This is a genomic window from Alishewanella agri BL06, assembly GCF_000272005.1.
Taxonomy (GTDB): Bacteria; Pseudomonadota; Gammaproteobacteria; order Enterobacterales; family Alteromonadaceae; genus Alishewanella; species Alishewanella agri.
This window is the reverse complement of the sequence record NZ_AKKU01000009.1, coordinates 1-57,671: the sequence shown is the minus strand read 5'-3', so window position 1 is coordinate 57,671 and position 57,671 is coordinate 1. Positions and strand designations below refer to the sequence as shown.

Sequence of the window (57,671 nt, the reverse complement as noted above, 5' to 3'; positions counted from 1 at the left end):
TTAAAGGGGTGTTGGGTATCAACATCGGCAAGAACAAAGATACCCCAAACGAGCAGGGTAAAGATGACTATGTGCACTGTATGCGTAAAGTCTACCCCTATGCCAGTTATATCACAGTCAATATTTCTTCGCCCAATACGCCGGGATTGCGGGATCTACAGTTTGGTGAGGCCTTGTTTGATTTGCTGCAAAGCGTTAAGAATGAGCAGCTGGATTTGCAGGCGCAGTATGATAACTATGTGCCGGTCTTTGTAAAAATTGCGCCAGATATGGACGCGGTAGCGGTAGAGCAGGTGGCCGAAACCCTGTTAAGCAGCAAAATGGATGGTGCTATCGCGACTAACACCACGCTGGATCGTAGCCTGGTGGCCGGCCAGCGTTATAGCGATGAAGCTGGTGGTTTAAGTGGTAAACCGGTACAACAACGCAGTACCCAGGTATTAAGTCAGTTACGTCAGGCCGTCGGCCCGGCGTTTCCGATTATTGGTGTTGGCGGTATCCATGATGCGGCCTCTGCAGCAGAAAAATTGGCCGCGGGTGCTGATCTGTTACAACTGTATACGGGTTTTATTTACCGCGGGCCGGCGTTAATCAAAGAAATCGTCGAGTCCTTATAACGATCTGTTGCCGATCATGGTTATTTAGACAGAATTATTCTTTAACTTTTTGATCGGCGTGCTATATTAGTGCTAATAAGTGCGTAGTCTGACCAGATAAAGGAGCACAATGTTAACGCCGTCAGAGCAATGGACCTGGCATTACTGCCCGCAAAAAGATCGTCTGTTGTTGGAAATAGATGACCAGTTGCAGTTTTGTTCCGACCTATCGGGCGCTAATCTGCATAGCCGGATCCAGCAGCAACCTTTTTCGCTAGAAGAGGCGGAAAGTTATTGGCGTTTTCATGATGCATTACTGCCGGTCATCAGCGACGATGCGCTGCGTCTGGAGTTGACTTTACATGCGCTGGCCAATCGCTACCGGCAACTGAGCGCCCATAAAAGCTGGTACTTTGCCACCCAACGCTCGCAAGACAGTGGTTTATATCAGTTGGTACAGTTGCAAGGTAAAGACACCATCACTGCTTTAGTGGTTGCTTCAGATCTGGAATGTGTCGAGTGCCTGTTGCTTGAGGCTGGCGAATCGCTCGCTGGTAAGTTGCTGGCACGCAGTACAGTAATCCGGGTATTACGAAACAGAGCAACACCTATCGAACAAGATGTCAATCTCGCCCGCACTGCCTGATTTTAAGGCCTGAATGCTAAGGATACAAAAATTACTGCAGCAGGCCTTTAGCCGCTCATCTGGCGCGCTAGCCTCGGGCAAACCCTTAGTCTCTAAAAAGCGTCGTCTGCTGCTGGTTTTGCTGGCACTGTTTCATCTTTCTGGCTTGCTGTCATCATTGGATGCGCTGATGTCATCCCGCACAGCGCAGGGCAGTATTGCCTGGATTGTGTCGCTAAATACCTTTCCGTACGTGGCGGTGCCGGCTTATTGGATCTTTGGCCGCAGCCGGTTTCAGGGTTATATTATTTCCCGCCAGGCTACTGAACATGAACTTGTCAGTAAACATCAGCTTAAAGCATCGGGAGTAGAGCAATATATTCTGCAAAGTACCCGCGAACGCGGCAGTTTGCAGGCTGTTGAGCAGTTAGCAAAAATGCCGTTTTTGCGTGGAAATGCCGCTGAGTTGCTGATTGATGGTGAAGCGACTTTTGACAGTATTTTTGCCGGTATTGCCGCGGCACAGCATTATCTGTTAGTCCAGTTTTATATCGTGCGCGACGATGAGCTGGGGCAACGCTTACAGCAGGCCCTGATTGACAAAGCGCAGCAGGGCGTTGCGGTCTATTTTCTGTACGATGAGATTGGTAGTTACCGCCTGTCCCAGGCCTACTTACGCCAGTTAACTGCTGCGGGCGTCGCTGTGCGGCCTTTTCATTCTACTAAGGGCCCGGGTAACCGCTTTCAGCTGAATTTTCGAAATCATCGCAAAATTGTCATTAGCGACGGCCAACATGGCTGGCTGGGTGGCCTGAACGTTGGCAATGAATATTTGGGGCAGGACCCGCGTTACGGTAATTGGCGTGATACCCATTTAAAATTGACGGGGCCGGCGGTATTAGCGTTGCAATTATCTTTTGTTGAAGACTGGTTCTGGAGCGCTGACACCGTGCCCGCCTTGCATTGGCAGGCTGAAGCGGCGGCGACTGACGATATTCCGGTGTTGATCTTACCCTCTGGTCCGGCCGATCGCTTCGAAACCGCCAGCCTACTGATCCAGCATGCCTTGCACAGTGCCAGAGAGCGGATCTGGATTGCCAGCCCCTACTTTGTGCCAGACGAAGGTACCCTGGCGGCCCTTAAACTCGCTGCCCTGCGTGGGGTGGATGTGCGTATTCTGATCCCGGAGCAAACCGATAACCTGTTAGTGACGCAGGCGGCTTATGCCTTTATCGGGCCTTTATTAGATGCCGGTGTTAAAATCTATCGTTATCAGCAAGGCTTTTTACATGCAAAAAGCTTTCTGGTTGACGAGCGTCTTGCCGCCATCGGCACCGTAAATCTGGATAACCGCTCGTTTCGCTTAAATTTTGAAATTACCGCCTTGTTGCTGGATGAAGCCTTTACCCGGCAACTGGAGCAACAGTTTTTAGTCGATTTCAGTCAGTCACGGCAAATGTCATTGTCTGAACTGGCATTGCGTCCCTGGTGGTTACGTGCTGTGTCGCGCGCCGCGCACCTCATGGCCCCGATTTTATAGGAGATTCCGTTTTGACTGCACAAGTCAGCCCCTGGCAGCAGTTTTATCAGGCTTTACAACAGGCCATCCAGCAGCAGCAACTGGTCAAGCTGGTATTGAGTAAATATCAGGGTAGCGATAGCAGTCTGCAACGACTGGAAATTACACCAGTGCAATTAAAAGGCAGCTGGCAACTCAAGTTTTTATATCAGCATCAAACCAACCATATTACACAAAACTATGGCGCTGAGCCGGCGCTAGCCTTAATTGATAGCTTATTGCAACAGGATTTCGCGCAGGCAAATTTACAGAGTAGTCAGCTGCAAGCCCAGCTAAGCCGTTCAAAAAAGGGGAAGTTTCTGCTGAATTTGAAGCGCCAGGCAATCGCACCTGTCGTCGCCAGTGCGCATAACCGTGATAAACAACGCTATGTTGAACAGAGCCGGCCATTTTTACAGGCGTTGGGGGTTACCGATGCACGTGGGCAAATTATTCCGGCGATGTCGAATAAGTGGAAGCAGATCAATAAATTTATTGAAATTCTATCCGGTGCGGTAAAAGACAGTGGCTTACTGCAGCGTGGCACTTTGCACGTTGCTGATTTTGGCTCGGGTAAAGCTTATCTGACCTTTGCGATGCACGACTATTTTTGTCATACCCTGGGGATGCAGGCCCAGGTGACCGGAGTTGAACTACGACAAAACCTGGTTGATTTATGCAATAACACTGCCCGGCAGCTGCAACTAAGCGGCCTGCAATTTGCTCAGGGTGATGTAAAGCATTTTCAGGCACAGGGTATTAATGTGATGGTGGCGTTACATGCCTGTGATACCGCGACAGATTATGCCATTCATATGGGGATCCGCACTGGCGCCGAAATTATTATGTGTTCGCCTTGCTGTCACAAAGAAGTTCGGCCACAAGTCAGATTACCGCTGGTGTTAGCGCCAATGCTGCAACATGGCATCCATCTGGGGCAGGAAGCCGAGATGCTAACCGATAGCTTACGCGCCTTACTGCTCGATGCGCATGGTTACGACACTAAGGTATTTGAGTTTATTTCGCTGGAGCACACCAGCAAAAACAAAATGATCCTGGCGACGAAGCGGCAACAACCAAAAGATAACACTGCAGTACTGGCACAAATTGCCGAATTAAAGCAATTTTACGGTGTAAAGCAGCAATGTCTGGAGCAGCTGTTAGCCGCAAGTGCCACTGCGATATAAATGAGAGGCGACATTGCTGCTAATGCAGCAATGTCGGTGCCGCCCTTTATTGGCGCAGCGCCTCCACCAGCTGTTTTACTGCCTTAAGCTGTGGGCCGTCGATAGTGGCATAATGTTCGCCACTGTAACCCCACCAATCCCAGCAACCATTCGGGTTAAAGGGCGCCATCGCGCTTTTCTCAACTTGTGGATACAAAATGACCAGCTGATTGGTATCGGCGTACTCGTTCAGACCAGTGTGACGGATATAGGCATCGCCGACCTGACTGACATCCTGCTTACAACCATGAAAACTGATATGGAGCCGGCATGCGGCGCCTCTGGCGCAGCTTTCAGGGATATACAGATAACCCTCAGCAGCCAGTTGACCTGCCGCTGCCGGTGCCAGTTGATGCTGTTGCAGTTTGACTAATTGCCCGCTGGCTTGGCTGGCTGGCGGTTTTATCGCGCCCAATAAATGGCTTAGCAACTGGCCACTGGCATCATAATTACAGCTGGCGATAAAAGGTGACTCAGATTTATCACAGGCAGTGAAGCCGGCCTGCTTAGTCGGAAAGTGATGCGCAAAAGGCTGATCATTAATAAAGCGCAGCGCTTCTTTGGGTATCCATTGCTGATACTGCTGATAAAGCGCGGTGCTGACTTGTGGCAATACTGTCGCATCGGCAGAGCCGCTAAAGAGCCAGACTTTACTGTCAGCAAGTGCCGTGGCCGGTGCCAGCTTGCCAGCGGCTTGTTGTGTCGCAAGGTACTGGTTAATCGCCGGCAGATCCGGTGTTGCGGTGGGCTGATTCATACAGTTGCCAAGCGCCTGCATTAAATCGTTTTTCGCACAATACACCGGCCCTGCCGCCAGGATAGCGGCGCCTTTCACCTCATTAGCGAACGCCAGATGAAATTGCGCCGCGATGTAACCACCGGAAGATAAACCCGATACGGTCAGATAGGGTGCCAGTTGCAGCTTGGGCAGGCTAGTCTCAGTCTCAGCAGCAAGCAAGGGTCCAGACATTGCCGCGACTATGACGCTACTCAGGGTTAGGCTGGTTTTAAACATAGTTTCTCCGCACGATAATACGTCGTTAATAGCGCCAGCATAACCGGCATTACCTTGCTGACAATAACGCTTTAGTACAGTCAGGGGTTTTGTTGCTGCAGATATTCCAGATAACGCTCGGTCGATCGGGTATTGGCAACTTGCTGCCAGAGGTTTTGGGCTACATCTGGCTGTGCCTTAAAAAAGGCGTTACTTAACATCAAATAGCCTACCGAGCGATGTACCGGCTGCGGATGAAACAATACCGGTCTTTGCTGCAATTCTGCCGGCTGTACCGGCTGATCATTAAACTGGCACAGTACCGTTGTTGCATCAACCCGACCCGAGCTAACTAAATCCAGGGCGTGATTGATTGAATCAGCATGAACTTGCACACTTTTTGCCGGCAGGGGGATGGGGCGATAACCAAGTGGGCGGGCGATAGTAAATTCGCCGCCGTTGGCCAGTTTATCCGGCAAGGCACTTTGCGGGTGATAGGCCAGGCACAGGCTAAAACTACTCATCGCAAACCGCGGATCAGCTTCACCAGAAGCCGTGCGGGGCATTTGCATATAATGTTCACGATCGGCGGAGTATTCGGCAACCAGCGCATCGATGCTATTATCTTCGAGCTGTTGCAGGCAGCGTAACCAGGGTTGGCGGATCAACTCCAGTTGCAGATTGCTCGCCGCGGCTGCTGCCCGTAAATGCTCAATCGCAGCCCCCGGCGGATCGGCTGGTACCAGGCCATGGCCGCTGTAAAAAGGCAACAGTGGCTTGTCTTCGTAACAAAATCGCAGGCGAGTTTCGGTGGCCTGCACTGGCAATGCTGTCAACACCGTCAACACGATGAACAGCAACAGCAGCCGTTTTAACATAGCAAGATAAACTTCATTGATACTCCGCAACACGGCGCATAACCTGCGCGAAACAGCTTAAGTATAGCCGGCTCACTGTGCTTTTGCCGCCTTTATTACCAGGGCCTTGCCGCGCCCCCGCGGATCGGACACCGCCGTGGTGCCAGCTTTATTGATAAGGATCAGCTGGATATCACCTAAATCCCAATTCGGTGTATGCAACTGATAGCCTTTTTGCGTGAGCTCGGCTTGCGTTTGGGCATTGAGTGTTTGATAGGGCTCCAACCGGATCTGATCCTGCGGTAATAACTGGTGATGAAAGCGCGCAGCGGCCACCGCTTGTTGCGGTGTCATTTGAAAATCATACAGATTATTTATTACCTGAAAGATACTGGTAAAAATCGTTGAGCCACCTGGGGTGCCGATTACCAGCGCGGGCTGCTGATCTTTTAAAATAATCGTCGGCGTCATTGAGGATAGCATGCGTTTACCTGGTGCAATGGCATTGGCGTCACTGCCGACTACACCAAAGGCATTGGGTACACCCGCCTTGGCTGAGAAATCATCCATTTCATTATTAAGTAAAAAACCAGCGCCCCGGACGACGACGCCACTGCCATAATCCAGATTCAGGGTATAAGTATTGGCAACGGCGTTACCCGCGGCATCGACAATCGAAAAATGCGTGGTTTGTTCAGATTCCAGGCCAGGTTTAATCGCTGCTGTGGCTGAGATACTGTCCGGGTTGATTTCTTTTGCCCGCTTGGCTAAGTAGTCAGCTGCCAATAATTGCTGGACAGGGACTTCGGTAAAGGCCGGATCGCCTAAATAATCCGCCCGGTCAGCGAATACCCGCTTGGCAATCTCAGCCATCAGGTGCACGTATTGCGCAGAATTATGGCTTACACCACGAAAATGTTGCTGATTTAATTCTTTCAGTGTGAGCAGTTGTTGTAACGCAATACCACCTGAGCTGGGCGGCGGCGCTGTCAGCAACTGCATATCACGCCAGTTTGTTAATAAGGGCGTGCGCCATACGGCTTGATAAGCAGCCAGATCTTCAGCACTGATCAGGCCGCCGCCACGCTGCATTTCTGCGACGATCAGGGCTGCGGTTTTGCCCTGATAAAAATCGGCAGGACCCTCTGCCGCGATGCGTTTTAGGGTGGCGGCCAGCTCAGGCTGCACAAAACGCTCACCAGCACGCATGTGACCGAAGTAGTCAATAAAGTTGGTTTTGCCGGCAAAGCGTTGCAGCATATCGCCTTCGTATAAATAGGCTTTCTCTGGCACGATAAAACCGTGCTCTGCCAGCTGGATTGCCGGCGCCAGCAGCTCAGCCCAGCTTTTGCTACCAAATAACTGATGTAACTGCCACATACCCATTACTGTACCGGGAACTCCGGAGGCCTGATGCCCGATAAGACTTAGACCCGCAACGACTTCACCCTCCGCGTTCAAGTACATATCGCGGTGTGCTTTGGCCGGTGCCGTTTCCCGGTAATCCAGAAAGTAGGCTTTGCCATTAAACCACAGGGTAGCAAAGCCACCACCACCCAAATTGCCGGCCTCGGGGTAGGTTACAGCCAGCGTAAAAGCGGTGGCGATTGCCGCATCGACGGCATTACCCCCTTGTTTCAGGACCTCTGCTGCCACCTCAGCGCCATAGCTATCGGGGCTGGCAACAGCGGCAGCCCTTGGAGCCTGGGTCTCTGCTGCGGCGAACAGGGTATTAGGTATGGCGATAAACAGCAACAGGACACTGAGGCCAGATGACTTTAGCAATGACATAACACGCGCTCCGCAACAAACTATGCTGCAGACCTTAGCATTTAGCGGCCGGAAAGAAAATATTGAAAAAAAAGGCGCCACAGGGAGAGGCGCCAAAGCGTCAGGTTTACGCTGGATAACAGTACGTATAACAACGACGTTAGTTTAACGAACTGTACTGCCGTACTATTGATCTACCGCAAGAAAAGGGCGAACAGCCGGAATAAGTTGCCCGCAGCGTCAATATATCTTACAACTGAAAGCACAGCTTACCCGGATTAGGATAACTCAAATGAAAACTATGCCCCGCCTGTTAGCGTTACTCTGTTTCACGCCTTTATTGTCACTTGCTGCCGCCCCTAGTGGCATCGTAATCCATGGCGGTGCTGGCACTATTAACAAAGCGCAGCTTACCGATACCCAGCGCCAGGCCTATGAAGCTACATTAAAGCATGCCGCGGAGCAGGGTTATGCCGTGTTGCAACAAGGTGGCAGCAGTCTGGATGCGGTGACCCGTGCCGTGATGATCCTGGAAGATTCGCCGCTGTTCAATGCCGGCAAGGGCGCGGTTTATACCTATGATGAAAGCCATGAGTTGGATGCCTCTATTATGCAGGGCCAAGACCGGCAAGCCGGCGCTATTGCCGGTGTCAGCACCATCAAAAACCCAATTTTGCTGGCACGGGCAGTGATGGAGCGATCAGAGCATGTAATGCTTGCTGGTGCCGGCGCTGAGGCCTTCGCCGATACCCTGCAGCTGGAGCGGGTACCGAACAGCTATTACAACACTGAATTTCGCTATGAGGCATTAAAACGCGCCAAACAGGCGCTGCAGCCGCAGCCACATCAGGCGGCTGTTCCCTTTGACCCAGCCTGGCGTATGGGCACCGTTGGCGCCGTAGCCATTGATAAAGCCGGTAACCTGGCCGCCGCGACCTCAACCGGTGGCATGACCGCCAAACGCTATGGCCGGATTGGCGATGCCCCGATGATTGGCGCCGGTAATTTTGCTGACAACCAAAGCTGTGCAGTCTCAGCAACCGGCCATGGTGAGTATTTTATCCGTTATCAGGTAGCCTCCGATATCTGCGCCAGGGTGAAATATCAGGGCAAAACGGCCAGTGCAGCCGCAACGGAAGTGATGGCTGAGCTGGCACAAGTCGGTGGCACTGGTGGCGTAATTGTAGTGGATCCGCAAGGGCGCTTAAGCTGGGCCTTTAATACCGAGGGTATGTACCGGGCGATGCTGGGCGATACGACACCACTTAAAGTTGAGATTTTTCAAGCCGAATAACGCGTGAATAACAGGCAAAGCAGGAGTTCATCGTCTAACCTTAAGCATGTGGATCGCCTTTTTCTGTTTCAGCAGTAAAGCGGCGCCCGATAATTCGTATGAGTAATTGAGGGGGATGCATGGACTTACTAAAAGTTGCCGATTATATGAATCGCCACCCGGTGACCTTTGATGCTGATATGCCAGTGGAGATGGCAGTGGACAGATTAATCAAAGGCCGGCAAACCGGAGGCCCGGTGATTGATGCGCAGCGCAAAATTATAGGTTTTATCTCCGAGCAGGATTGCCTGGCTCGGATGCTGATGTCGACTTATCATGACCAGCAGGCCGCGCGGGTCAGTGATGTGATGCGCACCGAGGTGCTGACGGTAAAAGAGTACGACGGCATTATCGATCTGGCGCAAACCATGTTAAAAGCCAAACCCAAGCTCTATCCGGTGGTTGATGATAACGGTCATCTGCTGGGAATTATTACCCGCTCTGATGTGTTAGGCGCCATAGATAAAGAACTACACTCGCACTATAGCAAAGCGGGTTAGCGTAAAGCAGGCTAGCGGTAAAGCGGAGCAGGACGCAAGAAAGCTGGCGCTAAGGCTGCAGTGGCGTTGCACTCCTAACCCCTAACTTGGTAGCATTGCGCCCTCTGAAAGCTGAGGGCGCTAACTTGTCTGTTGAAACACCATCCACTGTCTCCACCTTGTCGGCCCAAATCGGTCAGTGTCTGCTGCAAGATCAATTCCGGCTGCGTCGTAAACTGGCCCAGCTAAAACAGCTGCCATCAGAGCAAGCTGCGGAGCAACTGAGCAAACTTGAAGCGCAAATCGCCCAGTCCTCTGCGCTACGTGCTGCCAGGCTCTCTGCCATGCCGACGTTAAGCTATCCGGCTGAGCTGCCGGTGGTGGCGAAAAAAGACGAAATTAAAGCCGCTATTGCCGCCCATCAGGTGGTGATTATTGCCGGCGAAACCGGCTCTGGTAAAACCACGCAAATTCCGAAAATCTGTCTGGAGCTGGGGCGGGGTGTCGCCGGCACTATTGGTCATACCCAGCCCAGACGTTTGGCAGCGCGCAGTGTCTGTGCCCGCTTAGCTGAAGAGCTGCAATGCCAGGTTGGTCAGCAAATTGGCTATAAAATTCGCTTTGGTGATCATACTAATCAGCAAACGCTGGTCAAATTGATGACCGACGGCATCTTGCTAACCGAAATGCAGCAAGACCGCTTTTTAAATCAATACGACACCATCATTATCGATGAAGCGCACGAGCGCAGCCTGAATATCGACTTTCTGCTGGGCTACTTAAAGCAGTTATTACCACGCCGCCCGGATCTGAAGCTGATTATTACTTCAGCCACCATCGATCCTGAGCGTTTTTCGCGGCATTTTTTCGATGCCCCCATTATTGAAGTCTCAGGCCGCACCTATCCGGTAGAAGTCCGTTACCGGCCTTTTACCGAGCAGGATGATAAAGATGGCGACCAGCTGCAGGGTATTTTTGATGCGGTAGAAGAGCTGTATCGCGAGCCGCCGGGCGATATTCTGATTTTCTTAAACGGTGAGCGGGAAATTCGTGATACCGCTGATGCGCTGGAAAAACTGAAGCTGCCGCATACCGAAGTGCTACCCTTGTATGCACGCTTAAGTGCAGCAGAGCAAAATCGTATTTTTCAAACGCATGCCGGGCGGCGGATTATTTTATCGACCAACGTCGCCGAAACCTCGCTTACTGTGCCGGGTATTCGCTATGTGATCGATCCGGGCACGGCGCGTATTTCGCGATATAGCTATCGCTCCAAGGTGCAGCAACTGCCGATTGAAGCCATTAGTCAGGCCAGCGCCAATCAGCGTAAAGGTCGCTGCGGCCGGGTGGCGGCGGGCATTTGTATCCGGCTTTATAGCGAGGAGGACTTTTTAGGCCGGCCGGAGTTTACCGATCCGGAAATTCTGCGCACAAACCTGGCGTCAGTCATTATGCAGATGCTGGCACTGGGACTGGGTGATATCGAAGCCTTTCCGTTTTTGCAAAAACCAGACAGCCGCTTTGTTAACGACGGCATCAAGTTGCTGGAAGAGCTGGGCGCGATCCCACAGCAACGTAGCAAGCAACAGCTCAGTTTAACGCCATTAGGCAAAACGCTGGCGCGTTTACCGATCGACCCCAGGTTGGCGCGGATGGTGCTGGCAGCAAGCGAGCAGGGCGCCTTACAGCAAGTATTGGTGATTGTTGCTGCCTTATCCATTCAGGATCCGCGCGAGCGGCCGCTGGATAAGCAACAAAAAGCCGATGAGCTACATGGCCGCTTTGCTGATCCGGATTCGGATTTTAGCAGCTGGCTAAAGCTCTGGGATTACCTGCAACAACAGCAGGAAGCGCTGAGCAATAACCAGTTCCGCCGGCTGTGTAAGCAAGAGCTGCTGAATTATTTACGGGTGCGGGAGTGGCAGGATCTGGTGGCGCAGCTGACTCAGGTCGCGCAGGAGCAACAGCTTAGCTTTAACGCCAACCCACCGGGTTACCAGGCTATTCACAGCGCCATTTTAACCGGCTTACTGGGGCAAATCGGCAGTAAAGACAGCGATGCCGACTATCTGGGGCCAAGGCAAACCCGCTTTTATGTGTTTCCCGGCAGCCATCTGTTTAAGCGTAAACCGAAATGGATTATGGCGGCCGAATGGGTTGAAACCAGCCGCTTGTATGCGCGTACGGTAGCGAAAATTGAACCGGAGTGGATTGAGCCGTTGGCGGCGCATCTGGTTAATCGCAGCTACAGTGAACCGCATTGGGAAAAGAAAAAAGGTGCTGTGGTCGCTTACGAGCAGGTCGCGCTGTACGGCGTTATTATTGTCGGTAAAAGACCGGTACTGTATAGCCGGATTGACGAGGCGGTATCGCACCAGCTGTTTATCCGCGAAGCCCTGGTCAATGGTGAACTGGGCTTAAACGAAGCCTTTTTAAGTTACAACCAGCAGCAAATCAGCAAGGTGCAGGAGCTGGAAGAAAAATCCCGCCGCCGCGATATCCTGGTCGACGAAGATGCGCTGGCCGCGTTTTATGCCGAACGTATTCCGCAGTGGGCGAATAACCGCATCGACTTTAGCAAATGGTGGAAAAAAGCCCGCCAGACGCAGCCAGCGTTACTGAATTTTGACCCTGAGCTGCTATATCAGCGTGATGCCTCTGATATCAGTGCCGAGCGCTTTCCGGAAAGCTGGCGCCAGGGCAATTTAACGCTGCCGCTGGAGTATCATTTTGCCCCCGGTGAACCGGATGATGGGGTCAGTGTGTTGATCCCGCTGGCACTATTAAACCAGGTCGAAGAGCAGGGCTTTGATTGGCAAATTCCGGCGCTGCGTCCTGAGCTGTTAGTGGCGCTGATTAAGTCCTTGCCTAAGCAATACCGACGCAACTTTGTACCGGCGCCGAATTATGCTGATGCCTTAATGCAAAGCCTGACACCCTTTAGCGAGCCACTGCTCACTGCTATTAGCAGCAAGTTAAAGCGGATGTCAGGTATAACTATCCCCGACGATGCCTGGCAGTTAACAGAGCTGCCGGCGCATCTAAAAATAAATTTTAAAATTGTCGATGAGCGTAAGCTGGTGGCGCAGGGGCGCTCTCTGGCGCTACTGAAACAGCAATTACAGGGCGCAGTGCAGCAAAGCCTGAGTGAAGTGGCTGAGCAGGGTATTGAGCAGGAGCAACTGACCGAATGGAGTTTTGGCGAGCTGCCCAAAGAGTATATTAAGCTACAGGCCGGCTTTGAAATTAAAGCTTTTCCGGCGCTGGTCGACGCCGGTCAGAGCGTTGCCATTAAGCTGCTGGATAATCCACTGCGGGCAGAGCAGGAGCATATTAAGGGGTTGCGCCGCTTAGTGCTGCTGAATGTGCCCTCACCGGTGAAATATCTGCAGGAGTCGTTACCGAACAAAGCCAAGCTCGGCCTGTACTTTAACCCCTTTGGTAAGGTGCTGGAGCTGATCGATGATTGTATCGCCGCCGCAACAGATGCCTTGATCCGCCAGCAATTACCGGTGCAGGACAAAACCGCCTTTGAGCGGTTACGCGAAACGCTACGCGCTGAGCTGAATGAGCGGGTACGGCAGATCGCATTGCAGGTGGAACAAATTTTAACCGTCTATCACGATATTCAAAAACGCTTAAAAGGTAAGGTGGATCTGGCACACTTTCAGGCGCAGGCCGATATTAAACAGCAGTTAGAGCAGCTGATTTTTAAAGGCTTTGTCAGTCAACATGGTGCAGCAAGACTGGATGACTTAAAACGTTACTTGCAGGCAATGTTAAAGCGGCTGGAAAAGCTCCCGGTCGATCCGAACCGCGACCGTTTATTGATGCACGAGTATCAAAAAGCTGAACAGGCTTATCAGAATTTACTCGGTAAATATGCCGGTCAGGCGATTCCGGAGCCGGTCAGTCAGATCCGCTGGATGCTGGAAGAGCTCAAGGTGTCACAACATGCGCAGCAGTTGGGTACCCCTTATCCGATTTCGGTAAAGCGAATTTTGCATGCGGTGCAGGAGCTTAAATAATAAACTTGCGTCGTTGCCACAGCTTGCTAAGATGATGCAAAGCGTAGCGAAGGAGTTGTATATGCCACAGAGGAATGATCACCGCCATTTTTACCGTATGATGGTTAATGCTGAAGTTAAATTGATGATCAACGACCCGGAGGCGGCGCGGGTATTAGATGGCGTGTGTCGCGATCTGAGCGCCTCAGGTATGGCGGTAGAAGTCGATGAACCGCTGGAGATGGGGACCTTAATCCGCGTACGTTTAGAATCGCCGGATGCCAGCGTGGCACCCTTAGATGCCACCGCTAAGGTGATGCGCTGCAGTCAGGAAAATGAAGACTGCTATCAGCTTGGGCTGGCTTTTCTGGAGTTGAATTAGGCTTAAGCAGCAGAATGACTGCCACAGCGGCAGTCATCCTGCGATAACTTAATAGATTTTGCAGATCAACCCTTTCAGATAATAGCCTTCAGGGTAAAAACTGGCGACCGGATGATCGCTGTCTTGTTGTAGGCGTTCAATAAACAAGCAATCCCGTTTCGCATCCAGCGCCGCATCGGCGACCACCTTCTGGAATAAGCTTTCTTCCATTAAGCCTGAGCAGGAAAAGGTAAACAACAGACCACCTGGCTTTACCAGCTGCATCGCCACCCGGTTAATATCCTTATAGCCACGACAGGCGCTATTAAGCTGGGCTTTGTTGTCCGCGAACTTCGGCGGGTCCAGTACCACGATATCAAAGGTTTTGCCTTGCTCCTGATACTGACGCAGCAGTTTAAACACATCGGCTTTTTGATTGCTCAGTTTGCTAAGATCTAACCGATTAAGTTCGGCATTACGCGCCGCGGTTTCTAGTGCCAAATCGGATAAATCCACATTAGTCACATGCTTAGCACCGCCCATCAGCGCGGCAACGGCAAAGGTGCCGGTGTAACTAAAGCAATTTAAGATGTTGGCATCTTTAGCAAAACGGCGCAGCGCCGCCCGGTTTACCCGCTGATCCAGATAAAAACCGGTTTTATGGCCGTTAACTACATCAACGACCAAGGTCATACCGTGCTCTTTAATCAACACCTCACCACTGTCACGTGGTAAATGTAGCCAGCCGGTTACCAGCGGCAGGCCTTCTTTTTTGCGCACATCGACATCAGAGCGCTCGTAAATACTGTGCTTTGGGAACACCTCCAGCAGAGCAGCGACCAGTTGTTTACGCTTGGCATCGGCACCGGCAGAGAGTAGCTGCACTACTAACACATCCTGATATTTATCGATAGTGATACCCGGCAGACCATCCGATTCAGCAGCCACTACCCGTAGCCCATTCGTCTCTTCAGTATTAAACAGGCTCTGCCGCAGTCGCCAGGCGCGCTGCAGACGTTGCTTAAAAAACGCCTGATCGATTTGTTCGTGTTGTTGAAAGCTCCAGATCCGCGCGCGAATTTGCGATGCAGGTGAGTAAGCGGCCCAGGCCAGCCATTCGCCTTTACTACTGAGTACAGCGACAGTATCTCCGCGATTCGGCGTATTATGGACTTTGGCGATGGCGTTAGAAAAAATCCAGGGGTGCTTACGATTGAGGGCTTTTTCGCGGCCTTCAGCCAGGATCACGGCCGGCACGGTGCTACTGTTGTTCATATTGGTTACTTCGCTATGCTAGACTAAAGGCCGTATTTTAGAGAAGTGGCCGGCAAAGCTAAAGTGAAATCGCTGCCCTAACGCGAGCTTAGCCAAATCTGCCGGTCGATTAAGGATCCTTATGGCTACTACGCTCCCTACCATTATGCAGGCAGTGTGTGTTGACTCGCCTGGCCGCGATAGTCAGCTGCGCTGGCAGGACTGCGCGCTACCAAAACTGAAACCGGGTGAAGTGCTGCTAAAAGTGGCGGCTTTTGGTATTAACCGTGCCGATTTGATGCAGCGTCAGGGGTTGTATCCGCCACCACTAGGCGATAGTACAATTCTGGGGCTAGAAGCTGCTGGTATTGTTGTTGCCGTAGCAGATGACAACCTGAGCCCTTTACTGGGGCAAGCGTTATTTGGCTTAGTGAATGGCGGCGGTTATGCAGACTATGTCGCCATACCGGCAGCGCAGGCAATGGCGGTGCCAGAGGGCTGGTCACTGCAACAAGCTGCGGCCACTGCAGAAACGTTTTTAACTGCTTATCAGTTATTATTTTTACTCGGTGAGGCAACTGAAGGCCAAAGGGTATTAATTCATGCTGGTGCCAGTGGGGTTGGTACTTCTGCTATTCAATTGGCAAAAGCCAGGCAGTTACAGATTGCCGTGACGGTAGGTACTGCTGATAAAGCGGCATTTTGCCGGCAGCTGGGCGCTGACATCGCTATTAATTACCGTGAGCAAGACTTTAGCGAGGTGTTGGCAGCCGCCTGGCCAGAGGGTGTGGCGTTGGTCTTAGATCCGGTTGCCGGCAGTTATCTGAACAGTGAGGCCAGTGTGTTGGCCGTTGACGGTAAGATTATTATTTACGCGATGATGGGGGGGCGAAAAATCCCGGAGTTTGACCTGAGTTTATTATTTAAAAAACGTGGTCAGCTGCTATGCTCAACGCTACGTAATAGAGATGCAGCCTACAAAGCTGAACTTACACGTCGCTTTCACGCTGATTTTGCAGCAGATTTAGCCGCTAAAACTATCGAGCCGGTGATCGCCGCAGTATTTAGCCGCGAAGAAGTTGAACAAGCACATCAGTTATTAGCCAGTAATCAAACCATCGGTAAGTTACTGGTTACGCTGGAATAGTCCTAAGGTTAACAAAGAGGAAGTTGAGCGGGATGTCAGTGAGTTTTGGAAAAGCGGCCTATGCCAAAGTAATACAACGTCTGATAGAGCGCATTTATCATCAGAGCCCGTTGCAAGACTCTATTTATGAGCAGGCCATCAAATGGTTCGACGAGAAAGACCTTCGGGACCAAAAAGCGACTGAGTTAGAGCAACAACTGTTTTTATTCGAGAACCGGCAACAACAATGTAAAAAAGGTGATCAGGCGGCAGTGGCCCGTAATCTGAAGCAAGCGGAAGAGCAGCATAAGACCTTTAGTGAGGAAATCGAAGAAGCGCGGTTTCAGCGCTATAGTGAATTGCTGTCGTTGTGCCGGGATATATTGTCACTGTGTCAGGGCGAGAACTTTGTTGATACCAACAATGCATCGGCCAAGATGTTGGGCACTATTCAGCTAATTTGTCCGACCCGCCGCCGCCATATTGCCCGCGAAAACCAAAAAGCCCGGCACTTATACAAAGCGGTGTTAAGTATTCGCTTGCTGGATCGCTTATTAATGGACGGTTTGATTGACCACCCCTTTATTCTGGAGCGCTATGAAGCCGGTAAAAGCGTACCTTACAGTGACGAAACGGAATATCACCCTTATCGGGATGACATCCAAATCCCGGTTCTGATGGCGGCTATTCTGCAGGATATCGGTCGCTGTCATCCGATTTGCCAGGGCATTTTAAAAGGGGCTGATGGTAGCTTCGATGAGTTTCGTGAGTTAGAAGCGGAAGAACGTAACACCTTTTTGCAAACCAGCTATACCGAGACGTTAAACTACGTGCAGGACGCGTTAACGGTAGGCCGCTATACCGGCCGTAGTAAAGAAGAGCGAGATCGCTTTGTGCAGGGCGAGATTGAAAAACGTGAGCTGATACAACTGCTGTTAAAACAAGCCGTCCGGCCACAGGATGTGCTGGGCAGTATCTTGCGTATCCCACAAATCTATACCGGTATGGTGCTGTCTACCCGCAGCAGTTACAACTATGAAGACTTACCAAAAGCGGCGCTGGCGCTGGAGAAAAGCGCTGAGCTGGGTAAGCTCAGTAAAAACAGTGTCGCCGCATTTTTACGGATCGTCGGGATGTTTCCGCAAGGCTATGGCATTACCTATATCCCAAAAGACTCCGATGGTAATGATATGGAGCGCTACGAGTACGCTATCGTCACCGGCCTTTATCCACCGGATTTTCGCACGCCAATTTGCCGCATGGTGACCTATAGTCTGACTTATCAGGCGTCGGCGCGCGGCTGTATTGTTAGTGCGGAAAACAATTTGTATTTTGCCCAAGGCCGCAAAAAGCTTGAAGTGGTGTCGGAAGAGCGGTTACTGGATATTTTGCGTAAGCTGGTTTACAACTTTGAAGAACGGATGGCATCGCCGTTATTACCGCGTTGCTGGCATCCGGATGATTACTTTTTAAATCAGAAGAATCAGAATCTTTGGAATAAAGCGGTGGTGAGTCAAAACTAAGTATTGGCACACCCGGCTTAATGGCCGGGTGTTTGCTGACTAGCTTTGGCAGCGCGCTCCAGGGTACTGTCGCTATCTGAGTGCAGATTGTCAGTAGGGGCTGCCGTTGTCGTAGTGTTGTGTCGGGTTTCAGTTGTCGCTGTGGTAGTCGTATCAGTGCTAACCCCGCTAACTAGCTCAGTATCTAGCTCAGTATCGTTTAGGTTTGTGCTGCTGTCCGCTGTGATCGCGTCATTGTCACTCAAGCTTGCATTATCGCCAGCAAGTGTACTCTCACTTTGCGCTGTAGCAGCTTCTGCTAGCGGCTCATCTTGCATCTGCTCTTTCACTAGTTGCTCATCTACCCGCGGATCCAAGGCTGCAGCCAGCGGAGACGATACCAGATCACCGGAAGCCAACTGGTAGTCTGAAGGTTGCTGTTCAGCCAGCAACCGCCGCGCCATTTTCTGGGTATAGTTAACCCGGGCTAACCGTAAGAACAGGATCAGACAACACACCGCCATATAACCATACAACATGGCGTTGCCGAGCATTTGCATCACAAAAGAGGCCAGCAATGGCCCCAGCGTCGCGCCAATACCAAAGGTCAGTAAGATCGTTGCGGATAAAGCGACCCGGTCTTGTTGTTCAATATTCTGATTAGCCAGCGCGGTTGCCAGCGGATACAGCGTAAACGCCAGGATACCGAAACAGAAAGTGGCAACCAGCAAGGCGATACCTTTTAATGGTAGCAGTGCAATCGCCAATACCAAAACACCGAGCAGGGCGCTGTTAAAGCGCAGTAAACGGCTACGCGGAATGCGATCGGAAAGTTTGCCCATTGGCCACTGTGCCAGTAATCCGGCCAGAATCGTTGCTGACATAAAGCTGGCAACTTCGGCTGTGCCCATACCTAAACCGGCTGCAAAGGCGGGGGCTAAGCCATAAAACGAGCCGGAAATGCCACCGGCAATTAAAATGGTGGTGAGTGATTGCGGCACCTTGCGCCAGAACGGCAAAATCTTTAGCGGGGCCGGATGCAGTGGCTGCGGGTGGATACGGCGGGTCAGCGCAATGGGTACAATACAGAGCGCATAACAAATGCCAATTAACAGCAGCGGCTTTAGGCCCAGCTCCGGGAAAAATGACAGCACCGTTTGCCCGGCCACCATACCGAAATAGGAGACGATCATATAGCCGGCAAAGACACTACCGCGCTGACTACTATCAGCTTGCTCGTTCAGCCAGCTTTCCAGCACCATATACTGGCACATCATACCGGTACCGACGATAAGCCGCAGCAACAGCCAGACCGGTAACACATCCGTTAACGCATGACACAATGCCGAAGCGGTAACAATACCGGCGCTGGCAACAAAGGTACGGATATGACCAACCCTGGCGATCATCTTATGACCGACTTTCGAGCCGACGACCAACCCAAAGTAGTAAGCCGACATCATGGCGCCGATCCACAGCTGTTCTACACCATCCCGCGCCAGCGATAACGCCAGATAGGTCGTTAGCAAGCCGGCGCCCAGCACCATAATCAGGGTGCTGGAAAACAGCGATGAAAAACTGCGAAACGGTGATGCCATCCTAAGCTCCTGTAAAGTCTTTTATTTAACGCGCATACCTGCGCTTGCACCCTGATCCGGCGTCAGCAGGAAGATATCGCTGCCGCCCGGGCCTGCGGCCAATACCATGCCCTCGGATAAGCCAAAGCGCATTTTGCGCGGTGCCAGGTTGGCCACCATCACCGTTTGCCGGCCTACCAGACTCTCTGGCGTGTAAGCGGCTTTAATACCAGCAAACACCTGCCGGGTTTCGCCGCCGCCGATATCCAGTTGCAGCTGTACCAGTTTGTCAGCGCCTTCCACCGGTTTGGCATCGACAATAGTCGCGACCCGCAAGTCAATCTTGGCAAAGTCATCAATACTGATGGTATCGCTAATGGGCTCCCGTTCGCCGCTAACAACGTTAACCTCAGCCTTGGCTGTTTCAGCTTTAGCGACGGTAACCGGCTCAGCAGTAGGTTGTAAGTTCTCTTTTGAGGCATCGACCATGGCTTGCACTTTTAGCGGGTCGACGCGCTGCATCAGCGCTTTAAAGGGGTTAATCGCATGGTTTAACAGTGGCTCGCGGTAATTAGCCCACAGCAGTTCAGTATTTAAAAAGGCTTCGCTGTCGCTGGCCATTTTCGGCAGCACTGGCTTTAAATAATGCATTAACACGCGGAACAGATTCAGGCCCATTGAGCAGACGTCATGCGCTTCCTGCTGCTTAGTATCATCTTTTGCCAGCACCCAGGGCGCCTTAGCATCGATATACTGATTGGCTTTATCGGCCAGCGCCATAATATCGCGGATGGCCCGGGCAAATTCCCGCTGTTCATAGCTTTGTGCAATGCTGTCCCCAGCGTTAATAAAGTCGGCGAACAGCTCCGGTTCACTCAGATTGGCAGAAAGCTTGCCGTCAAAGCGCTTAGTAATAAAACCGGCACAGCGACTGGCGATATTCACCACTTTACCCACCAGATCGGCGTTGACCTTCTGGGTAAAGTCTTCCAGATTTAAATCCAGATCGGTAATGCCGCTGGTCAGCTTAGAGGCAAAGTAATAGCGCAGATATTCCGGATCCAGATTATCCAGATAGGTGCGGGCCTTGATAAAGGTACCGCGAGACTTGGACATCTTGGCGCCATTTACCGTGACAAAACCATGGGCAAAGATAGCATTGGGTTTGCGGAAACCGGCGCCGTGCAACATCGCCGGCCAGAACAGACTGTGGAAGTAGATAATATCTTTACCAATAAAATGATACACCTCGGCGTCAGAATCCGGCGCCCAGTAGCTGTCAAAATCGATACCGGCTGTTTCACACAGGTGTTTAAAGCTGGCCAGATAGCCAATAGGCGCATCCAGCCATACATAAAAGAACTTGCCTGGTGCGCCCGGAATTTCAAAGCCAAAATACGGCGCATCGCGGCTGATATCCCAGCGCTGCAGGCCATCTTTAAACCATTCCTGCAGTTTGTTGGCCATTTCATCCTGCAAGGCGCCGCTACGGGTCCAGTCCTGCAGCATCTGGGCAAAGGCCGGTAAATCAAAGAAGTAGTGTTCACTGTCTTTCAGAATTGGCGTGGCACCGGATACGACCGAGCGCGGGTTCTTTACTTCGGTGGGGCTGTAGGTGGCACCGCAGACATCGCAGCTATCACCGTTCTGATCCAAAGCGCCGCATTTTGGGCAATCGCCTTTAACAAAGCGATCCGGTAAAAACATTTCTTTTTGCGGATCGTACAGCTGGCTAATGGTATCGCGCTTGATATAGCCGCCATCATTTAAACGCTGGTAAATCAGATTGGCAAAGTACCGGTTTTCGTCACTGTGGGTGGAGTGGTAATGGTCAAAGGCGATACCAAAGCCTGCAAAATCAGCCATATGCTCTATTTTGGTTTGCGCAATCATCTGCTCCGGCGTGATGCCTTGTTGCTGGGCTTTTAGCATAATAGGGGTGCCGTGCGCATCATCAGCACAGACGTAGTAACACTGGTGACCGCGGGCTTTCTGAAACCGTGACCAGATATCGGTTTGAATATATTCCAGCAGGTGTCCGAGGTGAATAGGGCCATTGGCATAGGGTAACGCACTGGTGATCAGAATTTTCCGGCTCGACATTGACGATTGCTCTTGAGAATAAATAACTGAAAAGATATGAACTAATGATACTATAACCGGCATTAAATCGCATCCGCACAAGCGGCGTTTCCCAACGATTTGTCAACAAAAGCGATTAGTTTACAAAAAAGCCTTTTAACGGAGTGACCATGTTTAACTGGCTAAAAAAGAAAACTCAGGCTAAAGATCAGCCCGCGCCGGACGCGAACGAGTTAAGCGGCGTTATTGAAGCTTTAAGAGCCAGACCCGCTGCTTTTAAATCGATTAAAACCATAGTTCTGGTGGCATCGGGTAAGGGCGGGGTTGGCAAATCTACCACCTCCGCTAACCTGGCGATGGCACTGGCAGCAATGGGTGTGCGCACCGGCCTGTTAGATGCCGATATTTATGGGCCTTCGGTACCCACGCTATTTGGTTTAACCGGCGAAAAAGTCACGTCCCCGGATAACAAATTAATGCATCCGCTACAGGCGCATGGTGTCTGTTTGCAGTCGATTGGCTTTTTGGTTGACCCGGAGCAGGCGTCAGTCTGGCGCGGCCCGATCGCCAGCCAGGCCTTATTGCAGTTACTGAATGAAACCCTGTGGCCTGAGCTGGATATTCTGCTGGTGGATATGCCACCCGGCACCGGTGATATTCAGCTCACCATTTCACAAAAGCTGCCGGTAACCGGTGCTGTGGTGGTGACTACACCTCAGGATCTGGCGCTGGCCGATGCCCGCAAAGCGATTACCATGTTTCAACAGGTGAAAATCCCTCTTCTGGGCCTGATTGAAAATATGAGTTTTTATATTTGCCCCAGCTGCGGCGCCAGCGATGATGTATTTGGCAGCGAAGGCGGGATAAAGCTGGCCGAGCGCTATCAGGTGCCGGTACTCGGCCAGTTACCGCTGCAAGCTGCGCTGCGGGAACAGGCCGATAGTGGTACTGCCTTAACGGCCGGAGATGCCAGCTTGCTGGAGTATTATCAACAAATTAGTCGTGCCTTGCTGTGGCAACTTACCGGTGCCAGCAGCCAGGGCGTGGAAATTGTTATAACGGATGATTAGTAATGAGATTATGTGACCGTGATATAGCCGCCTACCTGGCCGAGGGAAAAATCCGCATCAGTCCGGCACCGGATGCCGAAATGATTAGTGGCGTTAGTGTTGATATTCGGCTTGGCCATAAATTTCGGGTATTTCAGGCGCATACCGCGCCCTTTATCGATTTAAGTGGCCCCCGTGCTGAAGTCGATGCCGCCTTAAATGCGGTAATGAGCGATGAAATTGTACTGGAGGACGATGGTGTCTTTATTTTGCACCCGGCCGAGCTGGCGCTGGGTATTACGCTGGAGTCGGTAACGCTGCCGGCGGATATCGTCGGCTGGCTGGATGGGCGCTCGTCTTTAGCCCGTTTAGGCTTAATGGTGCATGTGACCGCGCATCGCATTGATCCGGGCTGGTCGGGTAATATCGTACTGGAGTTTTTTAACAGTGGTAAGTTACCGTTGGCGCTTCGACCTAATATGAAAATTGGCGCCCTGAATTTTGAATTGATGACGGGCCCTGCGGATAAACCGTACAACAAGCGCAGCGATGCCAAATATAAAGAGCAGAGCGGGGCGGTGGCCAGTCGTATTAGTCAGGATGACAAGACAGCGTTGTAACAATCGACCGCGCTAAAAAGAAAAAGCCCACGCAAAAACGTGGGCAGCAAGCTTATATAAAGCAAAATGAAGCGGGATGATTATGCAATAAAGCTGCATAGCTTGGCAATGCCGCCGGCGGCTTTTTTCCATCTTTAGTTGGTTTGTCGATAACAGACGAGCATTTTGTTAGCACACTTTGATAGCGAGGGAGATACAGCGATGCAATTATATGGTTCTCAGACTTCACCCTATGTCCGGCGGATCCGGCTGTTGCTGGCCGATACGGCGCATCAGTTTATCAATATGAATATTTTTGCCGAGGCGGATCGGCAGAAGTTATTGGCGCTGAACCCAACGCTAAAGATCCCGATGTTGCAGGATAACGACGAAATTATCTTCGATTCTAATGTGATCTACCGTTATCTGGCGGCGAAAATGGACCTGGCGCCACTGAGTTGGTATCAGGAAAATCAGCTAACGCTGATTAATGCAGTCAATGATTCGCTGGTCTCGCTATTTTTATGTACCCGCAGCGGTCTGAATACCGATGAAGATCGGCTGTTCTTTAATGCGCAAAAAGAGCGTATTGCCGCCTCAATGTTTGTGCTGGAGCAGCAGGCCGCTAATCAGGAGTTTGCCAACTGGCAGTATCCGGCGATGGCACTGTATTGCTTACTGGACTGGGTGATATTCCGCGAATTATTGGATCTGGAAGATTATCCGGCCTTGCTTGCGTTTCATGCCGCCAATCGACAACAAGCTGGCGCCGCAGTATCAGATCCGCGGCTAGCCTGAGTCAGAAGATAACGATATTCGGTGTATACGTTAACAATAGCATTATCGTAAAAATCGGATTGCTTTGTCACAAAAGTCTGCAAGGGTGTGATAACGCCCTTGCGCCACAATCAAACGCACAATGTTGACATCAATATTTAAGTAATCGTGTACTAACCCGTTTCGCATACCAATAATCTGGCGCCATTCTGACAACTCGTCAGCCGTAATCATGCCGTGCTGATGTAGCTGTGAGAAAGTTTGATAGGCGTCGACAGAGCTGTGTTGCTGATATCTTTTTAAACAATGCTTGGCTAGGCCAATACTCAATTCTGTTAGCAGTTGTAATAAACGTTCTATAGCCAGGTAGTCACGCCGGCGTAGTTCCCCCAGGGCTAAGTCTGCACGCAATTCATCTAATTGTTGGCAGTAGTCTTGTTTATGTTTGGCGGCTTCAGTTAAATAAAGCTTTAAGCCGGCATCTTTAAACCTCATGACTTGCTTCTCTTTGTTGATACTCAAATAAGCTATTAATCCGCGTTATTTCTTGCCATGCTCTTGCACTACCATCGCTATATATCAGTTGTCCGGTATCAATAATCTGATACGCCAGATAAATCGGCGCCTGGTTGATATCGACGATAGATATTTTGGCTTCAGACAGGGCGAGCTCTGCGGCCCAATCAAGTGCCAGACAGTGGGGACGATTGTAGCGCGCTAAGTTATCGAGTGCGAAATCATTAAAAGCAACAGCGAGATCATAATCACTGTCTGGCCTGGCTCGTCCTTGTACTCTTGAGCCATATAACCAGATAGCCCCAATATCCGCGTTTTGTTTTGCGAGCTGCGTAATTCGAGATATTGTCGGCTCAGAGTTAGTCATCAGTCTGAATAAAATAAGTTTTGATATAACAAGAGCGTATCAGAATAACAGGGTTATCGCCAGTTAGCTCACAGTTGCATATTCAGGAAAAATACCGGGCTTAGCGGCTGGCGGCTTTTAACAGCACGGGCTCAATCAGCACACTCTGGCTGTCATCTGATAGCCAGATTTGGCCTTCGCTGATATTACATTGCAGGTTCATACTGCGCTGTACCAACGTGGCCATCTGCTGCACACTTTGCTCCGAAATGTCCCAAATTGATAGTTGCTGATAGCGGCTTAGCGCACTTTGATTCGCCTGCCACCAAATCGGTACCACCCGGCCACCATAGCAATATAAGTGCACCTGTTTTGCCCGGCTACAGGCCTTTTTCAGCCATTTTTCATCGGCCTGACCAAATTCGACCCAGAGGTTAACGGTACCATCCAGCGCCAGATCCCATAGCTCTGCCTCGTCGCTTTCACTGCTTAGCCCCTTGGTAAATTGCAGGGTGTTACTGGCATTCAGTGCAAAAGCCAGTAAGCGCACCATCATCCGCTCGTTATTTTCCGACGGGTGCTGCGCCAGCGTCAGGCTGTGGTCTGCATAATAATGCCGATCCATATCAGCAATTTGCAGCTGAACTTTGTAAACAGTGGCTTTAAGTGCCATCAGATGCTCTTTTAGTCAGATACGAAAAGGCCGCAGTGTACAAAGCAGAGCGGCCTTTGGCAATGCGCTCAGTGGTGCTTTAGTCATTCAACCTGATGCGCTTTGGGGAGTTGTTATGTAATCTGCCCCAAATGGTTGTTCCTCCTTCGCTTTGGTATATACTAAAACCTCTTGGAGTGGGGCACTATGCGTTTGACTGAACAACAAATTATGCAAATTAAAGCCGTGGTATCTGCAGAGCTTGGCAGTCAGGCGACAGTGACGTTATTTGGTTCGCGGCAACGCGATGACCTCCGGGGCGGGGATATTGACTTACTGGTAAGCAGCACTAATGAAATCAGTCAGCCGGCTTTAGTTGCTGCCCGCCTGGAAGCTAAAATAATACAGCGTATCGGCATACAAAAAATTGATGTGTTATTACAAGCGCCAAATTTGCAACGCTCAGCAATTCACCAGATTGCGGCAAAGGGTATACCGCTATGACCACACTATCTGATGAACAGTTACGCCTGGCTTTTCTAATTCGTGTTATCGACAAGGAGCGGAAACAACTCGCAGTGACCTTGCAACGCTTATTTAATGCGCCACTCACACCCGAGCGTTTGCAGCAACTGGATACTGATCCATCGTTTTCCGAACAACTTGATGCTTTTGCCAGCCGTTTTGCCAGGTTACAAGACAACCTTGGTGATAAGTTGTTGCCGGCTACCTTGGCTGCATTGGGTGAGCACAAGGGCCCGGTCTTGGATAATCTAAACAAGGCGGAGCGTTTTGGTTGGTTAGAATCTGCTGAAAATTGGTTATTGGCCCGGCAACTGCGAAACAAAATGGTGCATGAATATATAGAAGACTTGCAGCTATTGGCTGATGCACTTAATAGCGCAGCTAACTTTACGCCGTTGTTAGAAAATTTTGCGATGCAATTGATTTCGGCGCTGGAACAACGCAATCTGCTTCCTAGTAATTCCTTTTAACCGCAAAGCCATAAAATTTCAGCTAAATTCAGCATCGAAGGCCTGACTCTGGTACGTAATCATGCCGGAGTCGGAAGCGGTGGTATTTTTTGTTGTGGTGTTGGGTGGTGGTGTAATTTTCGTTGGCGGTGTAACCTTCGGCGTTGTTCGGTTTCTTTGTTAGTTCCCGCATTGGTTAAGGAGGCAAGCGCTGATTATGGCTGGTTGTAAACGGATTAGTTTTGTTTTGATCTATGCTGTGTTTTTACTCACCAGTTGTTCGTTATCGCCTGCCAGCCCTCATTATCCGTTAGCCGAATCCAGTGCTTTAAATGTGACCTTATTAGCTACGTTACCAACTGAGGTTGATGAATCATCGGGCCTGGCAATGCGTGATGGTAGGTTATGGACACATAACGACAGCGGCCATGCCGCTACCTTGTATCAGTTATCCGAGGCTGGCGATGCGATTAGCCGACGGGTGCATATTAAAAATGCGGCAAATTACGATTGGGAAGCATTGGCACAGGATAGCGACTGGTTGTATATCGCTGATTGCGGTAACAATATCGGTGATCGCAGCTGGATGCAAATTTATAAAGTAGCCTGGCAAGATTTGGAACAGGCTGAGGACGGCGCCGAAGTGGTTGCGAAAAGAATCATGTTTCGGCTGGCAGATACCGAGCCGTCAACCCGTCCGCATGCCCATAACGATGATTGCGAAGCGCTGACGGTGGTGGGTGATGAACTGTGGCTGTTTACTAAAAACTGGCAAGATCGTCATACCCGGTTATACCGGCTAGATAAAACCACAGCAGTTCAGGAAGTGGTCAGTAGTGAGCGGTTTTTTACAAATGGTTTAATCACTGGCGCCGATTTTGACCCTGACACCGAACGCCTGGCGTTAGTCGGCTATCGATTAGGGTTTTTGAATGTGGCTGCTTTTATTTGGCAGCTTCCTATTGTTAATAATACGCCACAATGGGAATTGGGACAGTATCATAGTATTCGACCCACGCGGCAATGGGAGGCCATTCTGTGGCATCAGGGTGATCTGCTGCTAACCAGTGAAGCAAGCCTACTGGGCGGGGCTAGCCTTGGTCGTATAGCATTATAATTAGCGTAGCTGATGCCGAGTAAGCCGGCCCCTTGGTTACTTTCTTTTACGGCGCAATCTCAGGGCTAATAACCTGCACTTAAGATACCCGACTTAGCAGCTGCTGTAGCAGAGGTTTTTACTAAGCTGCAAGGGCAGTGCAGAGCCTAACTATTTGCAGCTGAACTTTGTAAACAGTGGCTTTAAGTGCCATCAGATGCTCTTTTAGTCAGATACGAAAAGGCCGCAGTGTACAAAGCACGGCGGCCTTTGGCAATGCAACTTTGCTTGGCTGTTACTTAGTGCTGGCTTGCTCGAACAACTGATTCACTTTATGCCAGTTAACTAACTGCCACCAGGCCTGACTGTAATCACCACGGCGATTCTGATAGGCCAGGTAATAGGCATGCTCCCACACATCCAGCGCCAGAATCGGCGCGCCGCGCTCCTCAACGACATCCATCAGCGGGTTGTCCTGATTTGCGGTTGACGTTACCTGTAACTTACCGTCTTTATTCACAATTACCCAGGCCCAACCCGAGCCAAAGCGGCTGGCCGCTGCCTGATTAAAGGCAGTTTTCATTGCATCCAATGAGCCAAAGTCACGTTCAATAGCTGCAGTTAAGGCAACTGAAGGTGCGCCGCCCTGACCAACCGGCGCCATTAACTGCCAAAACAGCTGATGGTTATAATGTCCACCACCATTATTACGCACCGCTGCATTAAAAGACGACATCTGCTGCATCATCTGCTCTAGGCTCAGCTCTGCCAGCTTTGGAAAATTTTCGACCTGCGCATTGAGGTTATTCACATACGCCAAATGATGACGGCCATGGTGAATTTCCATGGTCTTGGCATCAATTACCGGCTCCAGCGCATTGGCCGCATAAGGCAGGGGGGCCTGGGTAAAAGGGGTAGCAAAGGCGGATAACGAGGCCAATAATAAGGCAGCAGTGCTAACAGATTTCAGCAGGGTAGATTTCAACATACAGACTCCTTGAAAGAAAAAAGGCGAACAAAACAGCCATCAAAGCGGTTCAGACCGTGTTCAACTCGTTGAGTTCAAATTAAAATACGACCATAAACCGAATTGGGATTAGTTTGACTTTCTTTATACAGGAAATTAACGGACATACCTTGGTTACTGCGATTTACAGTAGCCTGATTGAGAAAGTGCAGAGACGTTATTTGCCAGAAAACTGCCGCTGGAATGCGCTTAAACCGGAATACTGTATATTGGGGTGTATTTGGGGCGGTCTGGACGTCTACAGTATTTAGAAACAAAAAAACCTGTTTTACAACAGGCCTTTAAATGGTCGGTACGGCGGGATTTGAACCCACGACCCCTGACACCCCATGACAGTGCGCTACCAAGCTGCGCTACGTACCGACGTAGGGCGTATCATAATGATTTCGGTATGAAATGCAATGCGCTTTTGTGTAACTGCAGCTTTTTTGCCCAGCCTTGCTGCTCCGATGTTTCAGACAAAGTTATTGCAGTGCTGGCGAATTCTGTCTGAAAGAGTAGAATACGCCTCTTTATAATAATTAGCAGTGTTGTAAGCTTGTGAGCGACATCCAGAACGATCCTTTTGCCGATATCCGGCCTTATCATGACCATGAAGTTCAAGCCGCTATTGGCCGGCTGATTGCCGATCAGGAATTTATTGCTGCCATTTTGCATTACCGCTTTCCGCATCTGGCCGGTAGTTTTGGCTGGTTGCTTGCGCCGGCGGTCAAGTTTTTCCTCAAACGCAAATGGGCCAAGCTGCGCTCCATTGCGCAGGTGCAGCTGCAGGTTGCCGCCTTTATGGAGCGGATGCTAAAAACCTCGACTACCGCCATGACCTTTAGCGGGATAGAACATTTAAAGCCTGGTCAGGCGTATCTGTTTATCTCCAATCATCGCGATATTGCGATGGATCCGGCGCTGGTTAACTGGTGTTTGCATAAGCATGGCTTTGATACGGTACGGATCGCCATTGGCGATAACCTGCTGCGTAAAGCCTGTGCGACCGAGCTGATGAAGCTGAATAAAAGCTTTATCGTCAAACGTGGCGCCAAAGGGCCGCGGGAAATGCTGAAAAACCTGTCGCAACTCTCGGCCTATATCCGCCATTCGCTGGATGAACAGCAATCTATCTGGATCGCGCAAAAAGAAGGCCGCGCCAAAGATGGCAATGATGAAACCGATCCGGCAATTCTGAAAATGTTTTATATGGAAGGCAAAAAGCGCGGTGACAGCTTTGCTGACTATATGCGCCACCTGAATATCGTGCCGGTCTGTTTATCGTATGAGTTAGATCCCTGCGATCAGGATAAAGCCAGAGAACTTTCTCACAAACAGCAGCATGGTAATTACCAAAAAGGCGAGTTTGAAGATATCGATGCCATTATCAAAGGCATTGTCGGCTTTAAAGGCCGGGTGCATGTTGCTTTCGCTAAACCGTTAACTGATATTCCGGCGGATGCTGACGCGCTGGCCGCGATGATTGATCAGCAGATCTGGCAAAACTATAAACTGTTTCCGGTTAATTATCTGGCCGCAGGTGACAGCGCCAAAGCCGATGCCGCACAGCAGGCAAGCTGGCAACAAAGGCTGGATGCGTTACCGCCGGAGTCGCAGCCGTTTTTAACACAAATGTATGCTGCCCCGGTGCTGAAACAGCATGCACAAGCGGCTGAAAGGCCGGTAGCTAACGCCTGATGGGCTATCTCGTTGGTGTTACGCTGTTATGGGCGTTTTCATTTAGCCTGATTGGCGTGTATCTGGCCGGGCAGGTCGATGCCTACTTTGCCGTTCTGACCCGGGTGGCGCTGGCACTGTTGGTATTTTTACCCTGGTTGCTGCGTTATCCGATAAAAGCCAGCTTGGCGCTGCAGCTGGCCGCCCTTGGTGCGGTGCAACTGGGGCTGATGTATCTGTTTTATTATCAGTCGTTTCTGTTGTTGTCGGTACCACAGGTACTGGTATTTACCATCTTTACCCCGGTTTATATTACGCTGCTTTACGATGTGCTGGCCGGGCGCTTTCAGCCGCGCTTTTTACTGGCGGCGGCAATGGCGGTAGTGGCAGCGGCGATTATGCGTGATGGCATGCCGGCACCGGATTATTGGCTTGGCTTTTTGGTGGTGCAGGGCGCTAATTTGTGTTTTGCTGCCGGGCAGGTTGGTTATAAACGGCTAATGCAGCAAGGTGGAGCGCCTGCCAGGTTGCAATACCAGCAGTTTGGCTGGTTTTATGTTGGGGCACTGCTGGTGGCTCTGCCGGCTTGGTTTATCCTCGGCACAGCCCAATATCCGGTTAATGCCACGCAGTGGGCTGTATTATTATGGCTGGGGCTAGTGGCCTCCGGCGGCGGTTATTACTGGTGGAATAAAGGCGCCAGTCTGGTCTCCAGTGGCACCCTGGCCGTAATGAATAATGCACTGATCCCGGCGGGCTTGCTGGTAAATCTGTTAATTTGGAACCGCAGCGCCAATCTTTGGTCTCTGGCTTTGGGCTCGGTAATTTTGCTGGCGTCGCTTTGGTTATGCCGGCCAGACAGGAGTAAACCGATATGGCACGACAGGTCACCTACTTATACAAAGGGCAACGCAAAGTGATTGCCTTTAGTTTTGATCGCTTTCGCGACCCTTATGAAGCCGCCGCAGCGGAAGAGGGTATCGACTTAACGCAGTTTCTGGCAATGGAAAAGCAGTTAATGCAAACCGCTAAAGATAAGTCGGCAATTAAAAACTATCGATTACAAACATTTAGTAAATTTGGGTTTGCAGAGATCGCCTTTGTGCGCGAGAATCCGCCAACAGAAGAATAACAGGCTGCGCGATCCTATTCGATTGCCGCAGCGTATCAGCCTACAACCAATGAGTTTTGTTATGAAAATTACCGCAAATTTTGACAGTGGCAATATCGAAGTTATCAATGCCACCGATCCGAATAATATTCAACTGGCGATCCGTAAAGACAATATGTCGGATTTTTACCAGTGGTTCCATTTTCGCTTAAACAGCCCGCATGCCCAGGTGCATAAACTGCACATTACCAATGCCGGCACCTCGGCCTATCCGGATGGCTGGAAAGACTATCAGGCAGTGGCCTCTTATGATCGGCAGAACTGGTTCCGGGTCGAAACCGAATATGACGGCAATACCCTGACCATTACCCATTATCCGGAAGCCGAGTCAGTTTATTTCGCTTACTTCGCGCCTTATAGTTACGAGCGGCATATGGATCTGCTGCATCAGGCACAAAACGACTACAACTGTCAGCTGGTTGAACTGGGCGAAACCCTGGATGGCCGCGATATGAGCATGCTGGTAGTCGGTGAGCCGGATGACAGCAAAAAGAAAGTCTGGATCATTGCCCGGCAACACCCCGGTGAAACCATGGCCGAGTGGTTTGTCGAAGGCTTATTAGATCGCCTGCTGGATGAAGATGACGGCGTAGCGCGTAGCCTGCTGGCCAAAGCCGTGTTCTACATCGTACCTAATATGAACCCGGATGGCAGCGTGCGTGGTCATCTGCGTACCAACGCCGTTGGCGTTAACCTAAACCGCGAATGGCAAAATCCAAGCATGGAACAGAGCCCGGAAGTATTCCTGGTGCGCCAGAAGATGTTGGAGCTGGGACTGGATATGCTGCTGGATGTGCATGGTGACGAAAACCTGCCGTACAACTTTGTTGCCGGTGCCGAGGGCGTGCCTTCTTATAACGCCAAAATGGCGCAGTTAGAAGCCAGCTTTAAGCAAGCGCTGTTGGCGGTAACTCCAGAGTTCCAAACCACTTACGGCTATGATCGCGATGAGCCGGGCAAAGCCAATTTAACCGTGTGTTCAAACTGGGTAGCCGAGCAATTTAAAACCCTGGCTTATACGCTGGAAATGCCGTTTAAAGATAACGCCAACCTGCCAGATGAAGCCTATGGTTGGTCAGACGTACGTTCAATGAAACTGGGACAAGATTGTTTAACTGCCATTTTGGCCGTAGTTGATGATCTTGGTACTAAATAATTCAGTAACAACTCAGGAATAACAGATGGCCATTATTTCCTGCCCGGTGTGTGAGCACCGGGTATCAAATAAAGCGGAACAGTGCCCGAAGTGTAAAACTGACTTAACGGCAGCGACACCGGAGAAACTGGCCGCGCAACACCGGGATCGGATGCTCAGACAGTCACAATCACTGATGAATCAGTCGATGTTGGCGTTACTGCTGTTTTTAGCCGGTTTTGGTATTTTATACTGGTGGCAGCCAGAAACGGGTAGTTATAACGAGTACGTTTCTACTGCCGCTATTGCGCTGGGTTTTTGCTGGTATGTTGTATGCCGCGCCCGCATTATTTGGTTAAAGCGTAAGAAGTAGTATGGATTTTAATGCACTGGTCAGCGCGATGACGCCTGACACCTACGAAAAACTGGCGCAGGCGGCCGAAACCGGCCGCTGGGCCGATGGCACGCCCTTGTCTGACGAGCAAAAAGCGCACACCCTGCAACTGGTGATGGCGTATCAGGCCAAGGTATTAAAATCAGACGAGATTTTTACCGTTGGCGCCGATGGCCAAATTGTCCATAAATCCAAAGCTGAATTGAAAAAGCAATTTTCTGATCCTGCCGCTATCGCAAGGTTTTCACACGATGATCTTTAAACGCTGGTTTAAACCCAAATGGCAACATCAGGATGCCGCAGTACGCCTACAGGCGCTGGAAAGTCTGGATCCGCAAAATACCGAACATAAAAACACCCTGCATGAGCTGGCCTTTAATGATGGCGCCGAAGCGGTGCGCAAGGCCGCGTTACATCGCTTAAATGACTTTTCGTTATGGTGGCAAGCCAGTAAGCAAGATGCCGCCGAGCGGCTGAAACTCTATGCTGAGCAACAGCTGGTGCAGCAATTACTGACTGGCAAAGTCGATTCTGCATTAAAACATAAGTTTATCGAACAGTGTCAGCGCAGCAGTATTCTGGAGCAATTGGCGCTGCAGGATAACGATGCGACCCTGCGTTTAAGTTTATTGCAGCGTTTGGGCCGGCAGGATCTGCTAATGCAAAGCCTGCTGGATGCGACTTTCCCGGTGGCTTGTAAAGCGCAATTGCTGTCAGCGATCCAGGATGAAAAGCAGCTGGAAAAACTCAGCAAACAATTGCCGGGCGAATTAGCTAGCCAAGCTGAACAACAACTGCAGAAGTTGCAACAAGACAAGCAGCGGCCGGTTAAGTTGCGTAAAGAGTTAACCTTACTGCTGGCAAAATTAAACGCCCTGCGTGAACGGTCACAACTTGCCGACATCCCTGCGCTGCAACAGCAACTGGCGGCGGAATGGCAGCAACTGGCTGCTGATTTGCCGGTATTGCCAGATACCGAAGCCGCGCAGTACCAGGAAAAGTACCAACAGTTACAACAAAAGCTCGATACCTGGCTAAGCCCTAAGCTGGCAGCGCTGGCTGCTGAGCAGCAACGCTTGGCTGCACAACAGCAGGCCGCGGCGCAGCTTAAGCAACTGACAACCGCGATCGCGGCGTTACAGCAGCAAATTAGCGCCCAGCTGGCTAATCTTGCAGACTTCAGTGCCCAGCAGCAAGGACTATTACAGCAAGCGCATCAGGAGCTAACACAAGAGGTGGCTAGCTCGACGCTAAGTGCAGAGCAACAGTCCGGTTTACAGCGGGAGCTGACTACACTGGCGGCACAATTGCAGGCACTGCCGGCTGCAGCCGATACGTTGCAGCAGTTAACCACTTTGCTTAACGATTTTGCTGCTCAGGCACTACCCGCTACAGCGGCGGAATGTGACCAAGCGGCGGCGCAGCTGCAACAGTTTAAACAGCAATGGCGACAAAGCGTGCAGCAATTAGGTTTGCCAGTACCTGCCGACTTGGCAGCACAGCAGCAACAATTGCAGCAGCGCTGGAAAGCCACCCTGACTGAATTACAGCAGCAACAGCATAAACAATTACGCCAGTTACGCAGCAAATGTGCTGAGTTTAAGCGTTTGCACGGCGCCGGGCGCTTTAAAGTGTTGTTTGGGCTATACAAAGGCTTGCTTAGTGACTATCAGCAACTGGATAGCTCAGCGCAGCAGCAGGCAGAGCGGGATTTTAACGAAATTACCGCCTTGTATCAGGAATTAAACGATCTGCAGCAGTATATTGCCACGCCGCGTAAACATGAAATGTTGGCGCAAATGCAGCAACTGGCGGCAGAGCCAGTCGAAGATGCCAAGCAAAGAGCAGAGCAGGTAAAACTGGCGCGCGCAAACTGGAACTCGCTGGGTAAAGCCGATCCGGCAGCGGATGATAACCTGAACCAGGCCTTCGACGAGGCCTGCGAAGCGGCATTTGCGCCTTGCCGGGAGCTATTTGCCAAACAAGATGCCGAGCGGGCAGCGCATTTAGCGCAGCGTCAGCAAATCCTGACTGAACTGGCGTTATTGTTACACACTGAAATGCCGGAAAAAGCCCTTGAGCAATCACTGCGTCAGCTCACTCAACGCTGGCGTGAGGCGGGGGCGGTAAAACGCCAGGATTATCAGGCGTTACAGCAGCAATATCAGCAGTTAAATCAGCAATTACGCGCAAAATTAACAGCAGCCCAGCAAGTTCAGGCCGCGGCTAAGCAAGCCTTAGTGGCTGAGGCGCAATCCGCGTTATCACTGCCAGATCAGGGCCAAACCGCTACGGTATTAAAAGAGTTACAGCAGCGCTGGAAGCAGCTGGGTTTTGCCGGTAAGCAGCAGGATCAGGCGTTATGGTTAGAGTTCCGCGCGCTGTGCGATGGCTTCTTTAATCAGCGCCAGGCTGAACATCAAGCGCAGCAGGCGGCACAGCAACAAGCCTGGTCAACGCTGCAACAGCAATTGCGAGATATCGCAAAGGCCTTAGCAGACGCGACAGAGCTAAGCACGGTACAACAACTGCAACAGCAACTACAGCAGCTAACCTTGCCGGATCTGGCCGAAGCCCGTGCTGCCCGTGAACAACTGGCAACGGAGTTAAGCAGTAAAGCCGCCAGCTTGCGGCAGCAGAAGCAAAAAACCGAGTTAAACCAGTTATTCGAAGCCTTGGCTGCAGGCCAGTGGCGTCCAGAGCTGGTACCTGCCGGTTATCGCGATGCGTTGCAGGGCGCAACACCGCCACTTAGCCGGCGCGAACTAACGGTAGCCTTAGAGCTGTTAACCGGGCAGGGCACAACCCAGGTTGAACCCGGCGAAAAGCAACAGGTGCAGTTAGCGCTGTTATCAATGAAGCATAATGGTGGTCAGCAGGTTAATGCCGAGCAATTACTGCAACACTGGTTGGCACACGGCCCAGTCGCAGCAAATGAGCAACCGTTATTACAACGCGTCGCCGCATTGTTTTAACCAGTCTACGACTCCGTTACGAGTCGTACCGGAGTCGCTCCTGCGATATCTAATCGCGCACATATCCAAATGATACACTGCACTACGACTCCGGTATGCTTGTCGTACCGGAGTCGCGATCTGCGATAGTGGGATTGGTAGCTTTAGTTGATGTAACAGCCAGCTTGTGGCGGAGAAAGACGCTTTGAGCGAATTGCGGCTGTTCAGTTCAGGCTCTCTCGGAAAAACGAATGTCTACTTCTTGCTCATTTCAGGCATTCGATTTTTCGTAAACCCAGTAAATTATCTCTAGGCGTGTGGCCAAATTCAGTGTGCCACTACAGTTTTATGTTGGCGATAAATTCGTAGGGATCCCTCATGACCTGACCCTAAAGTTTTGAATCAGACCTTGAGACAAGTCTACTTGTGACCACTTCAAATTAACCAATTCAGATACCCGCAATGCATGACGGTAACTCATCATCACCATTGTCATATCTCTGTGACCGTGACGACCGACATTCTTTGTAGATTTGATGATGCGATTTACTTCATCGGGTAGCAGGTATTCACGTCCCCGAACTTGGTTATATTTGGATGGGATTGGAAGAACTTTCCGATTTTCGAGGTTTGGGGTGGTACTTTGATGATGCTTGAACTATACAACTTTACTCATATTAGCTCAGTTAACTTCCCAATTATAGTTAAAAACGGGAAAGATTTATACGGTGATGAAGATTGCCAATGATGATGAAGCGGGTATGAAGTTGTGATGATGATAGGGAGGCTGACTTGTTACGAAGACCGAAGCATCATAACAAGCCATCCGCAATCAGTTAACCCAGCCCTCAAGCTCAATGACTACTGGTGAGCTTAAGTTGATATCACAATCACTTTTTTCACCGCTTTTACCATAAAGCAAAGTAATTGTAGAGGTGGCTATAAGTTCTTTGTCAATATCAAATGAATAAGACAGCAGACCTTTAGGGTCAATTATAATGGGGAGTGCCATTAATATTCTTTGACTACTCCCTATCTGTAACATTGCTTCTCTAAGCTCTGAATTGCATGTTGTGTATATGTGTTTTTCAGCGTCGATTTTGACCCTGTAGGAATCAAGCATTAAGTCACCTTTCACAACTTCAACATTGATTTGATATTCTGCGATATTATTTTTAGTGATGTACAGAATATCATAATTTGTATCGGCTAATACCTTCGTAAAAGTAGTACAGAAGACAATCACCGCAAACATTCTAATCATAATTTTTCCCATTAGTTACCTCGCTCTCTATATTGTTCAACAGCACCAAATGAAGACATGAATAGTTGGGGGCTATGGGCAGGGCCGTTGACAGCGTGATAACCCTCATGAGCCAAGTTCATGATTACCCCTTCTACATGGTTTACTTTCATTTTTTGATATCTAAATGTTGGGTTGATAACCGTTTTGGCATAGGTGGCTGTGCGATATAAAGTTATATAACCGCTCTGCTCACTAGCATCCACCCATCCACCTTCGGATTTTTTGGCAAAATCATTTGCATCGTCAAATTTTGAAAAAGATTTAATTTGATTGTTACCGTCTTTGTCTTGGTAGCCTATGGCAAACTCATTCTTGAATTGAGGCTTTCCTACCCCTTTCCTGATTGACGGGATATTTTCAGCAGCCGATAAACCTTTATTAAAGGCATCTTCGGCATCTTCTGGGGCCACACCAAGTTGAGACTCATCTTTTAGTTCACCTTTTAATTGTCCTCCTGAGTAATTTAGTTGGGAAGTTTTATCTACATTGGTACTATTATTTCTATCTGATTGCGACGAGATGCTCCCCTGGGAGCCAATCTCCTGGGCACCAGTCTTTGGCTCGGTAGACTTAGCATTTTGTACTGCGCCGTTATTTTGCCTATCATATACTTGATGCCAGTCCTGAACAAAACTCCGCCCAGATCGTTCTGAGCGTTTAGGAGCCTCTGGGCAATTCTCTACACACTCCGCGGTATATCCTGTTGGATCTGTCCCCGCCAGCGGATTGTTCATAATGTAGCTGTACGGGTTTAAGCTCTGGCTATTCCCCGGTGCCTGAATGACCGGGTCTACCGAATAAAACCTACCCAGATTATAGTCATAAACACGACCATTCATATGAATCAGCTGGGCGCCGTCTAAATGCTCATGGTCGGTAAAGCCGCGGCTGGTGAAGGGCGTTGTGCCAACCACACCGGTTAACGTAGCCGGGCTCCATTGCCGGTAGTCGCCTTTACGGGGCTTACCGAAGGGGTCATAACTACGGTGTTCGCTTAACGTATTGGCTTCATTGGTTAAACTGACTACCGAGCCTAAGCGGTCGCGCAGCGTATAGCGTATCGCATAGCTGGCGGTGCTTTGGCCGCTTTGCTGGGTTTTGCTGATAATGGCAATATCATCAATAAATAACCGGGTAGTGGTGGTGCTGCCTTTTATCGATACCTCAGCGGTTTTGCCAATGTAGTGCAGGGTTTCCGTGCCACTGCTGTTGCTTAGTACCTGTTTATAGCGCTGCAAGTCGGCGCCATAACTAAAGGTGCTAGTCGGAGTTCTGCTGAAACTTAAAAGTGGACTTTAGTGCCTAAGCAGTAAAATATCCGCTTTTGGCACAAAGCAGCATTTCTTCGCCACTTGATTGATTACACATCACGCTCAAGGCTTCTAAGCCACTGTCGCAGGACCGACTCCGGTACGGCAAGCATACCGGAGTCGTAGAGCGGGGTAGCTTTACGCTCAAAAGGTATATAATCATCATTAATAATAGCCCGAGTCGCAACCTACGATAGTATGATGAGTGTTATTCCTTGCTCACAAAAGCTAACTGCACTACTATTTGTACATCTAACCGTACTGTAAAGAGTCAAATATGAGCCGTATCCACCTTGATAAAGATATTCAGCCCTTATCTGAATTTCGGGCTGGCGTAGCGTCATTTATTAAGCAAATCAATGAGACTCGCCGTCCATTGGTTATTACACAGCGTGGTAAAGGTGTAGCAGTTGTTCTTGACGTTGCAGAATATGAAGCAATGCAAGAGAAAATTGAATTACTTGAAGAAATGCGTATCGCAGAAGCTCAGTTAGCTGCAGGCTTAGGTGTATCAAATAAAGATGCTCGTTCCCAAATATTGTAACGCCTTAATAGATGAAAGTACTGTGGTCACCTTTAGCATAAAAAAAATTGGGTGATGCGGCAGAATTTATTGCTTTGGATAATCCGTCAGCGGCTGAAAAATGGGTAAATGAAGTTTTTAACAAAACGGATTTGCTTGGATCAACGCCGGAAATTGGGCGAATTTTTCCAGAATTGCCTCACACCAACTACCGAGAAATTATTTTTGGTCATTACCGCATAATTTATAGTGTGAGTCATGAGATACGCGTTCTAACGGTAAGAAACTGTCGCCAGTTGCTGACAGAGCATGACGTGGTAAGCTGAGTGCTGTTACGGCAACCATAGTCGAGTCGGGCACCGGCACTTAACTTTGAGATTCTTTTTTGGTGTCGCAGGTTGCGACTCCGGTACGCAAGCATACCGGAGTCGTCGCGCGGTGTAGCGTTAAGATAGCTGCGTGATTTGAGATCGCAGGACCGACTCCGGTACGCAAGCATACCGGAGTCGAGGTTTGGTGTAGCGCTTAGGTAGCTGCTTGGTTTGATATCGCAGGTTGCGACTCCGGTACGACGAGCGTACCGGAGTCGTGGAGCAGAGTCTTAGAGCAGGGCAGCTCTGGCAGTTTTTACGCTTACAGGGTTAATTCACCGCGCAGATCTTGCTGCATCTGGCTGCGGATTTGTTCGCTGCTAAGCGGTTTGCTTAATAAGTAATGCAGCTTGGTCAGGCTGGCTTCCAGCGTCATATCAAAACCGCTGATGACGCCAACGCGGTGCAGGGCGTTGCCGGTGGCGTAGCCATCCATATTGACCTTACCCTTAAAGCATTGAGTGCAGTTAACTAACACCTGACCGCGTGCGGTGGCATCTTCCAGTACTTGTAATAACTCCGGGCGCTGTGGCGCATTACCGACCCCAAAAGATTTAATAATCAGCGCCCGTACCGGGGCGGCCAGCATATTACTGATCACATCAGTAGTAATGCCCGGATAAAGCGTGACGACGCTGATCGGTTGTGGCGTAATATCGGCGACTTGCAGTGGCAATGGCTGATGCGGATTACTTAGTTTACCGGCCTGTAATTTGATATGGATACCGGCTTCCAGCAGCGGTGGAAAGTTAGGTGAGGCAAAGGCATTAAAGCCATCAGCATCGGCTTTGGTGGCGCGATTGCCGCGGAATAACTGGTTGTTAAAGAACAAGGCGACTTCTGCAATCGGATAATTCGCTGCCAGATAGAGGGCATTCAGCAGATTAACCTGGCCGTCCGAACGTAACTGCGCCAGTGGAATTTGTGAGCCGGTAATAATTACCGGTTTTTGCAGATTTTCCAGCATAAAAGACAGCGCTGAGGCGGTATAAGCCATGGTATCGGTGCCATGCAGTACCACAAAGCCATCATACTGTTGGTAGTTCGACTGGATATCCTTGGCGATCGCCAGCCAGTGGGCGGGCGTCATATCGGACGAGTCAATCACCGGGTGATACTCATGAATGTCAAACTCCGGCATTTCCGGCCGGTAAAACTCCGGCATCCGTTTTACCGTGTCGGTTAAAAAGCCCGGAACCGGAATAAAGCCACGGGTGGATTGCTGCATACCGATGGTACCGCCGGTATAAGCGACATAGATACGTTTTCTCTGCATGTGAACCTTAAAAAAATGCCCGGTCATTGCCGGGCATTGTAATCGTTATTGGCGGGGCTGTCAGTGGATCTGACAGCTCAGACAGTAAGAGTAGATACCATTTGGATCGTTAAACTGGTTCATTAACACAAAGTCTTGTTGCACCTGCTGGCTTAACTGACGCAGCGCACGGTTTTGCATCGACTGGCCAAAGCTTGGTACCCAGCCTTTAGCTTGCGCCGCACCGAACATATCCACGAACAGTTGCTCAGTGGGGCTCAGCTCCTGCTGAATCACTTTTACATCGTACTGGCTTAAGCCAGCCATTTCAGCGGCGCGGGCCACGGCATCATCAAAGGTACCCAGTTTATCCACTAAACCAAATTCCTGTGCCATGCGACCGGTCCAAACGCGACCCTGGGCGACTTTATCTACCGCTTCAATGCTCATATTGCGGTTTTTACCGACCATAGTCAGGAACTCGGTATAGCCACGTTCGATCATTAACTGCATTAAGTCTTTCATCGGGTCGCTTAAGCCTTTAAACAGCGGTAAGCCTGCTGAAACGCCAGCCAGTTCAGTAGTACCGACGCCATCGACATTCAGGCCCAGGGTTTTCATTGCATCTTCCAGCGTATGCATTAAACCGAAGATGCCGATAGAACCCGTAATGGTGGTTGGTGCAGCCCAAATTTCATTGGCTGGAGCAGCGATCCAGTAACCACCAGAGGCAGCAACGGCACCCATAGAAGCGATAACAGGCTTGCCGGCTTCACGTAATAAGGTGATTTCCTGACCGATCACTTCCGAGGCGAAAGCACTACCGCCACCACTGTCAATCCGCAGTACTACGGCTTTTACTTTATCGTCATGACGGGCACGACGCAGCAGCGCAGCAGTAGAATCACCACCAATGGTACCGGCTTTAGCCGTGCCATCGATAATCATACCGCGCGCCACGACAACGGCGACTTTTTCTGTCATCGGGTTATCGAATTGCTTCGCCGGTAACACCAGCTTGCTGTAGTCGCCAAAGGTGACATGGTTGTAGGTGTTTTTGTCATTTTTACCTACTACCGCAATCAGGCTGCGGCGGAATTCTTCGCGGGTTTGGATGCTATCCACAAGTTTGTTGTCCAGGGCATACTTACTTAAGTCGCCTTCAGCGGCTGCGACTTTGGCATACAGACTGGCGAAGGTTTCATCAAAGTTATCCAGGGCAAAGCCACGGCGGCCGGCAACCTGCTCTTTATACTGTAACCACAGCTCATTTAACCAGGCGATATTAGCTTCTTTCGCCTCGGGTGACATATCGTCACGTGTAAAGGGCTCCACCGCTGATTTATAAGTGCCGACCCGGAATACATGGGTATTGACCTTCAGCTTCTCCAACGCGCTCTTATAAAACATCGGGTAGCTGCCGTAACCTTCTAAAATCACTGCGCCCATTGGCTCCAGGCTGATTTGATCGGCATAGCTGGCCAGGAAATACTGGTTCTGCGCAAAGAAAGCGCCATAGGCAAACACTTTTTTGCCGCTTTCTTTAAAGTTCTCGATGGCTTTACCTACCGCCAGCATTTTATCCAGTGAGGCGCCGCCTAAACCGGACAGATCCATCACCATGGCTTGAATACGGTTATCTTTGGCAGCATGGTTGATTACCGCCACCACGTCGCTGACTAACACCTCTGGCGTTTCTTCCTGACCGCCCAGGCTTTCATTCATAATGGCGGCGAAGGGATCAACAAAGCGTTTCTCTTCAACTAAGTCACCGCGCAAGTTCAGATAAAGTGCTGACGTTTTCGCGACTTCTACCTTGTCACCGCCACTGAAGATGGCGCTGCCAATCAGAATAACGAACAGAATAAAAATAATATTCAGTACTGTGGAGCGAAAGCCTTTATAGACCGCCCAGATCGCGCCAAAGAAGCGCCGGATTAAACCTTTCTTTTTTTCAGCCATGAGGTTGTCCTATGTCCCGTATTAAAATGCAATTACACAAGGCTAATGCTAACGGCTTTTCGAATAAAGACGAAACCGAATTTGTAAGAAAATGTTTAGCGCTTGCGAAACGGCGGCAAAGTCGCTAGAGTCTGGCTTTTACGACAGGTACGACCAGAGAGGTTTATGTGGCATATCAACAATTATTACAACCGCTCGATCTCGGTTTCACAACATTACGTAACAGAGTCATTATGGGGTCGATGCATACTGGCCTGGAAGAAGAAAAAAATGGCTTTCATAAATTAGCGGCCTTTTATGCCGAGCGCGCCAAAGGCGGCGTCGGCCTGATTATTACCGGGGGCATCAGCCCGAACTTCCGCGGCAATCTGGTGCCCTTTGGCAGCCAGCTGAGTTTTTGGTGGCAGGTTGGCAAACATAAAGAAGTGACTGCCGCCGTGCACCAGCATGGTGCGAAAATTTGTTTGCAGTTACTGCATGCCGGCCGTTATGGCTATCATCCGTTTAACGTTGCGCCAAGTAAAATTAAATCACCTATTACCCCCTTTAAACCCTCAGCCATGTCGGGGCGTCAGGTCCGCGCTACGATTAAAGACTTCGCCAATGCGGCCAAACTGGCGAAGAAAGCCGGTTACGATGGCGTAGAAATTATGGGCTCTGAAGGCTATCTGATTAACCAGTTTTTATGTCAGCGCACCAACCAGCGTACCGACGAGTGGGGTGGTAGTTTTGATAACCGTAGCCGCTTTGCGCTGGAAACCGTGCGTGCTGTGCGCGAAGCCTGTGGCCAGGACTTTATTATCATTTATCGCTTATCGATGCTCGACTTAGTCGAAGACGGTAATACCTTTGAGGAAGTCGTGGCTTTAGGTAAAGGTGTGGCGAAAGCCGGCGCCAGTATGATTAACACCGGTATCGGTTGGCATGAGGCACGGATCCCGACCATTACTACCCGGGTACCGCGTGCTGCCTTTAGCTGGATCACCGAGCGGGTGCGTAAGGAGTTATCAGTGCCGGTGATTGCCACTAACCGGATTAATGATCCGCAGGTAGCGGAAGATATTCTGGCCAATGGTCAGGCTGATTTAGTCTGTATGGCGCGACCATTTTTAGCTGACGCCGACTTTGTGAATAAGGCTGCTGCCGATCAGGCCGATTTAATCAATACTTGTATTGCCTGCAACCAAGCTTGTCTGGACCATATTTTCCAGCAAAAACGCGCCAGTTGTTTGGTCAATCCGCGCGCTTGCTATGAAACCGAGTTGAATTTTGTGCCGGCAACGCAGCGCAAAAAACTGGCCGTCGTCGGAGCCGGCCCAGCCGGTTTGGCGTTTAGTGTCTATGCCGCGCAGCGCGGCCATGAGGTGCATTTATTTGATAAATCGCATCAAATCGGTGGCCAGTTTAACTACGCCAAGCAAATTCCGGGTAAAGAAGAGTTCCATGAAACCCTGCGTTATTACGGCCGGATGCTGGAGCTGCATGCGATTAAGCTGCACTTAAATGCTGAACAAACCGTCGAGTCATTAAGCAGCGGTGGTTTTGATGAAATTATTCTGGCCAGCGGCATAGTGCCACGGGATATTGGCTTGCCGGGGCAGGATCATCCGAAAGTGCTGAGCTATCTCGATGTACTGCGTGACCACAAAGCAGTGGGTAAACATGTGGCCATTATCGGTGCCGGCGGTATCGGTTTTGATGTTGCCGAATACCTGACTGAAGAGCACTCACTGACGCTACAACCCGATGCCTGGTTAAAAGAATGGGGTGTGGATAAGGCCTATCAGGCGCGCGGAGCTTTACTTAAGGCGGAGCCAGCAGAGCCTGCTAAGCGTAAAATCTTTTTATTGCAGCGTAAAACCAGCAAGGTCGGCTCGGGTTTGGGCAAAACCTCAGGCTGGGCGCATCGAGCTTCGCTGCAGAAAAAAGGCGTGGAGATGCTATCCGGCGTTAACTATCTGAAAGTAGACGATGCCGGGCTTTGGATCAGCATTAATAATGAAGAGCGCTGCCTGGCGGTCGATAATGTGGTGATCTGCGCCGGTCAGGAGCCACTGCGGGCGTTACAGCAAGGCTTAGTTGAGCAGGGTCAGAAAGTGCATTTAATTGGTGGTGCGGATGTCGCGGCAGAATTGGATGCCAAACGCGCGATCCGCCAAGGCGCTGAGTTAGCTGCACAAATTTAAAGCGTATTCTCGATTGCAGCTGCACCATGCTGGTGCAGCTGGTCATATTTTTGTCATTTCTTTGCCCTATGTTTAGGCACCATTACCTGCTATCTTTAAAACGTTGACTGATACCTCACCGTTAGTTAACAGGGCTGTGTATAACAATCGAAAGCCTTGGTATTGCTATTGCATAGCCAACGACATCCCCGTAAAACAATATAAACCCCGGGGTTAATATAGGACGCATCACATCACAGGCAAACCGTTGTACCAAAGTACAGCGCTAGGGGAGAAAATATGTCAGGTGTATTAACCATGATTCTGGCAGGCGGCGAAGGTACGCGCCTGGCACCATTAACCGCAGTAAGGGCCAAACCTGCAGTACCCTTTGGTGGTAACTACCGCATTATCGATTTTGTACTGAACAACTTTGTGAACTCTGATTTATTACAAATCTTTGTTATTACCCAATTTAAATCGCATTCCCTGATGAAACACCTGAGCCGGGCCTGGCGACTTGGTGGTATTACTAACCGCTTTATTGATCCTATCCCAGCGCAAATGCAAACCGGTAAGCACTGGTATCTGGGTACGGCCGATGCCATCTATCAAAATCTACACCTGATTGAAGGCCTGGATCCGGAGCATATTTGTGTGTTCGGTGGCGACCATATTTATAAAATGGATGTGCGGCAAATGCTGGACTTTCATCGCAATAAAGCCGCCAAACTCACGGTCGCGGCCATCCCGGTGCCCATTGATCAGGCACATGAATTCGGCATTATTGAGGTTGACCACGAAGGGCGGATGATTGGCTTTCAGGAGAAACCAAAAGAAAACCCTAAAACCATTCCCGGCCGGCCGGATATGGTGCTGGCGTCGATGGGGAATTATATTTTTGAAGCTAATTGCCTAGTTAGGGTGTTAAACGAGGATGCCAAGAAGGCAGACTCGAAACATGACTTTGGCCATAATATTATTCCTGAGCTGGTGCCAACCGGCGAGGTGTTTGTCTACGACTTTTCCACCAATAAAATCCGTGGCGAGTCCGAGTCCAGTTCGGGTTACTGGCGCGATGTGGGTACGCTGGACTCGTACTATGAAGCCAATATGGATTTGATTTCGATTGCACCGCCCTTTGATGTCTATAACCGCTACTGGCCGCTACGTAGTTATACACCGCCGATGCCACCGGCGAAATTTGTGCATGACCAAGCTAACCGCACCGGTCAGGCAATCAGCTCAATGGTTGCCGCCGGCTGTATTGTTAGTGGTTCTATCGTTTATCAATCGATTTTGGGCTATAACGTCCATGTGCATAGCCACAGCTACATTGAAAAATGTGTATTAATGGGCAATAACGATATCGGCCGTGGCTGCCGTATTCGCCGTGCCATTATCGACAAAGATGTTAAGATAGCACCCGGTACGGTGATTGGTGAGGACATTGAGGCCGATCGCAAGCGCTTTCATATTTCGCCTGGTGGTGTGGTAGTGATCCCCAAAGGTGCCAAAGTGGGTTTTGATAACGACGTGAGCAGCAACTAAGGTTGCTGCTTTAAGCTAGAAAAGGATCTGCCTGGTGCGAATTTTGTTGTTGTGTAGTGAATATGAAGGGCTGATCAAAACCGGTGGCCTGGCAGACGCTTGTCGCGGTATAGCGCAGGGGCTGGTTGATGCCGGCCATCAGGTTACCGTGTTATTGCCGCAATATACCAATCTGTACAGCCGGCCAACCGGGGTGTGGCACTCGGTTTATTTTCATTTAGGCGGTCGGCCACTGGGCTGTGCGGTACGGCAGTTGGCGCAAACCAGCCAGGGTGGGGTGGATATCCGCCTGCTCGAGCATCATGACTTTTTTCATCGTGAGCGCCCCTATGACGATGGTGATCAGGGTTATGCCGACAATCCGCTACGCTTTGGGTTTTTCTGTAAAGCGGCGCTGGAATGGTGCCGTCAGTATTTACCGGATGTTGACCTGATTCATGGCCATGACTGGCAGACGGCCGTCACCGCTGCCTATTTAAAGCAACATTATGCTGAGGATCCGGTACTTGGCAGAGTCCCCTTTGTCTTTACTATCCACAATGGTGCCTATCAGTTAACGGCCGGCGCAGAGTGGTTTGGTAAGCTGGAACTGGCGCAGCAGCAGGATCACTTTCTGAATATGCTGGAGCAGGGCATTCGCTATGCGGCTAAGGTCAATACCGTCAGCCAGGGCTATCGTGACGAGTTGTTATCGGAGCCGGCGGCCAATGGTTTGGCCCGCTTATATCAGCAGCGGCAAGCTGATTTTGTTGGTATTCTGAATGGCTGCGATTATCAGCAGTGGGATCCGGCCACCGATTTAACCTTAATTAAAAATTTCGATAGCACCGATCTGAGCGGCAAAGTAGCCTGTAAACAACAGCTAAAAGCCCGGTTTCATTTAGCGGCGGCCGACGTGCCGTTAATGGTAGCGGTAAGCCGTATCACCGGTCAGAAAGGCTATGACTATCTGATCCCGGCACTGCGCCAGTTTTTGGCGCTAAGTAAGGTGCAGGTGTTTATTGTTGGCAGTGGTGAGCAACATTATTGCCGGCAACTCTATCAGTTGCAGGAAGATTTCCCGGCGCAGTTCCGTTTTTTTGAGGGCTTTGATGAGACTCTGGCACACCAAACTGAAGCGGCCGGTGATTTCTTTTTAATGCCGTCATTATTCGAACCCTGTGGCTTAAATCAGCTGTATAGTCTGAAATATGGTGCTGTGCCTGTGGTACGGTTAACCGGCGGTTTGCGGGATACCGTTGTCCCATGGCCAGACCAGGCCGCAACGGGCATTGGTTTTAGTGATGTCAGTATCGCCGCTTTGTTGTCGGCGTTACAGCAAGCCGAGCAACTTTATCTGCAACAGCCAGCCTATCGGGCGGTGCAATTACGCGGTATGCAACAGAACTTTAGCTGGCAAAGCTCGGTGCAAAGTTATATTCAGCTTTACCAACAGGCGTTGACCGAGCAGTTTTCGCGGACTTAATCGCCACTTGCGCAGCTTGCTGCAAAATTGCCGTGAGTCGGACGGTTTTTTTTGATAGCCTGCGCAGCAACAGCTCTCGCTACTCACAGGTAAGTTTATGGATGCATTAACTCTTCTGACCAGCCGTTATTCTTCGCCGCGCCTAACCGAGCCGGCTCCCTCAGCTGAAGCTATGGCACTGATTAAACGTGCCGCGGTGCAGGTACCGGATCATGGTGCCTTACGACCATGGCGTTTTGTCGTAGTGCAAGGGCGGGAGGCGCTGGTTCGCTTAGGCGATATTTTTGCCGAAGCGGCGATTGAAGAAGATCCTACCATTTCGCTGGAATTACAGGAGCGGGCACGGCAGTTGCCACTGCGGGCACCGATGGTGATTGTCTGTATTGCGAAGATTACCGACCATCCGAAGGTCCCCGCAGCGGAGCAGGTACAGTCCACCGCCTGTGCAGTGATGGCAATGCAGCAAATGGCCTTTGCCTTAGGTTATGGTGGTATTTGGCGCACCGGCGCTTACACTCAGTATGATTATGTTAAGCAGGCGTTTGAGCTGGCAGCAGATGATGAAATTGTCGGCTTTTTATATCTCGGCACGCCAAATGGCCAGGCACCTAATCGCACACCCTTGGATGCGGATAACTTTTTCTCTGCGTTTTAATCGGTTGGTCGGGCTGATAAATACTGTGAAGTCTGACGTTATCCCGGTACATTAAGCAGAAAAAACCCGCAAATTATTNNATTCAACATTCAACATTCAACAATTAGAACTCGGCATTACCCGGTGTCCGCGGGAAAGCAATCACATCGCGCACGTTACCTACACCAGTGACATAGGACACTAAGCGCTCAAAGCCCAAACCAAAGCCGGCGTGTGGTACTGTGCCGTAGCGGCGTAAATCGCGATACCAGCCGTAATCTTCTTTGTTCAGACCCATCTCGTCCATGCGCTTATCCAGCATCTCGAGGCGCTCTTCACGCTGACTACCACCGATAATCTCACCGATGCCCGGTGCCAGGACGTCCATCGCTGCCACGGTTTTACCGTCTTCATTTAAACGCATATAAAAGGCTTTAATGTCTTTCGGGTAGTTTTGCATAATGATTGGCGCACCAATATGCTCTTCGGCCAGATAGCGCTCGTGTTCAGACTGCAGGTCAACGCCCCATTCTACCGGGTACTCGAATTTCTTACCGCAGGTTTTCAGAATTTCGATGGCATCGGTGTAGTCCATCCGTACAAAGCTGGAGTTCACCACCTTCTCCAGCCGGTTGATCGCATCAGCGTCAATCCGCTCGGCAAAGAAGGCTAAATCGTCGGCGCGCTCGGTCAATACCGCTTTAAACACGTACTTCAGCATATCTTCGGCCAGTTGGGCGATATCTTTTAGTTCGGCAAAGGCGACTTCCGGTTCAATCATCCAGAACTCAGCCAGGTGGCGGCTGGTGTTCGAATTCTCAGCACGGAAGGTTGGGCCAAAGGTATAGATCTTTGACAGCGCACAGGCATAGGCTTCACCGTTCAGCTGACCTGATACCGTTAAAAACGTCTCTTTACCAAAGAAATCCTGGCTAAAATCGACTTTACCCTGATCGTTACGTGGCAGGTTATGAATATCCAGCGTACTGACACGGAACATTTCACCTGCACCTTCAGTATCCGAACCGGTAATAATCGGTGTGCTGATCCAGTAATAACCCTGCTCATGGAAAAAACGGTGGATGGCTTGTGCCAGACAGTGCCGTACCCGGGTGACCGCGCCCATAATATTGGTGCGTGGCCGCAGGTGCGCCTGTTCGCGCAGATATTCCATGCTGTGGCGTTTAGGCGCCATCGGGTAAGTATCCGGGTTTTCTACCCAGCCAATCACCTCGACGGCGTCAGCCTGAATTTCATAGGCCTGGCCCTGACCCTCAGAGCGGGCGATAACGCCTGAAACGGTCACCGAGCAAGAGGTCGTCAAACGCTTAACTTCGGTTTCATAATTATTCAGGCTGGCCGGAGCTACGGCTTGCACGGCGTCAAAGCAGCTGCCGTCATGCACGGCCAGAAATGAAATACCGGCTTTGGAGTCACGGCGGGTGCGGATCCAACCTTTTACAGTGATTTTATCGCCAATCGCATAGCGACCGGCCAGAACATCTTTAATAACAGCATGCGTCATGCAAACAACTCCACAGGGTAGATCTGAGGGCTTCAGTCGTGGTTGAGGCCTGATTTAGTCAAAGCAGTAATGATACTTGGCGCCTTGCTGAATACAAGTAAAAAATCACGCCGATGCTAAACAGTTAACGGCTTAAGGCTGGATTAGGGCAGGGTTAGGGCGAAGTGGCTAACACCCGGATGCGGATTTGTTGCAGACTGGGTAGATAAATCAGCCGTTGGCCATCCTGGCTGACGATGACCTCGCTGTTGCCCTGAAAGTGCCGGCTTTGCATGCGGTCGGCGTCATAAACCAGAGCTTGTAGTTGCTCAGATAACAGTAGTCGCTTGCCATCTTGTTGCATGGCGATAAGTTTTAGCTTTGTGCCGCTTTGTGGCTGCAGCGAACCACTATCGTAACTGAGCCTGAAACTAAAACCGCCGCTATGCGCCTCGGCGCCGGTTTTAAGGTTGCGGCCGCTAATCAGTATCGGGCTACCCCGGGTTAATGCCCGCGCGGCGGTTAACCGCCACAGCGAGCCATCTGCCAATGCCAGTTGCTGTGCTGCGCTACTACTGATTTCAGACAGCAGGTACTGCACCGGTTGTCCGGGCAACTCTTGGGCTGGTAACGCGAGGCTCACCAAACCTAGCAGCAGACACAGGCGCTTTAACATTAATTCACTGCCTGATACAGGGTTTTGATCCAGCGCTCTTCGGTAATAAAGTTCCAGTGCCAGGCTTTGAACTCGTCACCCAAACCTTTAGCGATCAGCTCAGCCTCGGTCATGCCTTGCTGCTTAGCCGCAGTAACAATTGCCAGGGTTTGCTCCAGCATCGCCAGCTCTTTTTGTAGGCCGGCTTTATTAGTCAGCTCACCATGGCCCGGAATCACCTGCGTTTGCTCATCAATTTTGCTAATGACATAGCGGGTATTTTCAATATATTGCTGCACATTACCGCCGTTATTGGTGTCGACGAACGGAAAGCGGCCCTGGAACATTAAATCGCCCATATGCACAATGTTTTGTTTCGGGAACCAAATTAGTAAATCACCATCAGTATGGCTGGCCGGCATCGGCTCCAGTACCATTTCAACGCCATGATGATTAATGGTAGTTTTCTCACTGATGGTGGTTTTTGGTAGGCCCGCACGGTCGAAATTGTTATCAGCGCTAAGGCGGGTTTTGACATTGGCATGCGCGATAATATTGGCATTGGCGGCCAGTGCCGCATTACCACCAACATGATCGCCATGCATATGGGTATTAATCAGCGTAGTGAGCTCAGCCGGGCTTAAGGTTTTTAACTTAGCGCGAATTTTATCCGCCAGCTCGGCGTATTGACTATCAATCAGTAAGACGCCATCGCTGGTTGCGACTGCGGCCATATTGCCGCCAGCGCCGGTCAGCATATAAACGCTATCTTTTAATGGGGTAGCATTGACCTGCACATCGGCAAAACGGTTGGCTAAGGCCACGCTGCTACACAGTAACAGCGCGGCGCCGGTTAAGAGGCTAAGAGGTTTGGTAAATTTCATTATGGGCTCCAATAATTTATTGTGATTAGGCACAAAAACTACGGCCTGTTCAGTTATCTGGTTTACTCTAGCACGACGAGGCGACCTCGTACATCGACCAACAGAGACGGCTTAGCTGTGCACTGCTAATGGTAAAGGGCGGCATAATATAGATCAGGTTATTAAAGGGCCGGATCCAGACGCCGCGCTCGACAAACTCGGCCTGTAATTTCGCCACGTCCACTTTTTGCCGCATTTCCAGCACGCCAATGGCGCCCAGCACCCGAACTTGTTTGACTGCCGCAAGCTTAGCACAGGGGGCTAACTCCGCGCTGAGCTGCTGTTCAATCGCCGCCACCTGCTGCTGCCAGTGTCCTTCGGCAATGATGCGGATACTCTCCAGTGCTACCGCACAGGCCAGCGGATTGGCCATAAAAGTCGGGCCATGCATTAAACCGCCGGCTGCACTTAAACTAATACCGCGGGCAATTTCATCGCTACACAGCGTGGCGGCTAGCGTCAGATAGCCACCACTTAACGCCTTACCCAAACACATAATATCTGGGGTGATTGCCGCATGTTCACAGGCAAACAGCTTACCGCTGCGGCCAAAGCCGGTAGCAATTTCATCGGCAATCAGCAGCACCTGATACTGGTCACAGAGCTCGCGTACACCGCGTAAATAATCCGGATGATAAAAGCGCATACCACCATAGCCCTGAACGATCGGCTCCAGAGTAATGGCGGCGATGTCATTGGCAGACCGGCGCAGCAGGTCACGTAGTGGCGTCAGATCGTTATCGTCAAAAGGTCCGGCAAAAGCACTCTGTGGTGCCGGCAGGAAATCATGCTGTGGCAGTAACTGGCTAAACATACTATGCATACTGTCATGCGGATCGCAGACCGCCATCGCCGCGAAGGTATCCCCATGGTAGCCTTTGCGCAGACTCACCAGCCGGGTTTTTTGGGTTTGACCGACACCTTGCCAGTATTGCAGTGCCATTTTCAGCGCCACTTCCACCGCAATAGAGCCGCTGTCGGCCAGGAAAACCTTGCTAAGATTGGCCGGAACCATCTTAAGCAGCTGCTGACAGAGTGCCACCGCCGGCTGATGGGTAATGCCGCCAAACATTACGTGCGCCATCTGGCTAAGTTGGCTGCTGATGGCCTGATTCAACCGCGGGTGATTATAACCATGCACGGCTGACCACCAGGAAGCGGTACCGTCAATCAGTTTACGGCCGTCTTCCAGCTCCAGTTCGCAGCCATCGGCCCGCACTATCGGATAAACCGGTAGTGGCGTTAACATCGACGTATAGGGGTGCCAGATATGCTGGCGATCAAAATCCAGATTTATGCTCATAAAATAGTCAGTAGTAAACTTTGATGGCTGGTCTGCGTTGACAAGCCGGGGTTGGTCGCTAGACTAGCGGAAAAACCATTGCGGCTCAATGCTGCTACGCTGATAACAGGGATCCCCATGCAGGCCACATCTTTTCAGGTTACTCCCCGCCATAACTGGACTTTAGCCGAGGTTAATGCGCTGTTCGCCTTACCCTTTAACGATTTATTATTTCAGGCACAGTCGGTGCACCGGGCGCATTTTAATGCCAATGAGGTACAGGTTAGCACCTTGCTGTCGATTAAAACCGGTGCCTGTGCCGAAGATTGTAAATATTGTCCGCAAAGTGGTCATTACAATACCGGCCTTGAGCGTGAGCGGCTGTTAGAGGTAGAAAAGGTGCTGCGCCAGGCCGCAGCCGCGAAAGACAAGGGCGCCAGTCGCTTTTGTATGGGCGCCGCCTGGAGTAACCCTAAGCAGCGCGATATGCCGTATTTAATTGAAATGGTGCGTGGCGTAAAAGCCATGGGCCTGGAAACCTGTATGACACTGGGTAAGCTCGAGCCGGAGCAGGCGCATTCACTGGCCGCAGCAGGCCTGGATTACTACAACCATAATCTGGATACCTCGCCGGAGTTTTATGGTGAAATTATCACCACCCGCAGCTATCAGGATCGACTGGATACGCTGAGCCATGTGCGCGATGCCGGCATGAAAGTCTGTTGTGGTGGCATTGTCGGTATGGGCGAAAGTGCCAATGACCGCTCGGCGTTACTGATGCAAATTGCCAATCTGCCGCTGCATCCGGAGAGTGTGCCAATTAATATGCTGGTCAAGGTAGAAGGTACACCGCTGGAGAATGTCGCCGATCTGGACGGTTTTGAGTTTATCCGTACCATCGCCGTGGCCCGTATTATGTTGCCAAAAAGTCATGTTCGCTTATCGGCCGGTCGCAGCCGGATGAATGAACAGATGCAGGCGCTGTGCTTTTTCGCCGGCGCCAACTCCATTTTCTACGGTGACAAACTGCTGACCACCGAAAACCCGGCGGCGGATGCGGATATGCAATTATTTGCCAAGCTCGGCATAGTGCCGGAAAAGCGCCAGGATGTGTCGGATGAAGCCCATGCGCTGGCACTGGCCGATGCCATTAAAGAGCAGCAAAATCCGCCGCTATATCATGCTGCAGGCTAAGCGCCATGCAGCTTGCCGCCATGCAACAGGCGCTGATTGATCGCGAGGCTAAGGCGCTCACGCGTAGCACCAGGGCACTTGGCGCCGTCTCAGGCCGGTTATTGCATGTCAATGGTCGGCAGTATCTGAATTTTTCCGGTAATGACTATCTGGGGTTGGCCAGCGAGCCCAAAGTCCAGCAAGCGCTGTGTGATGCGGTCAGTCAATATGGGGTGGGCAGTACCGGCTCACCGCTGGTAACGGGTTTTCATGCCGCGCATCAGGCGTTAAGCGCCGAGCTTTGTGACTGGCTTGGTGTTGAGCGGGTTTTGCTGTTTAGCTCGGGCTTTGCCGCTAACCAAAGTATGCTGGAGTGTCTGGCCAGTGCCGATGATCAGCTGCTGCTCGACAAGCTCTGTCATGCCTCCCTGATTAGCGCCGCACAGCAGCATCCTTCACAGGTCAAGCAGCCACTGCGGCGTTTTGCGCATAATGAGTTGGCATCCTTAGAAAAGCTGTTACAAAAAACCGCCAGCGCCAGTCATCAGTTGGTGGTGACTGAAGGTGTGTTTAGTATGGATGGTGACAGTCCGGATCTGCCGGCTATGCTGAGGCTGTGTCAGCAGCATCAGGCCGCGCTGCTGCTGGATGATGCCCATGGTATAGGCGTACTGGGGCCAGAGGGGCGCGGTACTGCTGCGGCTCAGGGCATTGCCTGCAGCGAAGTGTTTTGCACTATGGCAAATTTTGGCAAAGCCCTGGGCGCCAGCGGTGCTTTTCTGGCAGCGAACAGCACCGTTATCGAGTATCTGGAACAGTTTGCCAAACACTATATTTACAGCACAGCGCTGCCACCGGCACTTTGCGCGGCGGTGCACTGTGCCATCCGCTTAGTTCGCACTGAGCAGTGGCGACGTGACCAGCTACAGGACAATATCCGCTTGTTCCGACAACTGGCAGCAGAGGCCGGTTTACCGCTGCTGCAAGCAGAAGAGGCAACATCCAGCTGGCTGGATAGCAGCCAACACAGTGCCATTCAGCTGCTGCTATTAGGCGAAGCCAGTCGTGCTTTGGCACTGAGCCAGGCCTTGCAACAACAGGGGATTTGGCTGACCGCGATCCGGCCACCGACGGTACCACCTAATAGCGCCAGGTTACGCATAACGCTGAGCGCCAGTCATCAGCCGGATGATATCTGGTTTCTAATCAATACCTTAAGGCAGTATTTTTAATGCAGGCTGTAATACAAGCTTCTCAGGGCGCCATCGCCGCCTGTTTTGGCAAAGCCGCGGCCAGTTATCAGCACGCGGCCCGTTTACAGCGTCAGGTGGCCTATCAGGCGTTGGCCGATTTAACAGCTTCAAATACAACGTCAGGCCCAACACTGGGCAAGACGCTCGATTTGGGCTGCGGCCCGGGTTGGCTGCATCCGGAGTTAGCACCACATACCGAAACGCTGACTGCGCTGGATTTTAGTGCCGGCATGCTGGCTGCGGCCAAGGCACAGGGGCAGGCGGCGCATTATCTGTTAGCCGATGCGGCGGCGATCCCACTGGCTGATGCCAGTATCAATACCGTATTTTCCAGTTTAATGCTGCAGTGGTGCCCTGAGCCAGCCCAGGTACTGCGCGAGATTAGCCGGGTACTGACGCCAGGGGGCCGGGCTGTTGTCACGACCTTAGTTGCCGGCACCCTTAGCGAGTTGCAGACCGCCTTCGCTGCGGTGGATCAACACCAGCATGTGCAACATTTTTTACCCCTCAATGCACTGAGCGCCGCCGCAGAGGCCTCAGGCGCAAGCTGGCAAGTGTATAGCTATCAGCTTGACCTTAGCTACCCGGATATCTTTGCGCTGGCAAAAGAGTTAAAACAATTGGGCGCCAGTTATATTGCCAATCGTGGGCGGCAGGGGTTAACCGGCAAGGGTTACTGGCAACAGGTTGCGGCGGCCTATCCGAATGCCAGTGCTTCAGGTTTAACGGCCAGCTATCAGGTTGCGGTGTTACAGCTCAACAAGCCATGCAGGGATTAATGATGAACCAACACTGTTTTTTTGTTACCGGCACTGATACCGATGCCGGTAAGACCTATGTCAGTGCCTTGTTGTTACAAGGCTATGCCGCTTTGGGCATCACTGCGCTGGGCGCGAAACCGCTGGCAGCGGGTGCAGAGCACGCGGCGGATGGCAGTCTGCAAAATAGTGACGCGTTACTGTTGCAGCAGTATTCTGGTATCGCGTTACCTTATGCACAGCATAACCCAGTGTGTTTAGCTGAACCGGCGGCACCGCATCTGGTGGCCGCGGCGGCCAGTATCAGGCTGGATGAGCCACAACTGACTGCACATTTGCAGCAGTTACAGCAAACTCTGGCGCAGCGCATTTTAATCGAGGGTGCTGGCGGTTGGTTATTACCCTTATCGGATAAGCGTTATCTGGCGGATTGGGTGCTGGAACACCAATTGCCGGTGGTGTTAGTGGTAGGCATTAAGCTGGGCTGTATAAATCATGCCATGCTAACAGTGCGGGAATTAGAGCGCAGTGGCGCCAGTATTCTCGGTTGGGTCGCCAATATTATCAGCCCGGAGATGCTGTATCTGGCACAAAATATTGCCGATTTGCAGGCGCGGATTAAAGCCCCCTTGTTGGCGACAGTGCCGCATGCACCAACCGAACCCCACCAAGTGGCTTTTGACCTGGTGCAGGCGTTGGAGCGTCAGCTTGTAGTTCGGTGAGCTTTTTTGTGATTTTTCACGTAAAAGCCGCAACCAGAATTTAAATTCAGGGTCTATCCCCCAAGAGATTTCGAGATGCACGTAGGCGTCAAGTTCGTGAATCCCCATGAGCTTAGCATTACTAAGTGATTGGGCCGGGTTGGCGCTCCAGTTTACGAACGCAGACAACGCCCGTGAATCTTGAAAGACGAAGGGGATGCCCATATATAGGAACACAGCAAATTTTAAAGGGGTAAATCGATGAAACGAGTGTTGTTATTTTTAGCAACCAACTTAGCAGTAATAGTGGTACTGAGCATTGTATTAAATATCGTGTTCAGTTTCCTTGGCATAGACCATAGCAGTATCGGCGGTTTGTTGGTCTTCGCCGCCATTTTTGGCTTTGGTGGCTCCTTTATCTCGTTGCTGATGTCGAAATGGATGGCCAAGCGCTCTACCGGCGCTGTGGTGATCACTCAGCCGCGTAATGCCACTGAGCACTGGCTGATGAATACCGTGGCCAAGCAAGCGAAAGCAGCAGGGATCGGTATGCCGGAAGTGGCGGTCTATGACTCGCCGGAAATGAATGCCTTTGCTACCGGTGCTAACCGCAATAACGCGCTGGTCGCCGTGTCTACCGGCTTGCTGCGCAATATGAGCGAAGATGAAGTCGAAGCGGTGTTGGCACATGAGGTGTCTCATATTGCCAATGGTGATATGGTAACGCTGACGCTGATCCAGGGCGTGGTAAACACCTTCGTGATTTTCTTGGCGCGTTTAATTGCCGGTGTTATTCGTAATAACAACCAGCAAATGGGCCAGCTGGCGTATTTTGCCATTGTGATCGTACTGGAAATGGTGTTTGGTATTCTGGCCAGCATCATTGTGATGTGGTTCTCACGCCAGCGTGAATACCGGGCTGACGCCGGGGCGGCCCGTATTGCCGGTGCCGGTAAAATGATTAAAGCGCTGGAGCGGTTAAAGTATAACCATGAAAGCCGACTGGAAGGCAGTATGATGGCTTTTGGTATTTCTGGTAAGAAAGCCAAATCAGAGCTGTTCTTAAGCCATCCACCGCTGGAAAAACGCATCGCTGCGCTGCAAAACAGCCGGCAGTTTTAAGCCTTAACTTAAGTCTGCAAGTAAGCTTTAACCGACAACACCCCGTTCTAGCGGGGTGTTTC

At 50.8% G+C, this 57,671-nt stretch carries 53 protein-coding genes and 1 tRNA gene (1 of these 54 running past the window's edge); 34 read left to right on the top strand and 20 right to left on the bottom strand.

Annotated features, from left to right (window positions below):
• The 4 genes from pyrD to AGRI_RS03510 form a co-directional block, all read left to right on the top strand.
• A protein-coding gene (gene pyrD / locus AGRI_RS03525; RefSeq protein WP_008983631.1) for a quinone-dependent dihydroorotate dehydrogenase crosses the window boundary here: on the top strand, positions 1-617 show its 3' portion. It extends 394 nt beyond the left edge of the window; the window shows 617 of its 1,011 coding nt (coding positions 395-1,011); its start codon lies off the left edge, out of view; the stop codon is at positions 615-617.
• Positions 618-726: 109 nt separating this feature from the next.
• Entirely contained in the window at positions 727-1,242 is a 516-nt protein-coding gene (locus AGRI_RS03520; RefSeq protein WP_008983630.1) for a cell division protein ZapC domain-containing protein, read from the top strand.
• Between the two features lie 13 nt (positions 1,243-1,255).
• Positions 1,256-2,761 (top strand): cardiolipin synthase, encoded by a 1,506-nt coding sequence (cls, locus tag AGRI_RS03515; RefSeq protein ID WP_008983629.1) that lies wholly within the window; start codon positions 1,256-1,258, stop codon positions 2,759-2,761.
• Positions 2,762-2,772: 11 nt separating this feature from the next.
• Positions 2,773-3,966, top strand: a complete 1,194-nt coding sequence (locus tag AGRI_RS03510) for a class I SAM-dependent methyltransferase (RefSeq protein ID WP_008983628.1) — start codon at positions 2,773-2,775, stop codon at positions 3,964-3,966.
• A gap of 46 nt (positions 3,967-4,012) precedes the next feature.
• Here the strand turns inward: AGRI_RS03510 and AGRI_RS03505 are convergent, their stop codons facing one another.
• The 3 genes from AGRI_RS03505 to ggt all read right to left on the bottom strand — a co-directional run bounded on the left by AGRI_RS03505 (position 4,013) and on the right by ggt (position 7,647).
• The gene (locus AGRI_RS03505) at positions 4,013-5,020 is read right to left on the bottom strand and encodes an extracellular catalytic domain type 2 short-chain-length polyhydroxyalkanoate depolymerase (RefSeq protein ID WP_008983627.1); all 1,008 of its coding nucleotides are present in this window, start codon (positions 5,018-5,020) and stop codon (positions 4,013-4,015) included.
• A gap of 80 nt (positions 5,021-5,100) precedes the next feature.
• Complete coding sequence (locus tag AGRI_RS03500; RefSeq protein ID WP_040291410.1) at positions 5,101-5,877, bottom strand: type 2 periplasmic-binding domain-containing protein; 777 nt, start codon at positions 5,875-5,877, stop codon at positions 5,101-5,103.
• 72 nt (positions 5,878-5,949) lie between these two features.
• A complete protein-coding gene (ggt, locus tag AGRI_RS03495) occupies positions 5,950-7,647 on the bottom strand; it encodes a gamma-glutamyltransferase (protein WP_008983625.1) in 1,698 nt (565 codons plus the stop codon).
• A 271-nt stretch (positions 7,648-7,918) separates the two neighbouring features.
• Here ggt and AGRI_RS03490 point away from each other — a divergent pair, with 271 nt between their 5' ends.
• From AGRI_RS03490 to AGRI_RS03475, 4 genes are all read left to right on the top strand, one after another.
• A complete protein-coding gene (locus AGRI_RS03490) occupies positions 7,919-8,920 on the top strand; it encodes an isoaspartyl peptidase/L-asparaginase family protein (RefSeq protein WP_008983624.1) in 1,002 nt (333 codons plus the stop codon).
• Between the two features lie 119 nt (positions 8,921-9,039).
• Entirely contained in the window at positions 9,040-9,459 is a 420-nt protein-coding gene (locus AGRI_RS03485; protein WP_008983623.1) for a CBS domain-containing protein, read from the top strand.
• 125 nt (positions 9,460-9,584) lie between these two features.
• Complete coding sequence (hrpA, locus tag AGRI_RS03480) at positions 9,585-13,466, top strand: ATP-dependent RNA helicase HrpA (RefSeq protein WP_008983622.1); 3,882 nt, start codon at positions 9,585-9,587, stop codon at positions 13,464-13,466.
• A 61-nt stretch (positions 13,467-13,527) separates the two neighbouring features.
• Positions 13,528-13,827 (top strand): PilZ domain-containing protein, encoded by a 300-nt coding sequence (locus tag AGRI_RS03475; protein WP_008983621.1) that lies wholly within the window; start codon positions 13,528-13,530, stop codon positions 13,825-13,827.
• 48 nt (positions 13,828-13,875) lie between these two features.
• Here the strand turns inward: AGRI_RS03475 and AGRI_RS03470 are convergent, their stop codons facing one another.
• Positions 13,876-15,081 carry a class I SAM-dependent rRNA methyltransferase gene (locus AGRI_RS03470; protein WP_008983620.1) on the bottom strand — a complete coding sequence of 402 codons (1,206 nt, stop codon included), beginning with the start codon at positions 15,079-15,081 and terminating at the stop codon, positions 13,876-13,878.
• Positions 15,082-15,202: 121 nt separating this feature from the next.
• Between AGRI_RS03470 and AGRI_RS03465 the strand changes: the two genes are divergently transcribed.
• Both AGRI_RS03465 and AGRI_RS03460 read left to right on the top strand, forming a co-directional pair.
• The gene (locus AGRI_RS03465; protein ID WP_008983619.1) at positions 15,203-16,207 is read left to right on the top strand and encodes an NAD(P)H-quinone oxidoreductase; all 1,005 of its coding nucleotides are present in this window, start codon (positions 15,203-15,205) and stop codon (positions 16,205-16,207) included.
• Between the two features lie 32 nt (positions 16,208-16,239).
• On the top strand, positions 16,240-17,709 hold the full coding sequence (locus tag AGRI_RS03460) for a hypothetical protein (RefSeq protein WP_008983618.1): 1,470 nt from the start codon (positions 16,240-16,242) through the stop codon (positions 17,707-17,709).
• Positions 17,710-17,726: 17 nt separating this feature from the next.
• Here the strand turns inward: AGRI_RS03460 and AGRI_RS03455 are convergent, their stop codons facing one another.
• Together AGRI_RS03455 and metG are read right to left on the bottom strand one after the other, a co-directional pair.
• A complete protein-coding gene (locus AGRI_RS03455; protein ID WP_008983617.1) occupies positions 17,727-19,286 on the bottom strand; it encodes an MFS transporter in 1,560 nt (519 codons plus the stop codon).
• Between the two features lie 21 nt (positions 19,287-19,307).
• Positions 19,308-21,368, bottom strand: coding sequence for a methionine--tRNA ligase (metG, locus tag AGRI_RS03450; protein WP_008983616.1), 2,061 nt, complete (start codon positions 21,366-21,368; stop codon positions 19,308-19,310).
• A 149-nt stretch (positions 21,369-21,517) separates the two neighbouring features.
• Here metG and apbC point away from each other — a divergent pair, with 149 nt between their 5' ends.
• The 3 genes from apbC to AGRI_RS03435 all read left to right on the top strand — a co-directional run bounded on the left by apbC (position 21,518) and on the right by AGRI_RS03435 (position 23,793).
• A complete protein-coding gene (apbC, locus tag AGRI_RS03445; protein WP_008983615.1) occupies positions 21,518-22,417 on the top strand; it encodes an iron-sulfur cluster carrier protein ApbC in 900 nt (299 codons plus the stop codon).
• Between the two features lie 2 nt (positions 22,418-22,419).
• Positions 22,420-23,016: a dCTP deaminase gene (dcd, locus tag AGRI_RS03440; protein WP_008949292.1), complete on the top strand. Its 597-nt coding sequence runs from the start codon at positions 22,420-22,422 to the stop codon at positions 23,014-23,016.
• Between the two features lie 201 nt (positions 23,017-23,217).
• Positions 23,218-23,793 (top strand): glutathione S-transferase family protein, encoded by a 576-nt coding sequence (locus AGRI_RS03435; RefSeq protein WP_008983614.1) that lies wholly within the window; start codon positions 23,218-23,220, stop codon positions 23,791-23,793.
• Positions 23,794-23,835: 42 nt separating this feature from the next.
• Here AGRI_RS03435 and hepT read toward each other — a convergent pair whose 3' ends face one another.
• The 3 genes from hepT to AGRI_RS03420 form a co-directional block, all read right to left on the bottom strand.
• Entirely contained in the window at positions 23,836-24,267 is a 432-nt protein-coding gene (gene hepT / locus AGRI_RS03430) for a type VII toxin-antitoxin system HepT family RNase toxin (protein WP_008983613.1), read from the bottom strand.
• Positions 24,257-24,655: a type VII toxin-antitoxin system MntA family adenylyltransferase antitoxin gene (gene mntA / locus AGRI_RS03425; protein WP_008949289.1), complete on the bottom strand. Its 399-nt coding sequence runs from the start codon at positions 24,653-24,655 to the stop codon at positions 24,257-24,259. Before mntA ends, hepT begins: the two co-directional genes overlap by 11 nt.
• A gap of 100 nt (positions 24,656-24,755) precedes the next feature.
• The gene (locus AGRI_RS03420) at positions 24,756-25,307 is read right to left on the bottom strand and encodes a YaeQ family protein (RefSeq protein ID WP_008949288.1); all 552 of its coding nucleotides are present in this window, start codon (positions 25,305-25,307) and stop codon (positions 24,756-24,758) included.
• 186 nt (positions 25,308-25,493) lie between these two features.
• Here AGRI_RS03420 and AGRI_RS03415 point away from each other — a divergent pair, with 186 nt between their 5' ends.
• From AGRI_RS03415 to AGRI_RS03405, 3 genes are all read left to right on the top strand, one after another.
• Positions 25,494-25,790 carry a nucleotidyltransferase domain-containing protein gene (locus tag AGRI_RS03415; RefSeq protein ID WP_008983612.1) on the top strand — a complete coding sequence of 99 codons (297 nt, stop codon included), beginning with the start codon at positions 25,494-25,496 and terminating at the stop codon, positions 25,788-25,790.
• Complete coding sequence (locus tag AGRI_RS03410; protein WP_008983611.1) at positions 25,787-26,281, top strand: hypothetical protein; 495 nt, start codon at positions 25,787-25,789, stop codon at positions 26,279-26,281. The genes AGRI_RS03415 and AGRI_RS03410 overlap by 4 nt, the downstream gene beginning before the upstream one ends.
• A gap of 196 nt (positions 26,282-26,477) precedes the next feature.
• Positions 26,478-27,377, top strand: a complete 900-nt coding sequence (locus AGRI_RS03405; protein WP_008983610.1) for a hypothetical protein — start codon at positions 26,478-26,480, stop codon at positions 27,375-27,377.
• A 274-nt stretch (positions 27,378-27,651) separates the two neighbouring features.
• Here AGRI_RS03405 and AGRI_RS03400 read toward each other — a convergent pair whose 3' ends face one another.
• On the bottom strand, positions 27,652-28,344 hold the full coding sequence (locus AGRI_RS03400; protein WP_008983609.1) for a superoxide dismutase: 693 nt from the start codon (positions 28,342-28,344) through the stop codon (positions 27,652-27,654).
• 325 nt (positions 28,345-28,669) lie between these two features.
• Positions 28,670-28,746 (bottom strand) — tRNA-Pro (locus AGRI_RS03395).
• A 177-nt stretch (positions 28,747-28,923) separates the two neighbouring features.
• On the opposite strand from AGRI_RS03395, the gene AGRI_RS03390 reads away from it, so the two are divergent.
• From AGRI_RS03390 to AGRI_RS03360, 7 genes are all read left to right on the top strand, one after another.
• On the top strand, positions 28,924-30,063 hold the full coding sequence (locus AGRI_RS03390) for a 1-acyl-sn-glycerol-3-phosphate acyltransferase (RefSeq protein WP_008983608.1): 1,140 nt from the start codon (positions 28,924-28,926) through the stop codon (positions 30,061-30,063).
• Complete coding sequence (locus AGRI_RS03385) at positions 30,063-30,962, top strand: EamA/DMT transporter family protein (RefSeq protein WP_008983607.1); 900 nt, start codon at positions 30,063-30,065, stop codon at positions 30,960-30,962. The genes AGRI_RS03390 and AGRI_RS03385 overlap by 1 nt, the downstream gene beginning before the upstream one ends.
• Entirely contained in the window at positions 30,917-31,174 is a 258-nt protein-coding gene (locus AGRI_RS03380; protein WP_008608438.1) for a DUF2960 family protein, read from the top strand. The genes AGRI_RS03385 and AGRI_RS03380 overlap by 46 nt, the downstream gene beginning before the upstream one ends.
• A 61-nt stretch (positions 31,175-31,235) precedes the next feature.
• Positions 31,236-32,369, top strand: a complete 1,134-nt coding sequence (locus AGRI_RS03375; protein WP_008983606.1) for a M14 family metallopeptidase — start codon at positions 31,236-31,238, stop codon at positions 32,367-32,369.
• Positions 32,370-32,394: 25 nt separating this feature from the next.
• Positions 32,395-32,721: a hypothetical protein gene (locus AGRI_RS03370; RefSeq protein WP_008983605.1), complete on the top strand. Its 327-nt coding sequence runs from the start codon at positions 32,395-32,397 to the stop codon at positions 32,719-32,721.
• Between the two features lies 1 nt (position 32,722).
• Positions 32,723-33,004, top strand: coding sequence for a YeaC family protein (locus AGRI_RS03365; RefSeq protein WP_008983604.1), 282 nt, complete (start codon positions 32,723-32,725; stop codon positions 33,002-33,004).
• On the top strand, positions 32,994-35,717 hold the full coding sequence (locus tag AGRI_RS03360) for a DUF349 domain-containing protein (protein WP_008983603.1): 2,724 nt from the start codon (positions 32,994-32,996) through the stop codon (positions 35,715-35,717). Before AGRI_RS03365 ends, AGRI_RS03360 begins: the two co-directional genes overlap by 11 nt.
• A gap of 355 nt (positions 35,718-36,072) precedes the next feature.
• On the opposite strand, the gene AGRI_RS16770 is transcribed toward AGRI_RS03360, so the two are convergent.
• From AGRI_RS16770 to AGRI_RS03350, 3 genes are all read right to left on the bottom strand, one after another.
• A complete protein-coding gene (locus AGRI_RS16770; RefSeq protein WP_420169861.1) occupies positions 36,073-36,261 on the bottom strand; it encodes a tyrosine-type recombinase/integrase in 189 nt (62 codons plus the stop codon).
• A 267-nt stretch (positions 36,262-36,528) separates the two neighbouring features.
• Complete coding sequence (locus tag AGRI_RS03355; RefSeq protein ID WP_156808354.1) at positions 36,529-36,960, bottom strand: hypothetical protein; 432 nt, start codon at positions 36,958-36,960, stop codon at positions 36,529-36,531.
• Positions 36,961-36,971: 11 nt separating this feature from the next.
• Entirely contained in the window at positions 36,972-38,240 is a 1,269-nt protein-coding gene (locus tag AGRI_RS03350; RefSeq protein WP_008983601.1) for an RHS repeat domain-containing protein, read from the bottom strand.
• A gap of 349 nt (positions 38,241-38,589) precedes the next feature.
• Here AGRI_RS03350 and AGRI_RS03345 point away from each other — a divergent pair, with 349 nt between their 5' ends.
• Complete coding sequence (locus tag AGRI_RS03345) at positions 38,590-38,856, top strand: type II toxin-antitoxin system Phd/YefM family antitoxin (RefSeq protein ID WP_008983600.1); 267 nt, start codon at positions 38,590-38,592, stop codon at positions 38,854-38,856.
• Positions 38,857-38,903: 47 nt separating this feature from the next.
• Positions 38,904-39,161, top strand: a complete 258-nt coding sequence (locus tag AGRI_RS16305; protein WP_008983599.1) for a type II toxin-antitoxin system RelE/ParE family toxin — start codon at positions 38,904-38,906, stop codon at positions 39,159-39,161.
• A gap of 307 nt (positions 39,162-39,468) precedes the next feature.
• On the opposite strand, the gene ansA is transcribed toward AGRI_RS16305, so the two are convergent.
• Together ansA and sppA are read right to left on the bottom strand one after the other, a co-directional pair.
• Complete coding sequence (ansA, locus tag AGRI_RS03340) at positions 39,469-40,482, bottom strand: asparaginase (protein WP_008983598.1); 1,014 nt, start codon at positions 40,480-40,482, stop codon at positions 39,469-39,471.
• Positions 40,483-40,542: 60 nt separating this feature from the next.
• Positions 40,543-42,423 carry a signal peptide peptidase SppA gene (gene sppA / locus AGRI_RS03335; RefSeq protein ID WP_008983597.1) on the bottom strand — a complete coding sequence of 627 codons (1,881 nt, stop codon included), beginning with the start codon at positions 42,421-42,423 and terminating at the stop codon, positions 40,543-40,545.
• Positions 42,424-42,590: 167 nt separating this feature from the next.
• On the opposite strand from sppA, the gene AGRI_RS03330 reads away from it, so the two are divergent.
• From AGRI_RS03330 to AGRI_RS03315, 4 genes are all read left to right on the top strand, one after another.
• Entirely contained in the window at positions 42,591-44,609 is a 2,019-nt protein-coding gene (locus tag AGRI_RS03330; RefSeq protein ID WP_008983596.1) for an NADPH-dependent 2,4-dienoyl-CoA reductase, read from the top strand.
• A 279-nt stretch (positions 44,610-44,888) separates the two neighbouring features.
• Positions 44,889-46,139, top strand: a complete 1,251-nt coding sequence (gene glgC / locus AGRI_RS03325) for a glucose-1-phosphate adenylyltransferase (protein WP_008983595.1) — start codon at positions 44,889-44,891, stop codon at positions 46,137-46,139.
• Positions 46,140-46,173: 34 nt separating this feature from the next.
• Positions 46,174-47,604 carry a glycogen synthase gene (locus tag AGRI_RS03320; RefSeq protein ID WP_008983594.1) on the top strand — a complete coding sequence of 477 codons (1,431 nt, stop codon included), beginning with the start codon at positions 46,174-46,176 and terminating at the stop codon, positions 47,602-47,604.
• Positions 47,605-47,701: 97 nt separating this feature from the next.
• Positions 47,702-48,259 carry an NAD(P)H nitroreductase gene (locus AGRI_RS03315; RefSeq protein ID WP_008983593.1) on the top strand — a complete coding sequence of 186 codons (558 nt, stop codon included), beginning with the start codon at positions 47,702-47,704 and terminating at the stop codon, positions 48,257-48,259.
• A gap of 103 nt (positions 48,260-48,362) precedes the next feature.
• Here the strand turns inward: AGRI_RS03315 and asnS are convergent, their stop codons facing one another.
• The 4 genes from asnS to bioA all read right to left on the bottom strand — a co-directional run bounded on the left by asnS (position 48,363) and on the right by bioA (position 52,623).
• Positions 48,363-49,763 (bottom strand): asparagine--tRNA ligase, encoded by a 1,401-nt coding sequence (gene asnS / locus AGRI_RS03310; RefSeq protein WP_008983592.1) that lies wholly within the window; start codon positions 49,761-49,763, stop codon positions 48,363-48,365.
• A gap of 154 nt (positions 49,764-49,917) precedes the next feature.
• Positions 49,918-50,418 carry a hypothetical protein gene (locus AGRI_RS03305; RefSeq protein WP_008983591.1) on the bottom strand — a complete coding sequence of 167 codons (501 nt, stop codon included), beginning with the start codon at positions 50,416-50,418 and terminating at the stop codon, positions 49,918-49,920.
• Positions 50,418-51,281 (bottom strand): MBL fold metallo-hydrolase, encoded by an 864-nt coding sequence (locus AGRI_RS03300; RefSeq protein ID WP_008983590.1) that lies wholly within the window; start codon positions 51,279-51,281, stop codon positions 50,418-50,420. The genes AGRI_RS03305 and AGRI_RS03300 overlap by 1 nt, the downstream gene beginning before the upstream one ends.
• Positions 51,282-51,348: 67 nt before the next feature.
• Entirely contained in the window at positions 51,349-52,623 is a 1,275-nt protein-coding gene (gene bioA, locus AGRI_RS03295; protein WP_008983589.1) for an adenosylmethionine--8-amino-7-oxononanoate transaminase, read from the bottom strand.
• A gap of 117 nt (positions 52,624-52,740) precedes the next feature.
• Between bioA and bioB the strand changes: the two genes are divergently transcribed.
• From bioB to htpX, 5 genes are all read left to right on the top strand, one after another.
• Positions 52,741-53,796, top strand: coding sequence for a biotin synthase BioB (gene bioB / locus AGRI_RS03290; protein WP_008949270.1), 1,056 nt, complete (start codon positions 52,741-52,743; stop codon positions 53,794-53,796).
• A 5-nt stretch (positions 53,797-53,801) separates the two neighbouring features.
• A complete protein-coding gene (locus AGRI_RS03285; protein ID WP_008983588.1) occupies positions 53,802-55,007 on the top strand; it encodes an aminotransferase class I/II-fold pyridoxal phosphate-dependent enzyme in 1,206 nt (401 codons plus the stop codon).
• A complete protein-coding gene (locus tag AGRI_RS03280; protein ID WP_008983587.1) occupies positions 55,007-55,807 on the top strand; it encodes a methyltransferase domain-containing protein in 801 nt (266 codons plus the stop codon). The genes AGRI_RS03285 and AGRI_RS03280 overlap by 1 nt, the downstream gene beginning before the upstream one ends.
• Positions 55,807-56,508 (top strand): dethiobiotin synthase, encoded by a 702-nt coding sequence (bioD, locus tag AGRI_RS03275; RefSeq protein WP_008983586.1) that lies wholly within the window; start codon positions 55,807-55,809, stop codon positions 56,506-56,508. Before AGRI_RS03280 ends, bioD begins: the two co-directional genes overlap by 1 nt.
• A gap of 240 nt (positions 56,509-56,748) precedes the next feature.
• Positions 56,749-57,609, top strand: a complete 861-nt coding sequence (gene htpX / locus AGRI_RS03270; protein WP_008983585.1) for a protease HtpX — start codon at positions 56,749-56,751, stop codon at positions 57,607-57,609.
• Positions 57,610-57,671 lie beyond the last annotated feature (62 nt).

Coding starts and splice junctions, on each gene's coding strand:
- bioB (WP_008949270.1), top strand. CDS start 52,741: ATGCAGGCCACATCTTTTCAGGTTACTCCCCGCCATAACTGGACTTTA.
- AGRI_RS03420 (WP_008949288.1), bottom strand. CDS start 25,307: ATGGCACTTAAAGCCACTGTTTACAAAGTTCAGCTGCAAATTGCTGAT.
- AGRI_RS03460 (WP_008983618.1), top strand. CDS start 16,240: ATGTCAGTGAGTTTTGGAAAAGCGGCCTATGCCAAAGTAATACAACGT.
- AGRI_RS03400 (WP_008983609.1), bottom strand. CDS start 28,344: ATGTTGAAATCTACCCTGCTGAAATCTGTTAGCACTGCTGCCTTATTA.
- dcd (WP_008949292.1), top strand. CDS start 22,420: ATGAGATTATGTGACCGTGATATAGCCGCCTACCTGGCCGAGGGAAAA.
- AGRI_RS03470 (WP_008983620.1), bottom strand. CDS start 15,081: ATGAACAACAGTAGCACCGTGCCGGCCGTGATCCTGGCTGAAGGCCGC.
- AGRI_RS03410 (WP_008983611.1), top strand. CDS start 25,787: ATGACCACACTATCTGATGAACAGTTACGCCTGGCTTTTCTAATTCGT.
- AGRI_RS03305 (WP_008983591.1), bottom strand. CDS start 50,418: ATGTTAAAGCGCCTGTGTCTGCTGCTAGGTTTGGTGAGCCTCGCGTTA.
- AGRI_RS03485 (WP_008983623.1), top strand. CDS start 9,040: ATGGACTTACTAAAAGTTGCCGATTATATGAATCGCCACCCGGTGACC.
- AGRI_RS03375 (WP_008983606.1), top strand. CDS start 31,236: ATGAAAATTACCGCAAATTTTGACAGTGGCAATATCGAAGTTATCAAT.
- htpX (WP_008983585.1), top strand. CDS start 56,749: ATGAAACGAGTGTTGTTATTTTTAGCAACCAACTTAGCAGTAATAGTG.
- asnS (WP_008983592.1), bottom strand. CDS start 49,763: ATGACGCATGCTGTTATTAAAGATGTTCTGGCCGGTCGCTATGCGATT.
- mntA (WP_008949289.1), bottom strand. CDS start 24,655: ATGACTAACTCTGAGCCGACAATATCTCGAATTACGCAGCTCGCAAAA.
- AGRI_RS03280 (WP_008983587.1), top strand. CDS start 55,007: ATGCAGGCTGTAATACAAGCTTCTCAGGGCGCCATCGCCGCCTGTTTT.
- AGRI_RS03365 (WP_008983604.1), top strand. CDS start 32,723: ATGGATTTTAATGCACTGGTCAGCGCGATGACGCCTGACACCTACGAA.
- AGRI_RS03360 (WP_008983603.1), top strand. CDS start 32,994: ATGATCTTTAAACGCTGGTTTAAACCCAAATGGCAACATCAGGATGCC.
- AGRI_RS03415 (WP_008983612.1), top strand. CDS start 25,494: ATGCGTTTGACTGAACAACAAATTATGCAAATTAAAGCCGTGGTATCT.
- AGRI_RS03370 (WP_008983605.1), top strand. CDS start 32,395: ATGGCCATTATTTCCTGCCCGGTGTGTGAGCACCGGGTATCAAATAAA.
- AGRI_RS03355 (WP_156808354.1), bottom strand. CDS start 36,960: ATGATTAGAATGTTTGCGGTGATTGTCTTCTGTACTACTTTTACGAAG.
- AGRI_RS03505 (WP_008983627.1), bottom strand. CDS start 5,020: ATGTTTAAAACCAGCCTAACCCTGAGTAGCGTCATAGTCGCGGCAATG.
- hepT (WP_008983613.1), bottom strand. CDS start 24,267: ATGAGGTTTAAAGATGCCGGCTTAAAGCTTTATTTAACTGAAGCCGCC.
- cls (WP_008983629.1), top strand. CDS start 1,256: ATGCTAAGGATACAAAAATTACTGCAGCAGGCCTTTAGCCGCTCATCT.
- glgC (WP_008983595.1), top strand. CDS start 44,889: ATGTCAGGTGTATTAACCATGATTCTGGCAGGCGGCGAAGGTACGCGC.
- bioA (WP_008983589.1), bottom strand. CDS start 52,623: ATGAGCATAAATCTGGATTTTGATCGCCAGCATATCTGGCACCCCTAT.
- AGRI_RS03345 (WP_008983600.1), top strand. CDS start 38,590: ATGAGCCGTATCCACCTTGATAAAGATATTCAGCCCTTATCTGAATTT.
- AGRI_RS03385 (WP_008983607.1), top strand. CDS start 30,063: ATGGGCTATCTCGTTGGTGTTACGCTGTTATGGGCGTTTTCATTTAGC.
- apbC (WP_008983615.1), top strand. CDS start 21,518: ATGTTTAACTGGCTAAAAAAGAAAACTCAGGCTAAAGATCAGCCCGCG.
- AGRI_RS03475 (WP_008983621.1), top strand. CDS start 13,528: ATGCCACAGAGGAATGATCACCGCCATTTTTACCGTATGATGGTTAAT.
- AGRI_RS03315 (WP_008983593.1), top strand. CDS start 47,702: ATGGATGCATTAACTCTTCTGACCAGCCGTTATTCTTCGCCGCGCCTA.
- AGRI_RS03490 (WP_008983624.1), top strand. CDS start 7,919: ATGAAAACTATGCCCCGCCTGTTAGCGTTACTCTGTTTCACGCCTTTA.
- sppA (WP_008983597.1), bottom strand. CDS start 42,423: ATGGCTGAAAAAAAGAAAGGTTTAATCCGGCGCTTCTTTGGCGCGATC.
- AGRI_RS03520 (WP_008983630.1), top strand. CDS start 727: ATGTTAACGCCGTCAGAGCAATGGACCTGGCATTACTGCCCGCAAAAA.
- ansA (WP_008983598.1), bottom strand. CDS start 40,482: ATGCAGAGAAAACGTATCTATGTCGCTTATACCGGCGGTACCATCGGT.
- ggt (WP_008983625.1), bottom strand. CDS start 7,647: ATGTCATTGCTAAAGTCATCTGGCCTCAGTGTCCTGTTGCTGTTTATC.
- AGRI_RS03405 (WP_008983610.1), top strand. CDS start 26,478: ATGGCTGGTTGTAAACGGATTAGTTTTGTTTTGATCTATGCTGTGTTT.
- AGRI_RS03380 (WP_008608438.1), top strand. CDS start 30,917: ATGGCACGACAGGTCACCTACTTATACAAAGGGCAACGCAAAGTGATT.
- metG (WP_008983616.1), bottom strand. CDS start 21,368: ATGTCGAGCCGGAAAATTCTGATCACCAGTGCGTTACCCTATGCCAAT.
- bioD (WP_008983586.1), top strand. CDS start 55,807: ATGATGAACCAACACTGTTTTTTTGTTACCGGCACTGATACCGATGCC.
- AGRI_RS03435 (WP_008983614.1), top strand. CDS start 23,218: ATGCAATTATATGGTTCTCAGACTTCACCCTATGTCCGGCGGATCCGG.
- AGRI_RS03300 (WP_008983590.1), bottom strand. CDS start 51,281: ATGAAATTTACCAAACCTCTTAGCCTCTTAACCGGCGCCGCGCTGTTA.
- AGRI_RS03455 (WP_008983617.1), bottom strand. CDS start 19,286: ATGGCATCACCGTTTCGCAGTTTTTCATCGCTGTTTTCCAGCACCCTG.
- AGRI_RS03285 (WP_008983588.1), top strand. CDS start 53,802: ATGCAGCTTGCCGCCATGCAACAGGCGCTGATTGATCGCGAGGCTAAG.
- AGRI_RS03500 (WP_040291410.1), bottom strand. CDS start 5,877: ATGTTAAAACGGCTGCTGTTGCTGTTCATCGTGTTGACGGTGTTGACA.
- AGRI_RS03465 (WP_008983619.1), top strand. CDS start 15,203: ATGGCTACTACGCTCCCTACCATTATGCAGGCAGTGTGTGTTGACTCG.